A 54057-nucleotide genomic window follows, 5' to 3' on the forward strand; every position below is an offset into this window, starting at 1 on the left:
CAAATGGCAAAGAGTAAGTTTGAGCGCAACAAGCCGCACGTTAACATCGGCACGATCGGCCACGTTGACCACGGCAAGACGTCTCTGACGGCAGCGATCACGAAGTACTTCGGCGAGTTCAAGGCGTACGACCAGATCGACGCGGCTCCGGAAGAAAAGGCTCGCGGCATCACCATTTCGACGGCACACGTCGAATACGAGACCCCGAACCGCCACTATGCCCACGTTGACTGCCCCGGCCACGCCGACTACGTCAAGAACATGATCACCGGTGCTGCGCAGATGGACGGCGCGATCCTGGTTTGCTCGGCTGCCGACGGCCCGATGCCGCAGACCCGCGAGCACATCCTGCTTGCTCGCCAGGTTGGCGTTCCGGCGATCGTCGTGTTCCTCAACAAGGTCGACCAGGTTGACGACGCCGAGCTTCTCGAACTCGTCGAGCTCGAAGTTCGCGAACTTCTGTCGTCCTACGACTTCCCGGGCGACGACATTCCGGTCATCAAGGGCTCGGCTCTTGCCGCTCTCGAAGACTCCGACAAGAAGATCGGCGAAGACGCGATCCGCGAGCTGATGGCAGCTGTTGACGCCTACATCCCAACGCCTGAGCGTCCGATCGACCAGCCGTTCCTGATGCCGATCGAAGACGTGTTCTCGATCTCGGGCCGTGGTACGGTTGTGACCGGCCGCGTCGAGCGCGGTATCGTCAAGGTTGGCGAAGAAGTCGAAATCGTCGGCATCCGCCCGACCTCGAAGACGACGGTTACCGGCGTTGAAATGTTCCGTAAGCTGCTCGACCAGGGCCAGGCTGGCGACAACATCGGTGCTCTGGTTCGCGGTGTGAACCGTGACGGCGTCGAGCGTGGTCAGATCCTGTGCAAGCCGGGCTCTGTCAAGCCGCACAAGAAGTTCAAGGCTGAAGCCTACATCCTGACGAAGGAAGAAGGCGGCCGTCATACGCCGTTCTTCACCAACTACCGTCCGCAGTTCTACTTCCGCACGACGGACGTCACCGGCATCGTCACCCTGCCGGAAGGCACGGAAATGGTCATGCCTGGCGACAACGTCACTGTAGACGTCGAGCTGATCGTTCCGATCGCGATGGAAGAAAAGCTGCGCTTCGCTATCCGCGAAGGCGGCCGTACCGTCGGCGCCGGCATCGTCGCCTCGATCGTCGAGTAATCGAAAGACCGGCCGTTTCGCCTGAAGCGGCCGATTCGATGACATTATTATGATGCAAGCGGCGCTAGCCGCTTGCTTATTACAGAGAAATGTTGCAAATGGCGCGCGAGCGCGATTTGCGCCCTGCTTCGTTCATTGGAGCGGGTGACTACAACAAGCAATAAGGTGGCCGTAAGGCCTGAAGACTGGATAGGGATGCCGCATTCCGGTGCCCCTCTCGATCTTTGAAACCGGTGGTCCGCCTTAGGAAAAAAGAACAACCCGTGTCTGCCTAACAGGCACGTGGGAAACAAACACAAGGATAACGTCGAATGAACGGCCAAAATATCCGCATTCGCCTGAAGGCGTTCGATCACCGCATTCTCGACGCTTCGACGCGCGAGATCGTGTCGACGGCGAAGCGCACCGGCGCAAGCGTCCGGGGCCCCGTTCCGCTTCCGACTCGCATCGAGAAGTTTACGGTCAACCGGTCCCCACACATCGACAAGAAGAGCCGCGAGCAGTTCGAGATGCGCACGCATAAGCGCCTCCTCGACATCGTAGATCCGACCCCGCAGACGGTAGACGCGCTGATGAAGCTCGATCTCGCCGCCGGTGTCGATGTTGAGATCAAGCTCTGAGCCTTGCTCGAGCGGATTTGGAAGGATTGAACCGATGCGTTCAGGTGTGATTGCACAGAAGGTGGGTATGACCCGCGTCTACAACGACGCTGGTGAACATGTCCCGGTAACAGTACTGCGTCTGGATGGCTGCCAGGTTGTGGCCCAGCGCACTGTTGAGAAGAACGGCTATGCCGCAGTCCAGCTCGGTGCTGGCACGGCGAAGGTCAAGAATACGTCGAAGGCGATGCGCGGTAACTTTGCTGTTGCCAACGTCGAGCCGAAGGCCAAGCTTACGGAATTCCGCGTCACGGAAGACAATCTCCTCGAGGTTGGCACCGAGCTCAAGGCTGGTCACTTCGCAGCTGGTCAGCTCGTCGATGTGACGGGCACGACGATCGGTAAGGGCTTTGCCGGCGTCATGAAGCGCCACAATTTTAGTGGTGGCCGTGCTACGCATGGTAACTCGGTTTCGCACCGCTCGCACGGTTCGACCGGTCAGCGCCAGGATCCCGGTAAGGTATTCAAGAACAAGAAGATGGCTGGTCACATGGGCCAGACGCGCGTAACGACTCAGAACCTGGAAGTGGTTTCGACCGACGAAGATCGTGGTCTGATCCTGATCAAGGGTGCAGTACCCGGTTCCAAGGGTGCCTGGATCATCGTGCGCGATGCCGTCAAATCGGCAGCGAAGTAAGGGAGCCGGACCAATGGAATTCAACGTCAAGACCCTCGAGGGAAAAGACGCAGGGAAGGTTTCTCTTTCTGACGCGATTTTCGGTCTCGAGCCCCGCGAAGACATTCTCGCCCGCGTCATCCGCTGGCAGCTTGCCAAGAAGCAGCAGGGCACGCACCAGGCAAAGGGCCGCGCGGACGTCTCGCGCACCGGCGCCAAGATGTACAAGCAGAAGGGTACGGGCCGCGCTCGTCACCATTCGGCTCGCGCTCCGCAGTTTCGCGGCGGTGGTAAGGCCCACGGGCCGGTCGCTCGCAGCCACGAACACGACCTTCCGAAGAAGGTTCGCGCTCTCGGTCTGCGTCACGCCCTCTCGGCCAAGCTGAAGTCCGACGATGTCATCATCATCGACAGCCTGGTTGCTGCAGAAGCAAAGACCAAGGCACTGGCATCGGCTTTCGAGACGCTCGGCCTGACCAACGCGCTCTTCATCGGCGGCGCTGAACTTGATGGCAACTTCAAGCTCGCAGCTCAGAACATCCCGAACATCGATGTTCTGCCGATCCAGGGCATCAACGTTTACGACATCGTGCGCCGCGGCAAGCTCGTGCTTTCCAAGGCTGCCGTCGAAGCTCTAGAGGAGCGTTTCAAGTGACCGACCTTCGCCACTATGATGTGATCGTCTCGCCGGCGATCACCGAAAAGTCCACGCTGGTATCGGAAAACAACCAGGTTGTTTTCAACGTCGCCAAGAAGGCGTCGAAGCCGGAAATCAAGGCTGCAGTCGAGGCGCTGTTCGGCGTCAAGGTCACGGCCGTCAACACTCTGCTCCGCAAGGGCAAGACCAAGCGTTTCAAAGGTTTTGTCGGCAAGCAGCAGGACGTGAAGAAGGCAGTTGTGACGCTGGCTGAAGGCCAGACGATCGACGTCTCCACCGGTCTCTGAGGAATAATAAAATGGCATTGAAAACATTCAATCCTACGACCCCGAGCCAGCGTCAGCTGGTCATCGTCGACCGCTCCTCGCTCTACAAGGGCAAGCCGGTCAAGGCGCTGACGGAAGGTCTGACCAAGAGCGGCGGTCGTAACAACCTCGGCCGCATCACCGCCCGCTTCATCGGCGGCGGTCACAAGCGCACCTACCGTCTGGTCGACTTCAAGCGTCGCAAGTTCGACGTTGAAGGCACCGTCGATCGTATCGAATACGATCCGAACCGCACGGCTTTCATTGCGCTGGTGACCTATGCTGACGGCGAAAAGGCCTACATCCTCGCTCCGCAGCGCCTCGCTGCCGGCGACAAGGTCATCGCTTCCGAGAAGGCTGTCGACGTAAAGCCCGGCAACACGATGCCGCTGCAGTTCATCCCGGTCGGCTCCATCATCCACAACGTGGAAATGAAGCCGGGCAAGGGTGGTCAGATCGCTCGCTCCGCCGGTTCCTACGCACAGCTCGTCGGTCGCGACCAGGGCATGGCGATCCTTCGCCTGAACTCTGGCGAACAGCGCCTCGTGCACGGCACCTGCCTTGCTTCGATCGGTGCGGTTTCGAATCCGGATCACGCCAACATCAACGACGGCAAGGCCGGTCGTACTGTTTGGCGCGGCAAGCGTCCGCATAACCGCGGTGTCGTCATGAACCCTGTCGACCACCCGCACGGCGGTGGTGAAGGCCGCACCTCTGGTGGTCGTCACCCGGTTACTCCGTGGGGCAAGCCGACCAAGGGCAAGCGCACCCGGTCGAACAAGTCGACCGACAAGATGATCATGCGCTCGCGTCATCAGCGTAAGAAGTAAGAGAGGAAGTCTCCAATGGCTCGTTCAGTATGGAAAGGTCCGTTCGTTGACGGCTATCTTCTCAAGAAGGCTGAGAAGGTTCGTGAAGGCGGACGTGCAGAAGTAATCAAGATCTGGAGCCGTCGCTCCACGATCCTGCCGCAGTTCGTCGGTCTCACCTTCGGCGTCTACAACGGCAGCAAGCATGTTCCGGTCAGCGTCAATGAAGACATGGTCGGTCACAAATTCGGTGAATTCTCTCCGACCCGGACCTACTACGGTCACGGTGCGGACAAGAAGGCAAAGAGGAAGTAACAATGGGCAAGGCAAAAGCCGAACGCCGGCTGAAGGACAACGAGGCGCAAGCAGTCGCCCGCACGCTCCGCGTCAGCCCACAGAAGCTCAACCTCGTTGCTGCGGTTATCCGCGGCAAGAAGGTCGATCGTGCACTCGCTGAGCTGGAATTCTCCCGCAAGCGTATCGCAGGCGCCGTCAAGAAGACGCTCGAGTCTGCGATCGCCAACGCCGAGAACAACCACGACCTCGACGTCGACTCCCTGGTCGTCGCCGAAGCCTATGTCGGCAAGTCGATCGTCATGAAGCGTTTCCACGCTCGTGGCCGCGGCCGCGCTTCTCGCATCGAGAGGCCGTTTGCGCACCTGACGATCGTTGTCCGCGAAGTGCAGGCACAAGAGGAGGCCGCATAATGGGTCAGAAAATTAATCCAATCGGTTTCCGTCTTGGCATCAACCGTACCTGGGATAGCCGCTGGTTTGCGGACAATGCCGAGTACGGTCAGCTGCTGCACGAAGACCTGAAGATGCGCAAGTTCGTGATGAGCGAACTGAAGCAGGCTGGTATCGCCAAGGTGGTCATCGAGCGTCCGCACAAGAAGTGCCGTGTCACGATCCACTCGGCTCGTCCGGGCCTGATCATCGGCAAGAAGGGCGCAGACATCGACAAGCTCCGCAAGAAGCTGTCGGACATGACGAATTCCGAAACGCACCTCAACATCGTTGAAGTTCGCAAGCCGGAAGTCGACGCTACGCTCGTCGCACAGTCGATCGCTCAGCAGCTCGAGCGTCGTGTTGCTTTCCGTCGCGCCATGAAGCGTGCCGTTCAGTCTGCAATGCGTCTTGGCGCCGAAGGCATCAAGATCACCTGCGCAGGCCGTCTCGGCGGTGCTGAAATCGCTCGTACGGAATGGTACCGCGAAGGTCGCGTTCCGCTGCACACGCTGCGCGCTGACATCGACTACGGCACAGCTGAAGCGGAAACCGCTTTTGGCATCTGCGGCATCAAGGTTTGGATCTTCAAGGGCGAAATCCTTGAGCACGATCCGATGGCCTCCGAGCGCCGCGCACTCGAGGGTGACGCTCAGGGTCCGGCAAGCCGTGATCGCGATCGTCGCCGCGACAACGCCTAATAGCGTTGGTGGATAAGTTCGGAGAATAAGAAAATGTTGCAGCCAAAGCGTACCAAGTACCGCAAGCAATTCAAGGGCCGCATCAAGGGCGTCGCCAAGGGTGGTTCTGACCTGGCCTTCGGCGAATTCGGCCTTAAGGCTCAAGAGCCGAACCGCGTGAATGCACGCGAGATCGAAGCGGCCCGCCGCGCGATCACGCGTTACATGAAGCGCGCCGGCCGTGTATGGATCCGCGTGTTCCCGGATGTTCCGGTAACCGCAAAGCCGACCGAAGTCCGTATGGGTAAGGGCAAGGGCTCTGTCGAATACTGGGCATGCAAGGTCAAGCCAGGCCGTATGATGTTCGAAATCGACGGCGTCAGCGAAGAAATCGCTCGTGAAGCGCTTCGCCTCGGCTCTGCCAAGCTCTCGGTCAAGACGCGCTTCGTTCAGCGTATTGCAGAGTAAGGAGCAAGGCACATGAAAGCCGAAGAAGTACGCGGCCTCACGGCCGATCAGCTCAAGGACAAGCTCGCCGACCTGAAGAAGGAGCAGTTCAACCTGCGCTTCCAGAAGGCAACCGGTCAGCTGGAAAAGTCCTCGCGCATCAACGAAGTCCGTAAGGACATCGCCCGCGTGAAAACCATTGCCCGCCAGAAGGCGGCAGAAGCAAAGGCGTAAAGGAAAACATCATGCCGAAGCGCATTCTGCAGGGCGTTGTCGTTGGCGACAAGAACGAGAAGACTGTCGTAGTTCGCGTTGAGCGTCGTTTCGCTCACCCGCTGCTCCAGAAGACCGTTCGTCGTTCCAAGAAGTACAAGGCCCACGACGAAAACAACCAGTACAAGATCGGCGATACCGTATCCATCGAGGAATGCGCGCCGATTTCCAAGGACAAGCGCTGGACGGTCGTTTCCGCCCAGGCCAAGTAAGATTTTTGCGCGAGGCCTTGCGTCTCGCGGAAATATCTGTATGAAGCAGCGTCAGAACGCTCGTTCGTCGAGCGTTCTTTTGCTTTGAGCGCACGGAAGGTCCCGACGGGAAACCACCCTGGCACGATCGATCCCGCGCTATTCAAGCTATTGCCGTGTTTTCGCCTGTCCTTGTGGCAAGCGGCCGGCTGACAATTTTCATAAGCCGGGGTAGGGGGCGAAAGCCCAACCATTCCGGTAAACCAAAAAGGCGACCTGATATGATTCAGATGCAAACAAACCTCGACGTGGCGGATAATTCCGGCGCACGTCGTGTCATGTGCATCAAGGTGCTGGGCGGCTCGAAGCGCAAGTATGCCGGGATCGGCGACATTATTGTCGTTTCGATCAAGGAAGCGATCCCGCGCGGCCGCGTGAAGAAGGGTGACGTGATGAAGGCGGTGGTTGTTCGTACCGCCAAGGAAATCCGTCGCGTTGATGGCAGCATCATCCGCTTCGACACGAATGCAGCAGTCCTCATCGACAACAAGAAAGAGCCGATCGGCACCCGTATCTTCGGACCGGTTCCGCGCGAACTTCGCGCCAAGAACCACATGAAGATCATCTCGCTGGCTCCCGAAGTACTGTAAGGAGCGCGAAGGATGCAAAAGATTCGTAAGGGCGACAAGGTCGTCATGCTCGCAGGCAAGGACAAGGGCCGTACCGGCGAAGTCCTTCAGGTTCTGCCCAAGGAAGATCGCGCCGTTGTTCGTGGCGTCAACGTCGTAAAGCGCCACCAGCGCCAGACGCAGAGCCAGGAAGCCGGCATCATCAGCAAGGAAGCTTCGGTTCACCTGTCCAACGTCGCAATCGTCGACAAGGACGGCAAGCCGACCCGCGTTGGCTTCAAGGTTGTTGACGGCAAGAAGGTCCGTGTGGCCAAGCGTTCCGGTGAGGTGATCTGATGGCTGACGCAAAGTACGAGCCACGGCTCAAGAAGGAATATGTCGAGCGCATTCGTGCGGCGATGCAGGAGAAGTTCTCCTACGCCAACGAGATGATGATTCCGAAGCTCGACAAGATCGTAATCAACATGGGTGTTGGTGAAGCAACGGCTGATTCGAAGAAGCCGACTGTTGCTGCAGCCGACCTGGCCGCTATTGCCGGCCAGAAGCCGGTCATCACCCGTGCACGCAACTCCATCGCTGGCTTCAAGGTCCGCGAGCAGATGCCGATCGGCGCAAAGGTCACCCTGCGCGGCGCTCGCATGTACGAGTTCCTGGACCGTCTCGTGAACATCGCGCTTCCGCGCGTTCGCGACTTCCGCGGCCTGAACCCGAAAAGCTTTGACGGCCGTGGCAACTTCGCCATGGGCATCAAGGAGCACATTGTGTTCCCTGAGATCAACTACGACAAGGTTGATCAGATGTGGGGCATGGACATCATCGTTTGCACGACGGCAACGAAGGACGACGAAGCGCGGGCTCTCCTGACAGAGTTCAACTTCCCGTTCCGTCAGTAACCGTAACGACGAGCGTAGAAAAGGAACCGCACATGGCGAAGACAAGCGCAGTTGAAAAGAACAAGCGCCGCCGTACTACGGTCGCTAACCAGGCTGCCAAGCGCGCAGCTCTGAAGGCGATCATCATGAACCAGGCTCTTCCGATCGAAGAGCGGTTCAAGGCCTCGATCAAGCTGGCATCCCTGCCGCGCGATGGATCCAAGACCCGCATTCGCAACCGTTGCGAAGTATCGGGCCGTCCGCGCGCATACTACCGCAAACTGCGCATGTCGCGTATCGCGCTGCGTGAACTCGGCAATCTCGGCAAGGTGCCGGGCATCGTCAAGTCGAGCTGGTAAGGAGCAGGTTAGATGACAATGACTGATCCGTTGGGCGATATGCTCACTCGCATCCGTAACGGCGCTTCTCGCCGCAAGTCGTCGGTCTCGACGCCTGCTTCGAAGCTCCGTGCACGTGTTCTCGATGTTCTGCAGTCTGAAGGCTACATCCGTGGCTACTCCGTTGTCGATTTCGGCAATGGCAAGTCTGAGCTCAACATCGAACTCAAGTACTATGAAGGCGCATCGGTGATCCGTGAGATCGGCCGTGTGTCCAAGCCGGGCCGCCGGGTTTATGTCTCGGTCAAGTCCATTCCGCAGGTCGCGAACGGCCTCGGCATCACTATCCTTTCGACCCCGAAGGGCGTGATGGCCGATCACCAGGCTCGCGAACAGAACGTTGGTGGCGAGGTTCTTTGCTCGGTCTTCTAAGGCTGAGCAGGGATCTCCATAGCGAACAGACAGGATATAAAAATGTCTCGTATCGGTAAAAAGCCCGTTCAGGTGCCTGCTGGGATCACGGCTACGGTCGATGGCCAGAAGGTTACCGCTAAGGGCCCGAAGGGCGAGCTGTTCTTCGTCGCAAACGACGAAGTCGGCGTGAAGCTCGAAAATAATGCGGTCGTCGTGACGCCGCTCAGCCAGACGAAGAATGCTCGTGCAAAGTGGGGCATGTCCCGCACGATGATCGAGAACATCTTCAAGGGCGTTAAGGACGGCTTTGAGCGCAAGCTCGAAATCAACGGCGTCGGTTACCGCGCGTCGCTTCAGGGCAAGAACCTGCAGCTGGCACTCGGCTTCAGCCATGACGTTGTGTATGAGCCGCCGCAGGGCATCACGATCACTGTGCCGAAGCCGACGGAAATCGTCGTCACCGGCATCAACAAGCAGCAGGTCGGCCAGGTTGCCGCTGAAATCCGCGAATACCGCGGTCCTGAGCCTTACAAGGGCAAGGGCGTCAAGTATGCCGAAGAGCGGATCGTCCGCAAAGAAGGCAAGAAGAAGTAAGGATCACGCGAAATGGCTAGCAGGAAAGAAGCACTTGCACGTCGTGCCAACCGCGTGCGTCGTCACCTCAAGTCGGTGGCCAACGGCCGTCCGCGCCTGTCGGTTCATCGCTCGTCGAAGAACATCTATGCTCAAGTCATTGACGATGTCGCTGGTAAGACGCTTGCGTCTGCCTCGACCCTCGACAAGGACCTGCGCGGTTCTCTGAAGACCGGTGCTGACACGGCAGCAGCTGCCCTCGTAGGCAAGCTCGTTGCTGAGCGCGCCTCGAAGGCAGGCGTCAAGGACGTCGTATTCGACCGTGGCGCCTTCATCTACCACGGCCGCATCAAGGCCCTGGCAGAAGCAGCCCGCGAAGGCGGTCTGTCCTTCTAATAAAGTTTCCGGCCGGCAGCCTTAGGGTACCGGCCGGATATCACCGGACCGCAGGCGTCCCGAAAAGGGGAGGCCGATGCGGTCCTCGTTTTGTTTGCCGATTGCACCCGGAAAAGAAAAAGGAAGAGGACAATGGCACAGGAAAGAAGGCCGCAGCGGGAAGACCGCCAGGCCCGTGAAGAGCGCGATAGCGAATTCGTCGACAAGCTGGTCGCGATTAACCGCGTTGCCAAGGTTGTTAAGGGTGGCCGCCGTTTCGGTTTCGCCGCTCTCGTCGTCGTTGGTGACCAGAAGGGCCGCGTTGGCTTCGGTCACGGCAAGGCACGCGAAGTGCCGGAAGCAATCCGCAAGGCGACTGAAGCTGCCAAGCGCGAACTGATCTTCGTACCGCTGCGTGACGGCCGTACGCTGCATCACGACGTTCATGGCCGCCATGGCGCCGGCAAGGTTCTGCTTCGTTCGGCCAAGGTCGGTACCGGTATCATCGCCGGTGGTCCGATGCGCGCTGTTTTCGAAACGCTCGGCGTTCACGACGTTGTCGCCAAGTCGACCGGTTCCTCGAACCCATACAACATGGTTCGCGCTACCTTCGACGCTCTGAAGCACCAGGTTCACCCGAAGGACATCGCAGCTCAGCGCGGCATCAAGTATGCAACGCTCCAGGCTCGCCGTGCCGCTTCTGGCAATGCCTCTGAAGAATAAGAGGAGTCTGACAGATGGCTAAGGCTACCAAGAAGACTGAAGCGAAGACGGTTATTGTCGAACAGATCGGCAGCCCGATTCGTCGTCCGGACGTCCAGCAGCGCACGCTGATCGGCCTCGGACTCAACAAGATGCACCGTCGCCGCACGCTGGAAGATACTCCTTCCGTTCGTGGCATGATCCGTGCTGTCCAGCATCTCGTTCGCGTCGTCGACGAGAAGTAAGCCGGGAGATTCGCTATGAAACTCAATGAAATTAAAGACAACGAAGGTTCGACCCACAGCCGCAAGCGCCTCGGCCGCGGTATTGGTTCGGGCTCGGGCAAGACCGGTGGTCGCGGTGTGAAGGGTCAGAAGTCCCGTTCCGGCGTCGCTATCAATGGTTTCGAAGGCGGTCAGATGCCAATCTACCGTCGCCTGCCGAAGCGCGGCTTCAACAACATTTTCAAGGCCGACTTCGTCGTCGTGTCGCTTGAGCGTGTTCAGGCTGCGATCGACGCTGGCAAGCTCGACGCCAAGTCCACGGTTGATGCAGCAGCTCTCAAGGCTGCCGGCGTTATCCGTCGCGTCAAGGACGGCGTTCGCGTTCTCGCCGACGGCGAGCTGAAGGCAAAGGTCAAGTTCGAAGTTGCTGGCGCTTCCAAGCCGGCTGTCGAAAAGATCGAAAAAGCTGGCGGTTCCGTCACGCTTCTTTCTGCCGCAGCTGCAGAATAATTAATCTTATGATAAGTCGCCCGGGGTGCTTCACACCGGGCGATTTTGCTCCCATATGTGAGCCTCACAAAAACCGGCTGAACGCACGTGCGTCATGGACGGTAGGAACGAACACAAGGGTGAGGCATAGGTTGCGTTCGCAATCCGTCCGAAACCCGCTTTTGAATAATTCAGAATGCTGATACCGGGTCCTGCACCTCGCTTGGCTAGAGCCCGGAATTGGTAGCGCGGAGAATCGCATGGCGTCTGCAGCGGAACAGTTGGCTTCTAACCTCAATTTCTCGACCTTCGCCAAAGCCGAGGATCTCAAGAAGCGCCTGTGGTTCACACTGGCAGCTCTCCTCGTGTACCGGCTCGGTACCCACATTCCGCTCCCCGGCCTCAATCCAGAAGCTTATGCCCAGGCCTTCCGTGGCCAGGCAGGCGGCATTCTCGGCCTCTTCAACATGTTCTCGGGCGGCGCCGTGCAGCGCATGGCAATCTTTGCGCTCGGCATCATGCCTTACATTTCCGCTTCGATCATCGTGCAGCTGATGACTTCGGTCGTTCCGGCGCTCGAAAACCTGAAGAAGGAAGGCGAACAGGGCCGCAAGATCATCAACCAGTATACGCGCTACGGCACGGTACTCCTCGGTGCGCTTCAGGCTTACGGCATTTCCGTCGGTCTTGAGAGCGGCAACGGCCTTGTTGTCGATCCTGGCATCTTCTTCCGCATTTCGACGGTCGTGACCCTGCTCGGCGGCACGATGTTCCTCATGTGGCTCGGCGAGCAGATCACCTCGCGCGGCATCGGCAACGGCATCTCGCTGATCATCTTCGCCGGTATCGCCGCAGGCCTTCCGCAGGCTCTTGCCGGCACCCTCGAACTTGGCCGCACCGGCGCCCTGTCGACGACGCTGATTCTCGCCGTCATCGTCATTGCGATCGCCGTTATCGCGATCATCGTTTTCGTCGAGCGTGCGCAGCGCCGCCTGCTGATCCAGTATCCGAAGCGCCAGGTCGGCAACCGCATGTTCCAGGGCGACACGTCGCACCTGCCGCTGAAGCTCAACACCTCGGGCGTTATCCCGGCGATCTTCGCGTCTTCGCTGCTGCTGCTGCCGGCGACCGTTGCAGGCTTTGCCAACACGACCGCACTGCCGGCCTGGGCGACCTCGATCGTCGCCGCGCTCGGCCACGGCCAGCCGCTCTATATGCTGCTCTACGGCCTGCTGATCGCTTTCTTCGCCTTCTTCTATACCGCTATCGTCTTCAATCCGAAGGACACCGCCGACAATCTGAAGAAGCATGGCGGCTTCATCCCGGGTATTCGCCCGGGCGAGCGGACTGCTGAGTATATCGACTACGTGCTGACCCGCATTACGGTGATTGGCGCGATCTACCTCGTCTTCGTGTGCATTCTGCCTGAAATTCTTGTGTCTCAGACGGGCATTCCTTTGTCCTTGGGTGGCACTTCGCTCTTGATCGTGGTTAGCGTAACTCTCGATACGGTGGCGCAGATTCAGGGTCATCTGATCGCACAGCAGTATGAAGGCCTGATCAAGAAATCGAAGTTGCGCGGAGGAAAGAGGGGGCGATGAGACTCATACTGTTAGGGCCGCCGGGCGCGGGTAAGGGGACCCAGGCTCAGCGGATCGTGGAGAAGTACGGAATTCCGCAACTTTCCACGGGTGACATGCTGCGTGCTGCCGTTGCGGCTGGCACGGAGGTGGGCAAGCGTGCAAAGGCCGTCATGGATGCTGGCAAGCTTGTTTCCGATGAGATTGTCAATGCCATCGTCTCCGAGCGTCTGGATGCACCGGACTGCACCAAGGGTTTCATTCTCGACGGTTACCCGCGCACGCTGATTCAGGCCGACGCAACGGAAGCCATTCTGAAAAGCAAGGGTCTTGAGCTCTCGACCGTGATCGAGATCCAGGTTGACGACAACGTCCTCGCTGACCGTGTCTCGGGACGCTATACCTGCGCCAACTGCGGTGCAGGCTATCACGACACCAACGTCAAGCCGAAGATTGAAGGCGTTTGCGACCGCTGCGGTTCGACTCACTTCAAGCGGCGCCCGGATGACAACCGCGAAACGGTCGTCACGCGCCTGCAGGCTTACTACAAGGAAACATCTCCATTGATCGGCTACTTCTATGCCAAGGGCAAGCTGAAGTCGGTTGATGGCATGGCGGATATCGATCACGTCACCAGCGAGATCGATAAGATACTTTCGAAGCTTTAGTCTTTGAAAATAAACTTGGCGGAAGCGGTTGCTTTTCAGCACTGATTCCGCTAAACACCGCGCCAACTCGCGACATTTATGCGATCGGCGCGGATTTCCAGAGAAGTCCGGGTTCGGTCGTTTTGACATGTACGAACCCAAATCTGAACGAGCGGCCGGTTCGGCTGCATAACGAAAAGCCTCTTGCCGGATGGCAACGGGAACGCAAGGAGAATAGGCGTGGCACGTATCGCTGGCGTCAACATCCCGACTGCGAAGCGCGTCGTTATCGCGCTGACCTACATTCACGGGATCGGTCCAAAATTCGCGCAGGAAATCATGGAGAAGGTTGGCCTGTCGGCTGACAAGCGCGTCCATCAGCTGACGGACTCCGAGGTTCTGCAGATCCGTGAAACCATCGACCGTGACTATCAGGTCGAAGGCGATCTGCGTCGCGAAACCTCGATGAACATCAAGCGTCTGATGGACCTCGGCTGCTACCGTGGCCTGCGTCATCGTCGTGGCCTTCCGGTCCGCGGCCAGCGCACGCACACCAATGCCCGCACCCGCAAGGGTCCGGCAAAGGCCATCGCTGGTAAGAAGAAGTAATTTCCGGGAAACCGGAGGTGAGGGGGCTGGCGGTCTGCGCCGGCCTCTTTTGAGTTTGGGGCAGGGCCGTAAGGTCTCGTTCCGGTGTAGCCGCTGGTATTACGGCGGTGCAGAGATCCAAGAAAGGGATTTAAATGGCCAAGGAAGCCGTACGCGTTCGTCGTCGCGAACGTAAAAACATTTCGTCGGGTGTTGCCCACGTCAACTCGACCTTCAACAACACGATGATCACCATCACCGACGCTCAGGGCAACGCCATTGCCTGGTCGTCTGCTGGCGCCAAGGGCTTCAAGGGCTCGCGCAAGTCGACCCCGTTCGCTGCTCAGATCGCTGCTGAAGACTGCGCCAAGAAGGCTCAGGAACATGGCATGAAGTCGCTGGAAGTCGAAGTTTGCGGCCCGGGTTCGGGTCGTGAATCCGCTCTGCGCGCGCTCCAGGCTGCTGGTTTCATGATCACGTCCATCCGTGACGTGACGCCGATCCCGCACAATGGTTGCCGCCCGCGCAAGAAGCGCCGCGTCTGATCATCGCCATTCACAACACCGGTGAGCGGGTTTTCGCTCCCGGTGCTTCTCAAGCTCGGTTGCCACGATTGGATGGTGGTAACGAACGGAAGGCAAAAATATGATTCAGAAAAACTGGCAGGAATTGATCAAGCCGAACAAGGTCGAGTTCTCTTCGAGCTCGCGCACCAAGGCGACGCTCGTAGCAGAGCCGCTGGAGCGCGGTTTCGGCCTCACCCTCGGCAACGCGCTTCGCCGCGTTCTGCTGTCCTCGCTGCGCGGTGCCGCAGTGACGGCTGTGCAGATCGATGGCGTGCTGCATGAGTTCTCGTCGATCCCGGGCGTCCGCGAAGACGTCACGGACATCGTCCTCAACATCAAGGAAATCGCCATCAAGATGGATGGCGATGACGCAAAGCGCATGGTCGTGCGTAAGCAGGGCCCGGGCGTTGTAACGGCTGGCGACATCCAGACGGTCGGCGATATCGAAATCCTCAACCCCGAGCATGTCATCTGCACGCTCGACGAGGGCGCCGAAATCCGCATGGAATTCACCGTCAACAACGGCAAGGGCTACGTTCCGGCCGACCGCAATCGTGCGGAAGATGCTCCGATCGGTCTCATCCCGGTCGACAGCCTTTATTCGCCGGTCAAGAAGGTGTCCTACAAGGTTGAAAACACCCGCGAAGGACAGGTTCTCGACTACGACAAGCTGAACATGACGATCGAAACCGATGGTTCGATCTCCGGCGAAGATGCCGTCGCTTTCGCGGCTCGCATCCTCCAGGATCAGCTTGGCGTGTTCGTCAACTTCGACGAGCCGCAGAAGGAAGCCGAAGAAGAAGCCGTCACCGAACTCGCTTTCAACCCGGCGCTCCTCAAGAAGGTGGACGAACTCGAACTGTCCGTTCGCTCGGCAAACTGCCTGAAGAACGACAACATCGTCTACATCGGCGACCTCATTCAGAAGACCGAAGCAGAAATGCTCCGCACGCCGAATTTTGGTCGCAAGTCGCTGAACGAAATCAAGGAAGTTCTCGCTTCCATGGGCCTGCACCTCGGCATGGAAGTGCCGGCATGGCCGCCTGAGAACATCGAAGATCTCGCCAAGCGCTACGAAGACCAATACTAACCATCAAACGGCGGGCGAGATGCCTGCATGTGAAGGAGAATAGCAATGCGCCACGGTAAATCCGGCCGCAAGCTGAACAGAACCGCTAGCCACCGCAAGGCAATGTTTGCCAACATGGCGGCTTCGCTCATCACCCATGAGCAGATCGTGACGACCCTGCCGAAGGCAAAGGAAATCCGTCCGATCGTTGAAAAGCTCGTCACCCTCGGCAAGCGGGGCGACCTGCATGCTCGTCGTCAGGCGATCTCGCAGATCCGCGACGCCGCTGTTGTTTCGAAGCTCTTCGACACGATCGCTTCGCGCTACGCAACCCGCAACGGCGGTTACCTGCGTATCATGAAGGCTGGCTTCCGCCAGGGCGACAACGCCGCTCTCGCCGTCATCGAGTTCGTTGACCGCGACACCTACGCCAAGGGCGCAGCCGACAAGGCTCGCGTTGAAGCCGAAGCTGCTGCAGCTGAAGCCGCTTAATCCTTTCCGGTTTGCCGGAAGCAAAACAGCCGGGCTGCAAAGCCCGGCTGTTTTCGTTTGTAGCCCTTGCTGGGCACGGGAGACGGCGGTCGTGGACGGGGTCGTCGTGTTTCCACCAAGACAAGGCGTATTCAGGAGCGGATCGCTGCCCTTGGATGCAGCCGCAGGCCAATGCTGTATCGTGCTGCCGCTTGGCATGTTGAGCAGTCTTGAGATCGGAGCTAGCTTGGTGTTCCCGCCAACGTCTCAAGGAGTGGGCGCTTGATAGACCATATAACCGTTGCTGTGAGTGACTTGGCAAAGAGCAAGCTCTTCTATGAGAAGGCGCTTGCACCGCTAGGATACAAACTTTCCTTCGGAAAGGAGAGCGTGTTCTGGGCCTTCGATATCGGCAATGGGTGCCTTTTCGAGATCCAGCAGGTCGACAGCCAGCCGCCTTTGACGAGTGTGCACGTCGCCTTTCGCACTCGAGGCAAGGCCGAAGTTGATGCGTTTTATCACGCCGCGCTTGATGCTGGCGCAAAGGACAATGGCGCCCCCGGCCCACGCCCACAATATGCATCAGGCTATTACGCCTCCTTCGTTCTCGATCCCGATGGCTACAACATCGAAGCCATGATCAATCAGCCAGCGACAGAATCGTGATTGGTCGCTAGCCGATAGTCGAAGGAGCGTGCGCAAATCATGAGGCGGTCGCTGCAGCCCGTGTGCGCTGGCGGCCCTGGCCGCGTTTCCTGCTCCGCGCGATCGGCCGCCATGAGCGGTAGAGGATCAGCAGGATGATCACCGTGACATAGACGTATTGCTCGAGGTCGATGACCTTCGTCGATAGCGCAAAGTGTACGGCGCCGGCAGCGGCGATGATGTAGACGAGGCGATGCAGCCGGACCCAGTTCGGTCCGAGGCGGCGGATCGAAAGATTGTTCGACGTCACGGCAAGCGGAACGAGCATGACGAACCCGGCCATGCCGAACATGATGAAGGGCCGCTTCAGCACGTCGTTGAGCACAGCTGAGAGATCAAGTGCCTGGTCCAGCACCATGTAAACAGTCAAATGCATCGCCACGTAATAGAAACAGAGGAGCCCAAGCGCGCGGCGATAGCGCAGATAGTTCCAGCCGAACAGATCGCGGGCAGGGCTGACGGCGAGCGTCAGGATAAGGAAGCGGATCGCCCAAAGGCCGAGGAACAGTTCGAAGGTCTTTACCGGATCGGCGCCGAGCTGATCGGTCGCGCCGAGATAGAAGGTCCATGCGGCGGGCAACAGGCCGATGGCATAGAGCGCCCAGACAGAGGCCGATTGCCACCGCTTCGCAAGGCTGAGCGAAAATCCCGGCATCAGAAGTTCTTCCGAAGATCCATGCCGCTATAGAGGCTGGCGACCTCGTCGGCATAGCCGTTGAACGGCAGGGTGGGGTGGCGGCTGGCGCCAAAAAAGCCGCTTTCGCCGATGCGCCGTTCCGTCGCCTGGCTCCAGCGTGGGTGATCGACCTCCGGATTGACGTTGGCAAAGAAGCCATACTCCTGGGGATTGGTCACCTGCCAGGTGTTCTTCGGCTCCTTATCCGTCAGGGTGATCCGGACGATCGACTTGATGCCCTTGAAGCCATACTTCCATGGCACGACCAGCCGGATCGGCGCGCCGTTCTGGTTCGGCAAGGTCTGACCATAAAGACCGACGGCGAGCAGGGCGAGTGGGTGACGCGCTTCGTCGAGCCGCAGGCCTTCGACATAGGGCCAGTCGAGCGATTGGAAGATGCCTTTCTGTCCCGGCATCTCTTCTGGCCGCACGACCGTTTCGAAGGCGACGTACTTTGCGCTTCCGAGCGGCTCGACTTTGTTGAGCAGGGAAGCAAGCGGAAAGCCATCCCACGGAATGACCATCGACCACGCCTCGACACAACGCATGCGGTAGGTGCGGCTCTCGATCGGGAATTCCTTGATCAGCGCTTCGACATCGAACGTGCCGGGCTTGTTGACCATGCCGTCAACCTTAATCGTCCAAGGCAGCGGTTTAAAGTCGCCGGAGAGCGCAGCGGGATCGCCCTTATCCAGGCCGAATTCGTAGAAATTGTTGTAGGTCGTGACGTCCTTCAGGGGTGTCGTCTTCTCATCGACCGTATATTTGCTTTCGACGACCGACAGTGCCGCTGCACTGGCCTTGCCGGCTCCGTACAGCGCCATGGCGCCCAGCGTCGCAGCGCCGAGGAATTCGCGGCGGCGCAGATAGAGTTGTTGCGGCGTAATCTCCGAGGATGCGATCTTGGGGGGGCGATAGGCTGGCATCGGAAACCTCCTGAGCAAGTAAGCTCGGTATAAACCTTCAACGCATTAAACACATCTTTAGATCATTGTTTATGCCCACAGGCACGGCTGCGAAAAGCCAACTTTTTGTGTTCGCTGCTTGATGCAATAGTCTGTAACGAAACGACTGCCGTGACCGTATAAGCTCGATGTGCCCAGGAGCCGAAGCGTACCGGTTTCGGCCTTCCCGGTAGTGACAGCCCACACCGTTTGGATTAGGACAATTCCAAAAAACGGCGACAACCCGGCCGCTTGAAGCCTGCGACCCGCAATCGCCGACGATTTCCGACACGTAAGGAATACGCCAATGCCAGCCTACCGTTCCAGAACCACGACCCACGGCCGCAACATGGCGGGTGCGCGCGGCCTTTGGCGCGCCACGGGCATGAAGGATTCGGATTTCGGCAAGCCGATTATTGCGGTGGTGAACTCCTTCACCCAGTTCGTGCCTGGCCACGTCCATCTCAAGGACCTTGGTCAACTCGTGGCCCGCGAAATCGAAGCTGCTGGTGGCGTCGCCAAGGAATTCAACACGATCGCCGTCGACGACGGCATCGCGATGGGCCATGACGGCATGCTCTATTCGCTGCCGTCGCGCGAACTGATTGCCGACAGCGTCGAATACATGGTCAACGCCCACTGCGCCGACGCGATGGTCTGCATCTCCAACTGTGACAAGATCACGCCCGGCATGCTGATGGCCTCACTCCGCCTCAACATCCCGACCGTCTTCGTCTCCGGTGGCCCAATGGAAGCCGGCAAGGTCGTCCTGCATGGCAAGACCCACGCGCTCGACCTCGTCGACGCCATGGTTGCCGCCGCCGACGACAAGATCAGTGATGAGGACGTCAAGGTCATCGAACGGTCTGCCTGTCCGACCTGCGGCTCGTGCTCGGGCATGTTTACCGCCAACTCCATGAACTGCCTGACCGAAGCGCTCGGCCTGTCGCTGCCCGGCAACGGCTCGACGCTCGCAACGCATGCCGATCGCAAGCGCCTGTTCGTCGAAGCTGGTCACCTGATCGTCGATCTCGCGCGCCGTTACTACGAGCAGGACGACGTCAAGGCTCTGCCGCGCACGATCGCGTCCAAGAAGGCGTTCGAGAACGCGATGGCCCTCGATATCGCCATGGGTGGTTCGACGAATACCGTCCTGCACATCCTCGCGGCTGCTCACGAAGGCGAGATCGATTTCACGATGGCCGACATCGACGCCTTGTCGCGCCGCGTTCCCTGCCTCTCCAAGGTCGCACCGGCAAAGAGTGATGTCCATATGGAAGATGTTCACCGCGCCGGCGGCATCATGTCGATCCTCGGCGAGCTGGACAAGGGCGGCCTGCTGAACCGCGAATGCCCGACGGTCCATGCCGAAACGCTCGGCGACGCGATCGACCGCTGGGACATTACCCGCACCAACAGCGAGACGGTCCGTAACTTCTACCGCGCCGCGCCCGGCGGCATCCCCACCCAAGTCGCCTTTAGTCAGGAAGCGCGTTGGGACGATCTCGACACGGACCGCGAAAAGGGCGTTATCCGCTCCGTGGAGCATCCGTTCTCGAAGGACGGCGGTCTTGCTGTTCTGAAGGGCAACCTGGCGCTTGACGGCTGCATTGTGAAGACGGCAGGCGTTGACGAATCCATCCTGAAGTTCTCCGGCCCGGCCAAGGTCTACGAAAGCCAGGACGCGGCCGTGAAGGCCATCCTGTCGAACCAGGTCGTTGCCGGCGATGTCGTCGTCATCCGCTACGAGGGCCCGAAGGGTGGCCCCGGCATGCAGGAAATGCTCTATCCGACGAGCTACCTGAAATCGAAGGGCCTCGGGAAGGCTTGTGCGCTGATCACCGACGGCCGCTTCTCCGGCGGCACCTCCGGGCTTTCCATCGGCCACGTCTCGCCGGAAGCGGCAAACGGTGGTACGATCGGTCTGGTTCGCGAAGGTGACATGATCGACATCGACATCCCGAACCGCATCATCAGCCTGCGCGTCGACGACAAGGAGCTGGCGAACCGTCGTGCCGAGCAGGAGGAGAGGGGCTGGCATCCGGCCGAGCAGCGCAAGCGCAACGTCACGACGGCGCTGAAGGCTTATGCCGCCTTCGCAACCAGCGCCGATCGGGGAGCCGTTCGCGATCTCGGCAGCCGCTGAGCTTCTTGTCAAGAGAATGTGAAATAGACCGGTCGCTAAAGCGGCCGGTTTATTTTTTTGTAGGTTTCATCGAGCTGTTTCAGGCGCTCGTCATAGGCAGCCTTGATGCATGCCGCGTCTGCGGCGCATTCCTGGCGTTTCTTGAGCCAGGCCGTTTGCTCGTCCTGCAAGGTGCCGCGCGAGCCCATCGCCATAAGCCCAGACAGCAGGTTGAACGTCGTTACCATCTTCACATCGGCATCGTTCAGCGCGCGGTTTTCGCAGATCACTGTTTCATCCGGCTTCAGTTCCTTTGCGTCGCAATCAAAGCTCGCGGCATGGGAAGCGCCTGCCATGAGCGCTGAAAGGGTGAATGCTGCGACGGGGAAAAGCGTGGGGTGAAAAGCTCTCATGCATCAGTTCCTGTTTCATTGGGTCCAGCGACAAACATGATGCAGTTGGCCGACGCGGCAAGGACGGGTCCTGCTTTGGCTTAAAGGAATCGGTGGGCGAACGGCGCTTCAACAGCTTGGGCACCAGGAATGGGGCAGAGGTGCAACATGCTTCGAGCGCGATGTCTCCTTCGGGTGACTTCGGCTTGCCTTTGGCATTAGATATCAGTCGCATAGAGTTCGTTTTTGAATCAGTTTGGGAAGCTTGATCAGTAGTCCGTGAGCTGCCTTGTTCTTCCATGCTTCCGCCCTCTTTCCTTTCTAGCGTCCGGCGCTACAACGTGTTCAAGAGCGAATTTCAGAAGGAATCCCCATGCATGACCTGTTGAAGCGCACGGCCCTGCCTCTCGTGGCTCTGGTGCTTGCGCTGCCGGTTTCCGCCAATGCTCAAACCGCCAAGACCGTACCGCAGAGCCAGTTGGAGATGCAGCTCTCCTTCGCGCCGCTCGTCAAGCAGACGGCAGGCGCCGTTGTGAACGTCTATGCCGAAAAGACCGTCCGCAGGCAGTCTCCTTTCGGGGGCGACCCCTTCTTTGAAGAGTTCTTCGGTCAGCAGATGCCGAACCGAAGCGAGAAGCAGTCGTCGCTGGGATCGGGCGTCATCGTCGAGGCGAACGGAACGATCGTAACGAACAACCACGTCGTGGAAGGCGCGGATGACATCAAGGTCGCGCTTTCGGACGGGCGGGAGTTTCCGTGCAAGGTTGTCCTGCGAGATGACCGTGTCGACCTTGCCGTCCTCAAGGTCGACACCAAAGAGACCTTCCCGACCCTCGCGCTAGGCAATTCCGATGCCGTCGAGGTCGGTGATCTCGTCCTGGCGATCGGCAATCCCTTCGGTGTCGGCCAGACGGTCACCAGCGGTATCGTTTCGGCGCTGGCACGTAATCAGGTGGTCAAGAACGAGTTTGGCTTCTTCATTCAGACGGATGCGTCGATCAACCCCGGCAACTCCGGCGGCGCGCTGATGAACATGAATGGCGAGCTGATCGGGATCAACACGGCGATCTTCTCGCGCGGCGGCGGTTCGAACGGCATCGGCTTTGCGATCCCGGCCAATCTCGTGAAGGTGTTCCTTGCGTCTGCGGATGCCGGCGTGAAGTCCTTCGAGCGGCCCTATGTTGGCGCCACGTTCGATGCGGTGACGTCCGAGGTTGCCGAAGCGCTCGGCCTCAACAAGGCGCGCGGTGCGCTTGTCGTCAAGGTTACCGAGGGTGGCCCGGCGGCCAAGGCCGGATTGAAAGCCGGGCAGATCGTCTCCGCCGTCGATGGCATTCCGGTCGAGCATCCGGATGCGCTGCTCTATCGCCTGACCACGGTAGGGCTTGGCAAGTCGGTTAAATTGACCGTGGTCGAGAACGGCCGCGAGCAGCAGATCGCACTAGCGCTCGACAGAGCGCCCGAGACGGCGCCACGCGACCAGCGTACGATCGGCGGCCGCACGCCCTTCACGGGCGCTGTTGTCGAAAATCTCTCACCGCGTGTTGCCGACGAGCTGCGCATGCCTTCGGAATCGACCGGCGTCGTTGTTTCCGAGGTGAAGGAAGACTCCCTTGCCGCTCGCCTCGGCTTTGAGCCAAAAGACATCATAATCTCGATCAATGGCACGGAAGTGAAGAATACCAAGGAACTCGCAGCGATCGCCGACGAGGATCCCAGCTTCTGGCGCGTCGAGATCGAGCGCGATGGCCAGCGAATCCGACAGTTTTTCCGATGAGTGACGATCTCTTTGCACCGCGCATTCCCGAGGAGGTCGCCAACCGGCGGCCTCTTGCCGATCGCCTGCGGCCCCGCACGCTTTCGGAAGTCACTGGCCAGGAGCATCTGACCGGCGAAGACGGCGTGTTGCGGCGCATGATCGAGAGCGGTTCGCTCGGCTCGATGATTTTCTGGGGGCCGCCCGGCACCGGCAAGACGACTGTCGCCCGATTGTTGTCGGGCGAGGCGGGTCTCGCCTTCGAACAGATCTCCGCGATCTTTTCAGGCGTGGCCGATCTCAAGAAGGCATTCGAGGCGGCACGGCTGCGTCGAATGGATGGCCGGCAGACGCTGCTCTTCGTCGATGAGATTCATCGTTTCAACAGGGCGCAGCAGGATAGTTTCCTTCCGGTGATGGAGGACGGCACCGTCATCCTCGTGGGCGCCACCACCGAGAATCCCTCATTCGAGCTCAATGCGGCTTTGCTGTCCCGCGCACGGGTGCTGACCTTCAAGTCGCATGACGATGAAAGCCTCGAAGAATTGATGAAGCGTGCCGAGGCTGCCGAAGGCAAGGCGCTGCCGCTGACGGAAGACGCCCGCGTCAGTCTGCTTAGAATGGCGGACGGTGACGGACGCGCCGTTCTGACGCTTGCCGAGGAAGTATGGCGTGCCGCGCGCGAGAAGGAGACTTTTGATACGGAGGGCCTCACGCGCATCGTGCAGCGCCGCGCCCCGGTCTACGACAAGGCCCAGGATGGGCACTACAACCTCATCTCCGCGCTTCACAAGTCCGTCCGTGGCTCCGACCCCGATGCAGCGCTCTACTATCTCGCGCGCATGTTCGACGCCGGCGAAGACCCCCTTTATCTAGGCAGGCGCCTCGTTCGCATGGCTGTCGAGGACATCGGCCTTGCCGACCCGCAGGCGCTGGTGATCTGCAACGCGGCGAAGGACGCCTACGACTACCTGGGCTCACCCGAAGGCGAACTGGCATTGGCGCAGGCCTGCGTCTATCTCGCGACCGCACCGAAGTCGAACGCCGTCTATACGGCTTTCAAGGCCGCGACCATGGCCGCCAAGCAGAATGGTTCGCTTCTGCCGCCGAAGCACATCCTGAATGCGCCGACGAAGCTGATGAAGGGCGAGGGTTACGGCGAGGGCTATCGTTACGATCACGACGAGCCGGACGCCTTTTCGGGCCAGGATTACTTCCCGGAGAAAATGGGCCGACAGACCTTTTATGATCCACCAGAACGCGGCTTCGAGCGGGATATCCGCAAACGCCTTGAATGGTGGGCAAAGCTCAGGAAGGAGCGCAATCAGCGCTGATCAGGAGGCTCGCATCTGCCCTGCGGGAGCGACGAGCTTCACCGCTGATTCCGCAAGGCCATGATGGCCTTCCATGTCCACGACCAGATGCCAATGTCCGCTGTCGGGAATGGACAGACGGATGGGAGACTTCCGCGCGACGCCGCCGACATATTTGAAGTCGAGGACTTCGGTGAAGCGCTGATAGTTCGGCGCAGTCATCAGGCGCACATTCGCCACCGCGTTCAACGTCACCTCGATAATCGTCCCGGCGCGCTGTTCCTTCAGATCGTAGTGGGTAAAGCGAAAGTTTGGTTTCGGCATGGTCTCGTGGCATCTTCTCTACGCCAGCACCATAGGCCCTTCCAGTTAAGGAAGCGTTTGCCATTGGCGACGGGCCAGCTGGCCCGCCACCAATCACGATGTATCAGTGGATTTCCTTTTCGCCGCGCTCTAGCGCGCCGAACTGCAGGACGATGCCATCCGCGGCGCGGCAAATCTGCTCGGGCTTGTGATCGCATTCATCGGCTGCGAAATGGCGTGCTGCGTGTTCGCTGATGAAGACGCCTCCAACGAGCCCTTTGCGGTCCTGCACGACCCAGCGGCCATTTCGGTCTTGGCCGATGGTGAAGCGTGCAGAACCCTGGCGTTGGAGGGGTTCGATTGCGGACGCAGATTGAAGAGAGGGCATCGAATTTCCTTTCGAATTGTCTTCTGCGCTGGATTGCAGCGCTGTGCCACGCTCAGGAAGGTAGTGGTACTCGCATTCGCCTTCCATTGGCCGGTGATCAGGAAAATATAAAAATATCATATATATAAAGCGGCATCTTGAATCTCGGAAACGCGCGAGAGCGCCTGCGAAATAAGCTGTTCTCCATCGGCATCCAGGGCCAGAAGCGGCATTCGGACTTCCGGATCGATCGGCAACAATGTCCGCAACGCGTTCTTGATTGCAGCGGGGTCGGCCTCGGGGCCTAGCGCTCCTGTCAGTGGGGCCAGCCTGTCATCGAGCAAGCGCGCAGCTGGGAGATTGCCGCCGAGCGCCGCCTGCTGCAGCGAGGCATACAGACGCGGGTACACGTTCGCGCCAGCCGAGATGATGCTGTTGCCGCCGCTGCCGAGGAAGGAGAGGGCCGTTGCGTCGCGATCGGAAAGAAGCAGGAAGCGTTGACGCCAGAAGGGCACCGGGCACGTAGCGACGGCGTTGCCCTCCGCAAGGGCCAAGCCGACGATTGACGGGATATCGGCGAGCGCGGCGAGTGTCGGCAAGGTCATATCGATTGCCGTGCGCATCGGGTTGTTTTCGACGATCAAGGGAAGGCTCGTTGCGGTCGCGAGCTGAGCGAAGTGACCGACAATGCCCTTCTGTCCAGGCTTGGAATAGTACGGAAGCGTCACTAGGGCAGCACTGGCGCCAAGCTCCTCGGCGTCTAGCGTAAAGGTGATCGTCGTTGCCGTAGCGTTCGTGCCGGTTGCGGCAATGACGGGAACAAGATCGCCGGCAACGCGGACACAGGTCCGGATGACTGCGGCGCGCTCGCTTCTGGTGAGGGTCGGTCCTTCTCCGGTCAGTGTACAGACGGCAAGCCCGTCGACACCGCCGCGGATCTGTCGCTCCGCCAGTCGTTCCAGTGCGGGAAGGTCGAGTGCTCCGTCGCGAAACGGCGTGATGAGCGCGGTCGTGGTGGCGCCGAGGCGCAACGGTCTGTCAGCTGGCATGCTGCGCTCAAAGGCCGCCCAGAATGACGTAGAGTTCAACAGCGGCAAGCACGACCCCGAACAGGATGAGCGCCTGGGCCGTGCGTCGCTCGCGCATCTGCCGTTTCGGTGCCGGGCGGCGCGGGCGGGGGATCGGGGCATTGGGTAGCATGAAATCTCGCATGGCTTTCAACCTTCGCATTTCATGGGAAGGCTAACGCCATTCACGGTAGGAATTCCATTCGAGTACAAGCAGCGTGATATAGAAATCGCATAAAGACGCGGATCCGACGAAGGCGGCGGCGCCGGAGAAATACCATGAATTTCAGGCGATTAGCGGCGAGCTTGGATTCATCTTCTCAGGGTCTTGATTCAAAGTCGAAAGGTCGAAGACAACCTTAGGATTGATCTCTGCTGGGAAAGGCCGACATTATGCCGGCACCTTCAGGGAGGACTGCCAGAACAATGGATGGCCCAGTAATCGATACCGCGCTCGTGCGTCGGCTGATTGCCACGCAGTTTCCGGAGTGGGCTGATCTGGCGATCCGGCCCGTCGAGTTCGGCGGATGGGACAACAGGACATTCCACCTTGGCACGGCGATGACGGTTCGGTTGCCGAGCGCTGCTCACTATGCCGAACAGGTCGCCAAGGAGCAGCAGTGGCTGCCGGTTCTTGCGCCGCAGCTGCCTCTGCCGATACCCGTGCCTCTGGCGATGGGGAGGGCGGACGAGAGCTATCCCTGGCCGTGGTCGGTTTATGAGTGGCGTGACGGTGAGACGGCGCTGACGGAACGCATCGACGACCTCAGTGAGTTCGCCACCACCCTGGCCGGTTTCCTCGATGCGTTGCAGGCGGTGGACGCCAGAGGGGGACCTCCGCCCGGCTCGCACAACTTTTTTCGCGGCGGATCGCTGTATGTCTACGACGCGCAAACGCGCGAGGCGCTTGTGCGTTTGGATGGTCGGATCGACACGCAACTGGCGACGGACGTCTGGGAAGCCGCGCTTTCGACTTCGTGGCAAGGCGCGCCTGTGTGGTTTCATGGCGACGTCGCCTATGGCAACCTTCTAGTCAGGAACGGTCGCCTCGATGCCGTGATCGATTTCGGGACGTCGGGCGTCGGCGACCCCGCCTGTGATCTCGCAATCACCTGGCACATGTTCGAGGGACAGAGCCGCCAGGTGTTTCGAAAGGCACGTCCGCTCGACGTGGGGACGTGGGCACGCGGCCGCGGATGGACGCTATGGAAGGCCCTGATCGTCGCCGCCGGCATGGCCGGCGCAAATCCCGTAGACGTCAGGAGATCTTGGCAGGTCATCGAAGACGTGCTGGCCGATTACCTGGCGTGGGCATGACGCTCTCGGAATTGCGCTGTCGAAAATAATGGCGGCTGGATGTCGGGAGAGAAGGTCCCGCTGCGTCCTATGGGGGAAGGTTAGTAGAACCGCAATCGCGGGACGCAGAAAGCCGGAAATTTGGACAACGAACGGCTTCGGGCCGAGGGAGAGATAGCATGAGCAAAACGTTCGCAATTCTGCTGGCGCGACTGATCTTCGGCGCCATTTTCGCGATGGCCATGAGTTTCAAGTTCATGGATATACAAGCCACCGCGAGCTATATCGCCGCGGCGGGCTTTCCTTTCCCGCTCTTCCTGGCGTGGATAGCGGCGTTCTTCGAACTTGCCCTGACGCTGGCATTCCTGACGGGAGCCTTCTTCTCGGAAGCCTCGGTTCTGGCCGGCATCTACGTGATATTCCTGGCCTTCGCCTTCCATGGCCCAAGCCATTGGAGCGCGAATCAGGCGGAGTTCGGTTTCTTCGTGGATCACTTCACCTTCCTCGCAGGCCTGCTCTACGCGGCGGTGCATGGACCGGGGGACGCGTTGGTCCTGAAGACGCGCTCGCCGCTGATGGCTCGATAGGTCAGCTATCCGGAGGGCGGAGGGTTTGCCAATTCATCGAGCAGGCGCTCGAACGCCGTCGGCTTCATCGTAGCCGGCGGGTTGTAGGGGTCTGAGAACGCGTAGATGAAGAAAAGAATGATGCCGGTGAACGCGCCGAGCACCGAAAGCAGCAGCAGGTTTCGCGCATCCGGCGGGTAGGGATAGTAGCCGAGCGCCATGAACACGAGCCCCGAAATCGCCGCGAACCAGAAGATGATGCTGATGGAATCGGTGCCGCTGTTTTCACGCTTGTCCCGCGCCTCCGCGATACGGTGCACATCACCAAGCATATGTTCGCGAATGCTTTGCTGGCGCACATTGGTCGGCGTCAGGTCGAGCACCCGCTGATAGACGCTGTCCCACTTGTTCCACGCCGTGGGCGATAGCTGCCCAGTGTCTCCAAGCATGCGCCACTCCTCGTCGACGACGATCTGCACATACTCGAAGAGCGCTTGCTGGATGGGCGCCTTCTCGTTGACGCCGTAGCGATCAGCGTCGAAATACACGTCTGCGATTGCGTTCGCTTCCGTGACGCTTTCGAACTTCAGTTGCTGGTACTCGATCATCTCCTGGGCGAAGACGAGCGCCAGGATCAGCGCATGCAGCGACGATATTCGCATGACGATGGCGCCGGCTAGCTCTCTGTCCTTGCCAGTCGGATCGCCGCCCATGATCAGACGCATCACAAAATAGAAGACCAGCGTTACGAGAACCGTACCGCCGATAAAGGCAACACCGAACAGGACGACTGCACTCATGCGCGCTCCCCCAAGGTCGGGCACGACTTTATGCGGCAGTGGACCATTGATCAACGACGGTTGCGCGGCTTCGCGCTCCGCCATTCGGCGGTGTGTTGGACCCTACCGGAGGACCCCATCGAGCAGCGGCATTCCCATGATGGCGGAGGCTGCGATCAGCAGATAACAGATCATTCGGAACGTGCTCTCCTTGGCGAGCCCGAACAGTTTCGAGCCGGCATAGAGACCGATGGTGTAACTCGGCAGGATAACGATCGTCAGGGCAAACACGGCCTCAACGAACAGCCCGCCAAAATAGTAGCTGACGACGCTGAAGCAGGTGGAGATCGCGAAATAGAGAATGACGTTTGCCCGCACCCGGGCAAAATCGGTCTTGCCGCCGAGCCAATAGGCAACGACCGGCGGTCCACCGAGCTGGGCAGCGCCGCTGAAGAGGCCGGCAACGAGACCTGTCGTGGAGGTCAGCGAGACCAGTGGCTCGCCATGGTATCGCCACCCGGAAACCAGCAACGCAAGCAGGCAAATGGCGATCGCGGTGATCGCCCAGCGCAACGTCAGCGGATCCACCAGCGCCAGCGCTGCCGTCCCGGCAGGCACGCCAAGCACCGCGCCCGCTGCCATGGTGAAGACTTCACGCCGGTTTGCGCTGCGCCAAGCCGGGGGAATCATACCAAGCGTCGCCAGGCCATCGATGACGAGCAGGACGGGCGATACCAGCTTCGGACCTATGATTGCGCCGCCAAGCGGAACGAAGATCAGCGCCGCGCCGAATCCGGAGAAGCCGCGTGCCAGTCCCGCAATCAAGGCTATGGCGACGAGCGATGAAATGCCGCGGTCTGGTAGGGCGGCAACAAACCACGCGCTCGTGTTCGCCAGCAGCGTCTCAAGCGACATGATCGGTTCCGGGATTAGGAGGCGAGCATCAGGTCCATGTTCTGAACCGCGGCGCCCGAGGCACCCTTGCCAAGGTTGTCGAGCAGCGCAACGAGGTTGACCTGAGACGCACCCGGCGTGCCGAACACGAAGAGCTTCATCGTGTCCTTGCCGGCAAGCTCGACGGCATCGATACGGGGGAGCTTGCGGCTCTCGTCCAGCGGCACCACCGTCACGATGTCCTGGCCCGCATAGTGAGCGACAAGAGCAGCGTGGATGCTTTCGAGCGTCGTGCCCTCGGCAAGATCGTCGAGATGCAGCGGTACCTGAACGATCATGCCCTGCGGGAACTTGCCGACAGACGGCGAGAAGATCGGTGCGCGATCCAGCAGGCCGTGGATCTTCATCTCGGGCACGTGCTTGTGTGCCAGCGTCAACCCGTAGAGGAAGTGCGGCGCGGTGATCGCATCCTCCCGGCTCTGATCCTCGATCTGCGCGATCATCTGCTTGCCGCCGCCGGTGTAGCCGGAGACCGCATTGACCGTGACCGGATAGCCGTCGGGCAGAATGCCGGCAGCGCGCATCGGCCGGATGAGGCCGATCGCGCCGGTGGGGTAGCAGCCCGGATTGGCGACGAAACGCGCCGCCTTGATCGTCTCTGCCTGCTCCTTGTCCATCTCCGCGAAGCCATAGGCCCAGGAAGGATTGACACGGAACGCCGTGGAGGTGTCGATGACACGCACGTTGTTGTTGCCCGAGACCATCTGCACCGCTTCCTTCGAAGCGTCGTCGGGCAGGCAGAGGATCGCGATATCGGCGCTGTTCAGCATGTCCTCGCGCATCGCGGCGTTGCGACGCTCCGCTTCCGGGATCGACAGAAGCTCGACATCGCGGCGGCCGGCCATGCGCGTGCGGATCTGCAAGCCCGTCGTGCCATGTTCGCCATCGATGAAGATCTTCGGTGCCATTGTCTCGCTCACACTTTCAACAGGTTAGAAAGAAGTCCGGAATCATTTTGTAAGAGGGATGAGTCAGCCGTGTGACGCGCTTGCGCGGCGCTCGGCATGTAGGCCAAGCATATACATCGCGACCGTCGCCCCCGCAATGGCGGTGATGTCCGCATGATCGTAGGGCGGCGAGACCTCGACGACGTCGGCGCCGCGGATATCCAGCTGGTGCAGACGCTGCAGCACCGAGAGAATCTTGGCGCTCGAGGGACCACCTGCCACAGGCGTACCGGTGCCGGGCGCATAGGCGGGATCGAGGCAATCGATATCGAAGGTCAGGTAGGCCGGCGCGCCGCGGGTATGCGAGATGATCGTCGAGGCGATATCGCTCGGAGTCATCTCCTCAAGCTGATGGCCGTAGAGAATATGAATGCCGAAATCCTCGGGTGCGTGGGTGCGGATGCCGATCTGGATCGACCGATCGGGATCGATGATGCCGTCCCGCGCGGCCCGCGCCACGAACGAGCCATGATCGATCCGCCTGTTGTCGTCGAACCAGGTGTCCTGATGCGCATCGAACTGGACGAGTGCTAGCGGTCCGTGCTTGGCGGCATGCGCCTTGAGGATCGGCCAGGTGACAAAATGATCGCCGCCAAGGGTCAGCATGAATGCACCGCTGTCGACAATCGCCTTCGACTGCCGTTCGATTGCTGCGGGCGTCTCGTGGTGGTTGCCGTAGTCGAGCAAGCAGTCGCCATAGTCGATCACGGCCATCTCGGCAAAGAGATCGCGGTTGAATGGATATTGCGGGTCGTTGTCGAAGATCGCCGACGCACGCCGTATCGCTTGCGGTCCGAACCGCGTGCCCGGCCGATTGGATGTCGCGGCATCGAAAGGGATGCCCCAGACGACCGCATCCGCGTCGGCCAGTTCCTTGGTGAAGCGGCGACGCATGAACGACAGCGCCCCGGCGAAGGTGGGGTCGCTGGCGGCCGATGTGAGGCTCGTTGCCGTGAATGCGTGGTCGATCGACTTGTTGGCCAAGAGATGCTCCTCGAGGGTGTTGGTCGCTATGCCTACCAGAAACGAATCTCAAACCGAAAGGCCAAAACGGTTCTGGTCGCTCGGCCAAACTGGTTTTACCCCGGCAGCTTGTCGGCCAACACCTCGGGTGTCTTCAGTTGCGGCGCTTCGGCAAGCAGTTCAGCTGCTCGTGCCATCAGCGTCGCGGCCAGCTTGCCGTTCAAATGCGCCTGCCGGCCTGCCTCATCGTCAAAGGTATCGAAGATGGCGAATGTGCTCTGGTCGTAGCGAATGGCAAACCACGTCACGGTACCGGGCTCCTGTTCGACAAGCGCCTGCGCGCTCTTCAAGAACGTCGCCACTTCTTCTTCCTTGCCGGATTTTGCTTTCAGTTCGACATAGATTGCTTGCTTGGTCATTCCTGCCTCCCTTGGGATGCGCGTGAAGCGCCTGGAATGCAGTAGAACTGGCAAGGGAACGGGCCGCTTCAAGCAGCCACCAAACAAAAAGGCCGGGCGAAGCGCCCGGCCTTTCGTAGTCGATATTCCGCAGCGATTAACGCTTGGAGAACTGGAACGAACGGCGGGCCTTGGCCTTACCGTACTTCTTACGTTCAACAACGCGGCTGTCGCGGGTCAGGAAGCCGCCCTTCTTCAGGACCGAGCGCAGGCCCGGCTCGAAGTAGGTGAGGGCCTTGGAAAGACCGTGACGAACGGCGCCGGCCTGGCCGGAAAGACCGCCGCCTGCAACCGTTGCAACGATGTCGAACTGGCCGTCACGGGCAGCAGCGACGATCGGCTGACGCAGAATCATCTGCAGAACCGGGCGTGCGAAGTATTCCGCGAATTCCTTGCCGTTGACGATGATCTTGCCGGAACCCGGCTTGACCCAAACGCGGGCAACAGCGTTCTTGCGCTTGCCGGTCGCGTAGGAACGGCCAAGCGAGTCGACCTTACGGACGTGAGCCGGAGCAGCAGCTGCTTCGGACGTGCCGAGATCCTTCAGGGAGGAGAGGTCAGCCATTCTTAGGCGCTCCTTACGTTCTTCTTGTTCAGCTTGGCGACGTCGAGAACGACAGGCTGCTGTGCTTCATGAGGATGATTGGAACCAGCGTAAACGCGGAGGTTCTTCATCTGACGACGGCCGAGCGGGCCGCGCGGAACCATGCGCTCAACAGCCTTCTCGAGAACGCGCTCCGGGAAGCGGCCTTCGATGAGCTGGCGAGCGGTACGCTCCTTGATGCCGCCGGCATAACCGGTGTGCCAGTAGTAAACCTTGTCGGAGTACTTCTTGCCGGTGAAAACGACCTTGTCGGCGTTGATGACGATAACGTTGTCGCCGTCGTCAACGTGAGGCGTGAAAGTTGCCTTGTGCTTGCCGCGCAGACGCATAGCGATGATGGAAGCGAGACGACCAACGACGAGCCCTTCGGCGTCGATGATGACCCACTTCTTCTCCACCTCTGCAGGCTTCTGGGAGAAGGTTGCCATAGTTGTTACTCTCTTTTGGATCCCTCGGCCCGAAGGCGAGAGGGCGTTTCTTGTTGCTTGGTTTGGCTGTCCGAAGACGCACCAAAAAGAAAGCAGCACGGAAAGGCTGCATTTCTGGTGGTGTTTATAGAGGCAAAGCAGCCTGGGGTCAATATTTACGAATTGGCGTGCAGCAAAAATGTATCAGTAAAATCAATATGTTATATATGTGGTATTGTGTTACCTCATATTTCGCGCGGCGGAATGGAGTAAGTCGCCGTCGCATGAGCGATCAACTCGTCCGCACTTTCCTGGAAAATCGAGGCCTCGATGACGGCGAGCCGCTTGCCAAGCTTGAGAATCCGACAGGTGCAAGTCGTCGGTCTAGGCTTCGGCAGGCGCAGGAAATTGATGTTGAGATTGGCGGTAACCGCCAGCGCCACCGGCCCGATATGCGCCAATACTGCTGCATAGGCCGTCACATCCGCCAAGGTGAAAAGGGCTGGTCCGGAGACGGTGCCGCCGGGGCGCAAGTGCCTCTCGCTCGGGTCCAGCCGCATCGAGACGCTGCCGGGTGTGATCTCGGTGATCGCAAATACGCGCCCACCCGTGTGGATCTGCGGAAAGTCCGTATCCAGAAAACGGTGGAGCTCGTCGATCGTCATGACCGGCTGCATGAGTTTGCCTCGAAATTGCTTGTCGCCTGTGGCAGAACAATTAGCACGAAATAGCAATGCAGGGAGTTAGACCATGGCCGAAGTCGTATCCTTTCGGAAGGACCCGAGCAAAGCGGGCGAGGGCGCGCTCGTCATCCCGCAATTGAGCGATGGCATCCTGCGGCTGACGCTCAGCAATCCGCCTGCAAATGCGCTCTCGATCGCCGTCATGGAGACCCTGATCGGTGAGCTCCAGAGCGCCGCCGAGGACGCTGCCGTTCGCGTGGTCATCATCGCATCGACCGGCAATGTCTTCTCTGCCGGCCACGACCTCAAGGAATTGACCGCGCATCGGGCCGATGAGGACGGCGGCGAGGCATTCTTCGAAGAAACCTTTGCGCTGGCCGCTGATCTCATGCTCGAAATCACCCGCTTGCCAAAGCCTGTCATCGCCGAGATCGACGGCCTCGCAACGGCTGCCGGTTGCCAGCTTGTCGCCTCCTGCGATCTTGCGATCTGCACCGATACGGCAACCTTCTGTACGCCCGGCGTCAATATCGGCCTGTTCTGCTCGACCCCCATGGTGGCCGTGTCCCGCGCGGCGCATCGCAAGCAGGCGATGGAGATGTTGCTCACCGGTGAGACGATCGACGCCTCGACCGCGAAGGATTTCGGCCTGGTGAACCGCATCGTGCCGAAGCAATATCTGACGCAGGTCGTCACCAAATACGCGTCCGTCATTGCAAGCAAATCGCCGTTGACGCTGAAGATCGGCAAGGAGGCATTCTACCGCCAGCTCGAAATGCCCGTCGAGGAAGCCTACGGCTATGCTGCTCAGGTCATGGTCGACAATATGCTGACCGCCGATGCCGAGGAGGGGATTGGGGCCTTCCTGTCCAAGCGCATGCCGCAGTGGACCGGCGAATAGCTAGCCGAGTTTCAGGATCAGCCCGCCTGCGGCGATGATTGCGCCGGCGAGATAGCGCCAGGGACTGGCCTTTTCCTTCAAAACGATGACTGAGATCAGCAGGGCGAAGAGGATCGACGTCTCGCGCAGCGCCGCAACAGTTGCCACCGGGGCCTTGGTCATCGCCCAAAGGGCGAGGCCGTAGGACGCGATCGATCCGCCGCCACCGATCAGGCCGCGCCACCAGTTGTAGCGGACATGCATGGCGACTGCGACGGCGCCGCGCTTGGAGATCGCCCAGGTGAATAGCAATACCGGCGGCAGCAGCGACATCCATAGCGTATAGGAGATGGCATTGCCCGAGACGCGGGCGCCGACACCGTCGACATAGGTGTAGGTCGCAATCACGCAGGCATTGGCGAGGGCCAGCCTGATCGCGTGGCCGCTGCCTTTTCGCGCCTCGAAGGCCAGCGTCAGGATACCGGCGCAGATCGTCATCGTGCCGAGGAGCGAGCCGGTCGACAGTGTCTCGTTCAGGATGAAACCGCTGGTGGCCGCAATCAGCAGCGGAGCGCACCCGCGCATCAGCGGATAGACAAGGCCGATGTCGCCTGCGCGATATGCGCCTGCGACGAGCTGAAAATACGCGAACTGGAGAACAGCGGAAGCGCCGATGAATGGCCATGCGGCCGAGTTCGGCAATGGCAGGAACATCAGGAAGGGAAGAGCGCACACGGCACCGCCTGCCGAAATGAGGCTGGCATCGAGCGATTTGTCCGTGCCCGCCTTGATCATGGCGTTCCATGTCGCGTGCAACAGGGCACCAAATAGAACGAGCAAAATGACGTGGATTGGCAAAAAGACCACCGGGCGGTGTGAAAACAGCGATTGTGGAATTGTTGTTACGCCGCTCTTGGTAAAAATCAATCCCGTTCGATGACAGGACGGACCACACTGGCTCCCGGTCGCCCGTCAAGCAACCTGAGGATGCTGGCCCTCAAATCGATAAAAGAGGAACGTACACCAGAGGTATTTGCTCGATGGTCGCCTGTTCAACCATGAGGCGTTGCTAACATATGCAAGAACATATGTGAACATATACAGGATATACATAGAACGGTGACGGAGGCTACGGATTTGCCACCGCAGATTCTCACAAAACTGTGACAAAAGCCATCACGGAATCCATCGCTTAGCCGAAATTTTGTGACGCGCGCGCTTGAGCCCGCGAGGCTAAAGCGTCGCGATTTGGGACAGCAGAAACAAGCTTTTACAGCGAATAATCGGGAATGATAAACATCCCGTCTAAGTTGTCTATATTCTGGCAGTTCAGCACGCGACACCTCGGATTGTCCTTCGTAGGAATGGTCGTCCATTCAGCATATTGATTGGGGTCGCAATAGTTGCTGTTGCGAATGTAGCGGTCGAACAATGTCATGCCGCTCACTCGTTTCGACGGATACCGAAGGATCACGGCGCCCTCGTTATGGATCGCCGCGCGCGCTGCCTGGCAGCTCATGCCGAGCGCATTGTATCTCGAAATGGCCAGTGCCGGGGAGGCGGCCATGACGAAGGCGATCGCGACAACCAATTTTTTCATGGGAAAATCCTCCTGCTGCGTCCTAATTCCTATATACGCTGAAACGATCAGCCTGGTTTCAACCAACCCCGAAGTAAACGCGATTGTTATTGGAGGCGAAGTCCTTGAATCACGATAGGTATGAGGATGACTACATCCTCGGTATTCTGCGTTCCGTGAAGACGATTGCCCTGACGGGCGCGTCACCGAACCCCGCGCGACCGAGCAATGGCGTGATGGGCTATCTGCTGTCTCGGGGGTACAACGTTATCCCCGTGAATCCCGGTCAGGCAGGTAAGCAGATCCATGGCCAGACGGTCTACGCTCGGCTTGCCGATGTCCCGGTATTGGTCGATATGGTCGAGGTCTTCCGGGCTTCGGAATTTCTGTCGGGTGTTGTCGACGAGGCATTGGCAATGAGCCCGCGGCCGAAGGTGATATGGTCTCAGCTTGGTGTACGTGACGATGCGGCAGCGGCAAGAGCCGAGGCTGCCGGCATCAAGGTCGCCATGGATCGCTGCCCGGCAATTGAGTATCCCCGCCTCATCGGCTGAGTGGTTGGATTTTCCAAATAACGTGCCTGGGTTGAAAAAGAACGCGATTAACTTTTCGCGGTTGTTCGCTATGCTCGCCGCCATTCGATCAAGCTGAATGGGAGGATTTCATGGCCAAGAGCGGTCCGGGTTTCAATACGTTGGCAGTTCATGCGGGGGCACAGCCCGACCCCACGACCGGCGCACGCGCGACACCGATCTACCAGACGACGGCTTTTGTCTTTAACGATTCGGATCACGCGGCGGCCCTCTTCGGTCTGCAGCAGTTCGGCAACATCTACACCCGGATCATGAACCCGACCCAGGCCGTGCTCGAAGAGCGCGTCGCGGCACTCGAAGGTGGCACCGCGGCGCTTGCCGTTGCGTCCGGCCATGCGGCCCAAGTGATTGTCTTTCACACGCTGATGCGCCCCGGCGAGAATTTCGTGGCCGCGAAGCGCCTGTACGGAGGCTCTATCAACCAGTTCGGTCATGCCTTCGATAATTACGGCTGGCAGGTTCGCTGGGCAGATTCCGCGGATCCCGCGAGCTTCGAAAGCCAGATCGATGGCAAGACGCGGGCAATCTTCATCGAGAGCCTCGCAAACCCCGGCGGTACCTTCGTCGACATCGCTGCGATCGCGGCAGTGGCGCACAAGCATGGCCTGCCTCTGATTGTCGACAACACCATGGCGAGCCCCTATCTCATCCGGCCGATCGAACACGGTGCCGATATCGTCGTGCATTCACTGACGAAGTTCCTGGGCGGTCACGGCAACTCCATGGGCGGCATGATCGTCGATGGCGGGACCTTCGATTGGTCGAAGTCCGGCAACTATCCGATGCTGTCTAGCCCGCGGCCGGAATATAACGGCGTGGTCCTGCATTCGACATTCGGCAATTTCGCATTTGCCATCGCCTGCCGCGTGCTTGGCCTGCGCGATCTCGGTCCGGCCATTTCTCCCTTCAATGCATTCCTGATCCTGACCGGCATCGAGACGTTGCCGCTGCGCATGCAGCGCCACAGCGATAACGCGATAGCCGTCGCAGGGTGGTTGAAGGCGCACAGCAAGGTCGCCTGGGTGAATTATGCCGGCCTCGAGGACGACCCGAACCACACGCTGCAGCAGCGCTATTCGCCGAAGGGCGCCGGCTCCGTCTTCACCTTTGGTGTCAAGGGCGGCTACGAGGCCGGCAAGACGCTGGTCGAGGGGTTGGAACTGTTCTCGCATCTCGCCAACATTGGCGACACACGCTCGCTCGTGATCCATCCGGCATCGACCACGCACCGGCAATTGACGGACGAGCAAAGGATCGCCGCCGGCGCCGGGCCCGACGTCGTTCGCCTTTCGGTTGGCATCGAGGACGTGAAGGATATCATCGCCGATCTCGAGCAATCGCTGGCGAAGATTTGAGGCAATGGCAAACTACCTGACTTTTGACATCAACGGCGTCGAACCGGAGTTCGGCGCCCCGGATGCCGACCGCATACTGGCCGGCGACCCGCAGTTCAAAACCTGGAACTTGGAGGAGGCCGATGGCGGCCTCTATTCCGGCATATGGGAGGCGACGCCCGGCAAGTGGCGGATCGCCTATGACGAGTGGGAATATTTCAACGTGCTTTCGGGCCACTCTGTTGTCACGGAGGACGGTGGTGACGCTGTGCATCTTCGCGCAGGCGATCGGATGATCCTCAGGCCCGGCTTTAGGGGAACCTGGGAAGTGGTTGAAACGACTCGCAAGGATTATGTCGTCCGCCTTTGACTGCGTGGCGGAAGGCGAAGGTCTGGTCACCGATCGGCACGGCGGTCACAGGGGCTAGCTTCTGTCGGAAGAGGCGAAATCGCTGCGGACGATGCCGTGGCGCTGGAGCTTGTCGTAGAATGTCTTCCTGGGAATGCCGAGGTCCGCGATCGTGCGGCGGACGTCGCCGTCATTGGCGTTCAGAGCTTCGCGAATGATGTGGGCCTCGTAGCGTTCGAGCCGGTCCGGAAGCGACAAGGCTCCATCCGTCTCCGGTTCTGCTGCCGGAGCACGATCCGAGACCTGCCCGACGCCGAGCACGAACCGTTCGGCAAAATGTGACAGTTCGCGCACGTTGCCCGGCCAGTCGTATTCCCGCAGGTGGCGATGGATCGACGAGGGGATCGTGGGCACGTCTCGCTTGAAGCGGCTCGCGGCGCGCTCGGCGAAGTAGCCGAAAAGCAGCGGAACGTCATCCCTTCGCTCCTTGAGTGGCGGGATCGAGATCGTCACGACATTGAGCCGATAATAAAGATCCTCACGAAAGTCGCCACGCTGGCGGGGATCACTGAGATCGATCTTGGAGGCGGCGACAACACGCAGGTCGACCGGTCGGACCTCGTTGGTGCCAAGCGGCGTAACCTCGCGCATCTCGAGCACACGCAGCATCTGCACCTGGGTTGCCGGCGGCATGCTCTCGATCTCGTCGAGAAAAAGCGTTCCGCCGCTCGCATGCTCGATGCGACCGATGCGCTTTTTCTGCGCGCCGGTGAAGGCGCCGGGCTCATGACCGAACAGCTCGCTTTCAACCACGCTTTCCGGCAGCGCACCGCAGTTGAGTGCGACGAAATTGCCGGATGCGCGTCGACTCCAGCGGTGGAGCAGGCTTGCCACGACCTCCTTGCCGCTGCCGGTTTCTCCCATCAGGAGAACGTCGACATCGGTGTCGGCAATCTGTCGCAGGGTGTGGCGCAGCCGCTCCATCGCCGGCGTCTGGCCGATCAGCGGAAGGTCGTCGCGTGCCTCTTCGGTCGCCTTGCGCAGAGACCTGTTTTCCATCACGAGACGACGCTTTTCGGCGGCGCGCCGCACGCTCTGGATGAGCCGGTCTGTCGCGAACGGCTTGGTGATGAAATCATAGACTCCGTCCTGCATGGCTTTCACCGCCATCGGAATATCGCCATGTCCTGTGACCAGGATGACCGGCAGATCCTCGTCCCGTTGTCGCACGCGACCGAAGAGCTGCAGGCCATCGATCCCAGGCATCCGGATATCGGAAACTACGACGCCTGCGAATTCCGGGCTCAATGCCGCCAGTGCTTCCCCCGCGTCGGAAAAAGCCGAAACGGAAAAGCCGGCGAGCTCAAGCGTCTGCTTCGTTGCCCGCAGCAGGTCCTTGTCGTCATCGATGAGAAAAATCGGCGTTACATCGGTCATGCCATGGCCTTCCGCAGGTGCACCGTAAAGCAGGTTCCGTTCGCATCGCTCGTCACGTCGATGCGGCCGCCATAGTCGGCCACGATGTCCTTGGAAATGACGAGGCCGAGACCCAAACCTCTTTCCTTGGACGTATTGAACGGCGTGAAGAGCGACTTCAGGATGTCAGGCGAAATCCCCGGGCCGTTGTCGGCGACCTTGATTGCAACTTCGTCGCCTGTCTCTGTCACCGAGACGTCGACCTTCGCGTCGGCTCGCCCGTCAAGGGCCTCCAAAGCATTCTGGAACAGGTTGATCAGGATCTGTTCAAGCCGGATCCGGTTGCCGAGTACGCATAGCCTCGCTGGAGGCGGCCGAATATCGAGTGCTTCCAGTTGTCCGGCAAAGCGGCTTTTCAGCAGAACAACCGCTCCATCAATAACACTCAGCAATTCCACGGGCTCCGGCGCCACGCGGCCCTTGCGCGCAAATGCCTTCAACTCGTCGGTAATCGCTCCGATCCGTTCGGTGAGGCCGGCAATCGCCTCCAGGTTTTCGTCCACCTGATTCGTCTGCCGGCGTTCCAGAAAGACGCGGGCGTTGTCTGCATAGGCGCGTATGGTCGCGACCGGCTGGTTGATCTCGTGGGCCACGCCCGCCGCCACCTGGCCGAGGATCGCGAGCCGGTTCGCCTGCACCAGTTCCTGCTGCACGACCTGCAGCCTTGCTTCGGTTTCCCTGTGATCGGAGATTTCGGCCTGCAGACGGTCGCGCGCCCTGCTGAGATCGTCGGTTCGCTCGACGACCCTTCGCTCCAGCTCCTCGCGCATGGCTTGTTCTTCCGCGATCTTGGTCGCGGCCGCCTGGCGCCTCCATAGGAGAAACGCTGCGATGGCGAGAATGGGCAGAAGGACGGCAAGCGACAGTAGGCGCATTTCTCGAACGGACGCGGCGACCGGGGCATCGGTCGGTACCAGATACTCGAGATGCCATGGGGTGGTGGGAACTGGCGTTGCTAGGCGCAAATATTCGCCTTCGCCACTGCCGGGAAGAACGGCGGAAACAAGCGAGGCCTCGGCATCGATTGGCCGGGGCCGCATGATAGGCAATTTCGCCAACGGCGCATCGCCGAACTGTTGGCTGTTGCGGATGGCGGCAAGCTCAGCCTCAGGCACCGGACCGTTGATCATAAAACGCCAGGAGGGGATACTGGTGATCAGAACAACGCCGCGATTGTCGGTGACATAAACAGGACGATGCGTATCGCGCCAATCGCTCTCAAGCTGGTCGAACTCGAGCTTGACGACCACGACGCCAAGGGGCGCCGCCGCACTGCCGACGCGGCGCGAAATGTAGAGGCCAGGGCGCTTGCTGACACTGCCTAGGGCAAAATGCTCGGCGGTTCCTTCATCCATCGCCTTTCGGAAGTAATCGCGGAAGGCGTAGTCGTTGCCGACGAAGCTGATGGGCTCCCGCCAGTTGCTCGAGGAGACAGCGATACCGTTGGGACCAATGACGTAGAGCACCGCGGCCTGCGTTCCCGTGACAAGTCGCTCCAGCTTCCGGTTCAAGATGTCGATTGCATCGCTGCTTTTGGACGAGAGGCCATCGAGAACCTGCTGGTCCTCGGCAAGAAGCAGGGGCAGGGCGCGTGGCCTCTCCAGAACGGCGTTGAGCAGCGCCACCTTCAGGCTCGCATCGGTCCGGCTCTGGCTCACAATCGTATCGATGGCGGCGCGACGCCCATAGACGGTCGCGCCGAACAGCGTGGCAAGGATCAGCGCTGCCGAAACCGAAGCAAAGAGGATCCACGTTCGCCGTACCCGCCGGCTGGCACGGTGGAAGGAACCGAAATCCGATCTCGACGAGGATTGAAGCATTGTTCACTCTGTGCGTAATTCCGCACTCACGTCAAATCAATTTGTGCGAAAATGCGCTCATCTCTTTTGCTTTACGGCGCGGACGAACAATAGACTGTTGCGAAATCAATATCTTAATAGCGGCGTCGCAACTTGGCACGCATGTTGCAAAACCTCCGCAACAGCCGCGTGGCTGTTGAATTGGTAACGCAATCGCCCCGGGAGGCCACCGTTGGTTTTGGGGCACATGGAGGACATCATGGGTGCAGCACTTCCAGTCGCGCAGCCGCGCGGCAAGGTTCCCTTCTATCGGCTTCTCTACGTGCAGGTTCTTGCCGCCATCTGTGCTGGCATCCTGCTCGGTCATTTCTATCCCGATATCGGCACGGCTCTGAAGCCGCTCGGCGACGCTTTCATCAAGCTCGTCAAAATGATCATCGCCCCCGTCATCTTCTTGACCGTTGCAACCGGCATCGCCGGCATGTCGGACCTGCAGAAGGTTGGACGCGTTGCCGGCAAGGCGATGCTGTACTTCCTCGTCTTTTCGACGCTGGCATTGGCTGTCGGCCTGCTGGTGGCCAACGTGATACAGCCGGGCGCCGGCATGCATATCGATCCGGCGACGCTGGATACCAAGGCCGTCGCAAGCTACGCGGAAAAGGCTCATGACTCGACCGTCACGGGCTTCCTGATGAACATTATCCCGAACACGATCGTTGGTGCTTTTGCCGACGGCGACATTCTTCAGGTGCTGTTCTTCTCCGTCCTGTTCGGTATCGCGCTTGCCATGGTCGGCGATCGCGGTCGGCCGGTCGCTGACTTCCTGCAGTCACTGACGGTGCCGGTCTTCAAGCTGGTGGCGGTCCTGATGAAGGCAGCTCCGATCGGCGCTTTCGGCGCCATGGCGTTCACCATCGGCAAATACGGCATCGGCTCCATTGCAAACCTGGCAATGCTGATCGGTACCTTCTATCTGACATCGCTGCTCTTCGTTCTGGTCGTTCTCGGTGCGGTTGCCCGCTACAACGGGTTTTCGATCCTTGCGCTGATCCGTTACATCAAGGAGGAGCTGCTGCTGGTGCTCGGTACGTCTTCTTCGGAAGCCGCGCTTCCGGGCCTCATGGCCAAGATGGAACAGGCAGGCTGCAAGCGCTCTGTCGTCGGTCTCGTCATTCCGACCGGCTATTCCTTCAACCTCGACGGCACGAACATCTATATGACGCTCGCAGCCCTCTTCATCGCTCAGGCGACGGATACCCCGCTGACGCTGGCAGACCAGATCCTGCTTCTGCTGGTCGCGATGCTGAGCTCCAAGGGCGCTGCCGGCATCACCGGTGCCGGCTTCATTACGCTTGCCGCAACGCTCTCGGTAGTGCCCTCGGTTCCAGTGGCAGGTATGGCGCTAATCCTCGGTATCGACCGCTTCATGTCGGAATGCCGCGCGCTGACCAACTTTGTCGGCAACGCGGTCGCGACGGTCGTCGTCGCCCGCTGGGAAAATGAACTTGATCAGACGAGGTTTGCTGCGGCCATGGCCGGCAGGTTGCCTCCGGAACCGGTCGACGGTGTGCCGGCTCTGCAGGCCGCGGAATAACGCCAAACCGTAAGGTGTTGGAAGCATGACAGAGAGGTCCGCGTTCTCCGGAACGCGGACCCTTTCCATTGGTGCCTACCAGGCGAGATCCAGCCGATCCAATCCGTGGAAGTGATAGACGTCCTTCACAACAGGTGTACGGGCAAGCCTGAGCCCAGGTAGTCTCTCGAAGAGAATTGGCAGGACGACGTTCAGTTCGAGCCGAGCCAACGGCGCCCCGATGCAGAAGTGGATACCCGCGCCAAAGGACACGTTGGCGGCCTCATTGCGGTCAGGCTTGAACGTCAGCGGATCACTGAATCTTGTCGGGTCGAGATTGGCTGCCGCCAGAATGAGGCTCACCTTGTCGCCGCGCTTGAACGAAATGCCGTCGATCTCGACGGGCTCCAGCGCCCAGCGCTGGAAGATGTGGACCGGTGCGCAAATACGCAGGGACTCTTCGACGGTTCGCTCGGTGGTGGCTTCGTCCTTAAAAAGGTCGGCCGGATCGCGTCCGCTGTCCAGAATGATGCGCACCGAGTTGCCGATCTGGTGCACCGTCGCCTCGTGACCGGCATTGAGCAATACGATCGTCGTCGAAACGAGCTCGTCCTCTGTGAGATACTGGCCCTTGTGTTCGGTGTGGATCATGTGCGTCAGAAGGTCGTCCCGCGGGTTGGCGCGACGCTCGGCAATGACCGTCTTTACATAGTCCGAGAACGCCTTCGCGGCCCGTTCGGCGCCATCCTCGTCCTCGCGGGTTCGGCCGAAGAGATACATGCGGATGTAGGCATGCGACCACTCCAGGAGTTGCGGTCCCATTTCCTCCGGAATGCCGATCATGCGGGCAATCATCGTCACCGGAATGATGTCGGCAAACGCCGAAAGCAGCTCGACTTCGTTGTTTTTCCCGAAGCCGTCGATGAGCTTGTTGGCAAGCTCGGCGATTTCCGACTTCATCTTCTCAACGTGACGAGACACGAAGGCGCGGTTGACGAGCGTTCGCAGACGCGTGTGCTCAGGCGGCTCCAGTTCAAGCAGCGAGTATCGTTCCGCGAGATCGAAATTCGCCACGTGCTGTTCCGGTTCGGGAAGGCCGAGTTCTTCACGGCTTGCGATGTGCAGGATCTGGCGGCCGAAGCGGCGATCGCGCAGCAGGCCGTTCACATGGTCATAGCCTGTGAAGAACCACTGCTTCTGCTGCTCCCAATAGAATGTGGGGCAATGCGCGTGCAGAGCCGCGTAGACGCTGTTCGGATCGCTGTAAAAGGCAGGATTGCTTGCGTCCAGCGAGACGTGGCGTGTGGCGGGATCGATGGAAAGAAATGGTGGGATCATCATGCTTCGAGGCTTAGCGGATTTGCCAAGCCTCGAAAAGATAGGGTCAGCCTCTCGACAGCGATCCAACGCGGCGGAGCGCGTGGATTTGGTCGTCGAGTGTTGGAACCAGTTCGCCACTTGTTTGATCCGGCTGCGGAGGCAGTGGTGCCGCGGCTTCGGCTTCACCGAAGATGACGGTGCAGTTGCGGCCGGCTGCCTTTGCGGCATAGAGCGCCCGATCGGCTGCCGATACGAGCTTGTCCATGTTTGCCTCGATGGCTGAGGCAAGGGCAACGCCGGTGCTGAATGTTGCCGGGACGATCGCGTCGCCGGTGCTCACGGGCACACGGCAAAACTCCGCCCGGATCGTCTCTGCCAGCGCTTCAGCTTCTGTCTGGTCGGCGACGGTCGTGAAGGCTGCAAACTCCTCGCCCCCCATGCGGCCGAAAGCTCCATCCGGCACGAATTGATTGGCCAATCGGGCAAACACTGTCAGCACGACGTCGCCGGCCTGATGGCCGAACCGGTCGTTGACGCGCTTGAAGTGGTCGAGGTCGAAAAGCAACACGGCGACCTGACGGTTACTGTTGAATGCACGTTCCCGGATGGCATCGAAGCGTCCGAAGAGGCCGCGTCGGTTCAAGACGCCAGTCAGAGAATCGGTGAGGCTGAGCATGCGAAGATGCTTCTCCGAGCGCTCCATGATGACGAGGCAGGTGAGAGCGCACGCCAGGATGAGCAGGAAGCCCGTTGCCATCGCGGCGCTGCCCGCGAAGTTGACAGCTTCCGCATCAGTGGGGCCGAGGATTGCCATTGCCAGCGCAGTACCGAAGCACAGGACGCCCTGGACCACGAAGATGGCGCCGAGTTTGCCTCTCGAGCCCTCGTTGCGCTTGCCTGCCATGCAGACTGCCATCGCGAGTGCCGTCGCGCCGGTGGCTGAGGCTAGATTGTAGAGAATGACGCGATTGGTGTAGTCGTCGTTGACCCACGGCAGGAAGACGCCGCCCAGCCAGACGAGCGGTGGCAGCAATGCCCACCATTCGAGCTTGCGACGATCAAGCGCGAGGTACCCGGCAACCCACGCGCTCTGCCCAGATAGTGCGATCGTGTTGGCGATCTCGATGGAAAGGATGGCGGGTATCTGCCCGCGCAGGGCCGCCATTGCGAAACCCACGCCGCTAAGGAGAAAGCCCGTTCCCCAATAGAAATAGGCCTTGTTTCGCACATTGTGGCGCCAGGCCATGAACGCTACCAGCGCGAGCGTCATGGCTTCGGAGCACCAAATGGCTAATCCAGTCGTAACATTGAACACGGCAGTACCCCTTGTATTGCGCGTATCCTTTCGGAAAAAACTGGCATCTTCATTAATTGTGCTTGCGCGCCACTGCATTTTTGTGCGGAGTTGTCTTTAGGCTTTCCTTTCTGTGAATGAAGGGCAGTTGCGGGCGGATTCAGAATTCGTTTATCCTGATGCCGACAAAAGCTGTGCGACAGCGCGATCGTAGCCCGTTCCTCGAATCTATTTCGTCGGAATCAGCGTACATCGGGCGAAAAGTTGTTCGCCTTGCTCCGGTCCCTCTTCACGTTATCCATCGGCGCGTCTTGAAGAGGAGGGCAGGGAAGCTCTATGTAGGGATAGGCATTTTCTTTGATTCCCGGCCATAGCCGGCAGACGTTGACAAAGGACGCACATGAGAAACCCAGTCGATACCGCTATGGCCCTCGTGCCGATGGTCGTGGAACAGACCAATCGCGGTGAACGCTCCTACGACATCTATTCGCGCCTGCTCAAGGAACGCATCATCTTCCTGACCGGGCCTGTCGAGGATCACATGGCGACGCTCGTCTGCGCCCAGCTCCTCTTCCTCGAGGCCGAAAACCCGAAGAAGGAAATTGCGCTCTACATCAATTCTCCAGGCGGCGTTGTGACTGCCGGCATGGCGATCTACGACACGATGCAGTTCATCAAGCCAGCCGTCTCGACGCTCTGCATCGGCCAGGCTGCGTCCATGGGCTCGCTGCTGCTTGCTGCCGGCCACAAGGACATGCGCTTTGCCACCCCGAATTCCCGCATCATGGTGCATCAGCCATCAGGCGGCTTCCAGGGTCAGGCATCTGACATCGAGCGTCACGCCCGCGATATTCTCAAGATGAAGCGCCGCCTGAACGAAGTTTACGTCAAGCATACAGGCCGCACCTACGAGGAAGTTGAAAAGACCCTTGACCGCGACCACTTCATGGATGCGGACGAGGCTCAGACCTGGGGTGTCATCGACAAGGTCCTGACATCTCGCGTCGAGATGGAAGGTGATGCCGCCTAGTGAGAAGTAGGAATGGTGTTGTATCCGCCACAGTTCTATCTCATTTGTGATCGAACAAGGGAAGAAACCCGGTGGCGGGTGCGGCAATCTCAAGTATTAATGCTATGTTGAATTTTTATGACATAGCATCGGCAGTCGAAGGGGAGTTCGTTGCCGCCGGCGCCAGGACAGCTTAGTTTGGACCGGTTCGTACCCCTTAAACGGCCTTGGCCGGCTGGGGCTCCAAGCGTGGAGCAGGCCAATGAGTGGACCGTTATTTCACCTTGAAATGCGGCGTGCTGGAAGGAAAGTGATATGAGCAAGGTCAGCGGCAGCAACGGCGGCGACTCCAAAAACACCCTCTATTGTTCGTTCTGCGGAAAGAGCCAGCACGAAGTCCGGAAGCTTATAGCCGGACCGACCGTTTTCATCTGCGATGAATGCGTCGAATTGTGCATGGACATCATCCGCGAGGAAAACAAATCCTCGATGGTCAAGTCCCGTGACGGCGTTCCCACGCCTCAGGACATCATCAAGGTCCTCGATGAATATGTCATCGGCCAGCGCCAGGCGAAGAAGATCCTGTCAGTTGCCGTTCACAACCACTACAAGCGCCTCGCACACGCCTCCAAGAACGGCGAAGTCGAGTTGGCGAAGTCGAACATCATGCTGGTCGGACCGACCGGTTGCGGCAAGACCTATCTTGCCCAGACGCTCGCCCGCATCATCGACGTTCCGTTCACGATGGCCGATGCGACGACGCTGACGGAAGCCGGTTATGTCGGTGAAGACGTCGAAAACATCATCCTGAAGCTGCTGCAGGCTGCCGACTACAATGTCGAGCGCGCCCAGCGCGGCATCGTCTACATCGACGAAGTCGACAAGATCTCCCGCAAGTCCGACAACCCGTCGATCACCCGCGACGTATCGGGCGAGGGCGTGCAGCAGGCGCTTCTGAAGATCATGGAAGGCACGGTTGCCTCGGTGCCCCCGCAGGGCGGCCGCAAGCATCCGCAGCAGGAATTCCTGCAGGTCGACACCACGAACATCCTGTTCATCTGCGGTGGCGCATTCGCCGGTCTCGACAAGATCATCTCGGCTCGCGGCGAGAAGACCTCGATCGGCTTCGGTGCAACGGTTAAGGCCCCGGACGACCGTCGTGTCGGCGAAGTCCTGCGCGAACTGGAGCCGGAAGATCTGGTCAAGTTCGGCCTCATCCCGGAATTCATCGGCCGTCTGCCTGTCCTGGCGACGCTCGAGGATCTCGATGAGGATGCACTGATCCAGATCCTGTCGGAGCCGAAGAACGCACTGATCAAGCAGTACCAGCGCCTGTTCGAGATGGAAGACGTGGAACTCACCTTCCACGAGGACGCTCTCCGCGAGATCGCCCGCAAGGCGATCATTCGCAAGACCGGTGCCCGCGGCCTTCGTTCGATTATGGAAAAGATCCTCCTCGACACGATGTTCGAACTGCCGGCGCTGGAAGGCGTACGCGAAGTCGTCATCTCCGAGGAAGTGGCACGCGGCTCCGCCCGTCCGCTTTACATCTACGCCGATCGTCAAGATGAGAAGGCCAACGCTTCCGCGTGACCTTAGAGATATCTTTACGATACGAACTGTGAATTTGAGGGGCTTGCCGTTGGCGGGCCCCTTTCTATTTCAAAATCAGTGCACGACCCTGATAAATCTTGCTAAAGAGGTCTGAAACCACTTCTGTTGCCGTTGCGGATTCCCCCGCCCTTGGCAATTATGGAATGATTCCGTTGGTGTGTTTCGGTCTTGTGTTTTAGCCGCTTCGGAAGTGGTAGCCGCTGACTTGGCACGGCGCTCCAGAATGAAGGTATTCCGTTGTAGCATAGCTGTCATGTCCAGGGGGACACCGGCCATGGCGCAGCTTGAAAAGCATAATCAGAACCTCCACTTGTTGTCTCAAGTGGAGTGCGGCCCGGTTCTAGTGGCCGCGCCAGAAGAGCCCGGAAACGGGACGATGGAAAGGAAATAAAATGACGAAGAAAACGTCAGTTGCGAGCACAGCATATCCGGTTTTGCCCCTGCGCGACATCGTCGTCTTCCCGCATATGATCGTGCCCTTGTTTGTCGGCCGAGAGAAATCGATCCGTGCGCTCGAAGAGGTCATGGGATCGGACAAGCAGATCATGCTCGTCACGCAGATCAATGCGAGCGATGACGATCCGGAACCGTCTGCCATTCACAATGTCGGTACTGTCGCCAACGTATTGCAGCTGCTGAAGCTGCCTGATGGCACCGTCAAGGTTCTGGTCGAAGGTCGCGCCCGCGCCGAGATCGACGCTTACACGGATCGTGAGGACTTTTACGAAGCCCTTGGTCACGTTCTCGAAGAACCGCATGACGATCCGGTCGAGCTTGAAGCGCTCAGCCGCTCGGTCGTTTCCGAGTTCGAGAGCTACGTAAAGCTCAACAAGAAGATCTCGCCCGAGGTCGTTGGCGCTGCCAGCCAGATCGACGACTATTCGAAGCTCGCCGATACGGTTGCCTCGCACCTGTCGATCAAGATCACCGAGAAGCAGGAGATGCTGGAAACCACCAGTGTCAAGGCACGCCTCGAAAAGGCGCTCGGCTTCATGGAAGGCGAGATCTCGGTCCTTCAGGTCGAAAAGCGCATCCGCTCGCGCGTCAAGCGCCAGATGGAGAAGACCCAGCGCGAGTACTACCTGAACGAACAGATGAAGGCGATCCAGAAGGAGCTTGGCGACGGCGAGGAAGGCCGCGACGAGATGGCCGAACTGGAAGAGCGCATCGCCAAGACCAAGCTTTCGAAGGAAGCCAAGGAAAAGGCTGACGCCGAGCTGAAGAAGCTGCGGCAGATGAGCCCGATGTCGGCTGAGGCGACTGTTGTCCGCAACTATCTCGACTGGCTGCTCGGAATTCCGTGGGGCAAGAAGTCGAAGATCAAGTCGGATCTCAACAACGCCGAGAAGATCCTCGAAGCCGATCACTTCGGTCTCGATAAGGTCAAGGAGCGTATCGTCGAGTATCTGGCTGTCCAGGCCCGCGCGACCAAGATCAAGGGTCCGATCCTGTGCCTCGTTGGTCCTCCGGGCGTGGGCAAGACCTCGCTCGCCCAGTCGATCGCCAAGGCGACCGGCCGTGAGTATGTCCGCATGGCTCTCGGTGGCGTTCGTGACGAAGCTGAAATTCGCGGTCACCGCCGCACCTACATCGGTTCGATGCCCGGCAAGGTCATCCAGTCGATGAAGAAGGCGAAGAAGTCCAACCCGCTCTTCCTGCTCGATGAAATCGACAAGATGGGCCAGGATTTCCGTGGCGATCCGTCGTCGGCTCTGCTCGAGGTGCTGGATCCGGCTCAGAACTCGACCTTCATGGATCACTACCTGGAAGTCGAATACGACCTGTCGGACGTGATGTTCATCACGACGGCGAATACGCTGAACATTCCGGCACCTTTGATGGACCGCATGGAAGTCATCCGTATCGCCGGTTACACCGAAGACGAAAAGCGCGAAATCGCCAAGCGGCACCTGCTGCCGAAGGCCATCAAGGAACATGCGCTGCAGCCGAATGAATTCTCGGTCAGCGACGATGCCCTGATGGCGATCAGCCAGCAGTACACCCGCGAAGCTGGTGTTCGTAACTTCGAACGCGAATTGATGAAGCTCGCCCGCAAGGCGGTCACCGAGATCATCAAGGGCAAGACGAAGTCCGTTCATGTGACGGCCGAAAACATCGACGACTACCTGGGCGTTCCGCGCTTCCGCCACGGCGAAGCAGAGCGCGAAGATCAGGTCGGCGTGGTAACGGGCCTGGCCTGGACGGAAGTCGGCGGCGAACTGCTGACGATCGAAGGCGTCATGATGCCGGGCAAGGGTCGCATGACCGTGACCGGCAACCTGAAGGAAGTCATGAAGGAATCGATTTCCGCAGCGGCATCCTATGTCCGCTCGCGCGCCGTCGATTTCGGCATCGAGCCTCCGCGCTTCGACAAGAGCGACATCCACGTGCACGTACCGGAAGGTGCGACGCCGAAGGATGGTCCGTCGGCCGGTGTTGCCATGGCAACCGCGATCGTCTCGATCATGACCGGCATCCCGGTCGACAAGAACGTGGCGATGACGGGTGAAATCACCCTTCGCGGTCGTGTTCTGCCGATCGGCGGCCTCAAGGAAAAGCTGCTCGCAGCGCTTCGCGGTGGCATCAAGAAGGTGCTGATTCCGGAAGAAAACGCCAAGGATCTGGCGGAGATTCCGGATAACGTGAAGAACAACATGGAGATCATCCCGGTGTCCCGCATGGGCGAGGTGATCAAGCATGCGCTGGTCCGCAGACCGGAAGCAATCGAGTGGGATGGCACGGTGGAAACGCCCGTCATCGCGACGGTCGAAGGGCTCGACGAAACGGGTGCAACCATAGCTCACTGAGCTTTGTTTGCCACATTCGTGCCCAATTGCTTAAAAACCCTGAAAAGGCTGGCGTTTTCGCCAGCCTTTTTTTGTGAAATTGGCGCACGGGTGCTTGCATTTCCTTGATTTGCAGGCTCTTTGGGGTGCGGCGGGCCTGATGAACTCTATTCTGCGCCTGGCTTATAGATTTGAGTCGTTTCGAACCATTTAGAAAGGGGTGGAAACATGAACAAGAATGAACTCGTGTCCGCAGTTGCCGAAAAGGCAGGACTCTCGAAGACCGACGCTGCTTCCGCGGTTGATGCTGTTTTCGAAGTCGTCCAGGCTGAACTGAAGGGCAAGGGCGACGTTCGCCTCGCTGGTTTTGGTAGCTTCACCGTCTCCCATCGCGCAGCCACGAAGGGCCGCAACCCGTCCACCGGCGCAGAAGTCGATATTCCGGCTCGCAACGTGCCGAAGTTCACGCCCGGCAAGGGCCTGAAGGACGCCGTCAACGGCTGATATGAATTTACTTGGCGGCCGGGCAACGAGACCGGCGGCACAAGTTTCGAAGGGTTCGGCCACGGCCGAACCCTTTTTGCTTTTCGCGGCCTTGTCGGCACGCGCGGCATGTCATACGAAATGACCGTTCTCAGGGCGGGGTGAAAGTACCTACCGGCGGTAAAGGCCTTGGCCCCAGCCCGCGAGCGCCTTTTGGTCGTGTGCCGAGAGGGTCAGCAGATCCGGTGCAATTCCGGAGCCGACGGTTACAGTCCGGATGAAAGAGAATGAGCGGAGCGGGCGAGGGTGGATTCTGCCCTCGCTGCTGTATCGCGCTCATGCGTCCTGATTTGTGTTGGTTTCGGAAAGAAAGACATGAATCAGACTTCCCCTACGTTTTCCGCTTCGCGAGCAATGGTCGGTGCTGCCTGGATGATTGCCGCGGGCATCGCCTTCTCTATCCTCAATGTCGTCACGCAATGGCTGACGATGAAGCTCGCTTTCCTCTCGGCCTCGGCAGCCTTCTGGCAATATGCCTTTGCCCTGGTGTTCTCGCTGCCCTTTCTCTGGCGCGCCGGTCTTGGGGCAATGAGAACGCGTTATCACTGGCGTCATGTTGTACGAGTCGCCTTGGCTGCCTTTGGGGGTAACGACCTGGGTCGCGGGGCTTGCGCAAGTACCCATCTGGCAGGCGATTGCGCTGGTAATGACGTCTCCGTTCTTCATCATCATGGGCGCACGCATCTACCTTGGTGAGTATATCGGCCCTGCGCGATGGGCCGCGACCGCAACCGGTTTCCTGGGAGCGATGATCATCCTGCAGCCCTGGTCGGACAGCTTCAGTTGGGCGGCGCTCCTGCCGATCCTCTCGGCCCTTCTCTGGGGCGCCTCTTCGTTGATCACCAAGAGCCTTACCGGAGTCGAGCGACCGGAGACCATCACCGTTTGGCTGCTCGCGCTCCTCACGCCGATCAACGGCGGATTGGCGCTAGCGGCTGGCTTCGACATTCCGACCGGCTTGACGCTCCTGCTTTTCGTTGCGGCGGGCCTCCTGACCGTGATGGCGCAGTATTTTCCTGACGTTAGCCTATTCGGCAGCCGATGCCGCTTACATTCAGCCATTCGACGATCTCAAGCTGCCGCTCAACGTGTTCGCCGGCTGGCTGGTCTTCGGCTATGCGCCGACCGGCTATCTGTGGTTGGGCGCGGTGCTGATCCTTGGGGCATCGCTCTTCATCATGCGGAACGAAATGAAGAAGGAGCGGGAGACCCGCTAGCGCGTTCAAAATATGACATCGGTGTCATCCCGGTGTCATGCCCATCCCCCAGAAAAACCTTGTGTGAACTCATGGGGGATTTCATGACAACTGTATCGCGCAAGACAGTGCTCGTTGCGGCGCTCCTGGCGACGGCCGCGTTTCCGGCCGCCGCAGAGCCCGTTTTCAATCGTATCGCAACCTTTCCGGTGGCATCCAACCTGCCACAGGAGAAAGACAAGCTCTCGGCCACTTCGGCGGAAATCATCACGGCTACCGACGACGGCATGACGCTGATCTATAGCGACAGCCCACTCGGAGCGATTGGTTTTGTCGATATCTCAGACGCCAAGGCTCCGAAGGCCGGGGGCGAGCTGATGATGGACGGCGAGCCGACATCCGTGACATCAACCGCCGGAAAGGCGCTCGTTGCCGTCAATACGTCGAAGAGCAAGGCAAAGCCTTCTGGGCGTCTCGCGATCGTCGACGTTGCCACCAAGAAGATCGAGAACGCATGCGACCTTGGGGGGCAGCCGGATTCGATCGCACTCAACAAGGACAAGACGCTCGGCGCGATCGCGATCGAAAACGAGCGTGACGAAGAGGTGAACGACGGCAAGATTCCGCAGATGCCGGCAGGCGACCTTGTCGTGTTCCAGGTCAAGAACGGCGCGGTCGATTGCGGTTCGATCAAGCGCGTGATGCTGACTGGACTGGCGGGCATCGCACCCGAAGATCCGGAGCCGGAATTCGTCTCCTTCAACGACCAGAACGAGATCGCCCTGACCCTGCAGGAAAACAACGAGATCGTCATTATCGACGCGGCGACCGCAACGGTAAAGGCGCACTTCCCTGCGGGCAGCGTCGATCTCGCGGGTATCGATACCAAGCGCGACGGCGCGCTGAGGTTCACCGGCGAACTCAAGGGCGTGTTGCGCGAGCCCGACGCCGTGAAGTGGCTGGACAACGACCGTCTGGTCGTTGCGAACGAAGGCGACTATCAAGGCGGCTCGCGCGGCTTCACGATTTTCGACAAGACCGGAAAGGTACTTTACGAATCCGGTGCCTCGTTCGAACGCGCTGTCGCCAATATCGGCCACTATCCGGACAAGCGCTCTTCCGCCAAGGGTGTTGAGCCGGAAGGCTTGGAGGTCGCGACCTTCGGCGGCCAGAAATACATCTTCCTGCTTTCGGAGCGCGCTTCGGTCGTCGGCGTCTACAAGGATACCGGCGCGGAACCGCAACTCGTCCAGATCCTTCCGTCCGGCGTCTCGCCCGAGGGTGGCGTGGCCGTCCCGTCGCGCAATCTGTTTGCCACCGCCAACGAA

At 59.7% G+C, this 54057-nt stretch carries 65 protein-coding genes, 1 pseudogene and 1 riboswitch (1 of these 67 only partly in view); of the genes and pseudogenes, 45 read left to right on the forward strand and 21 right to left on the reverse strand.

Annotated elements, in window-relative coordinates:
* The first annotated feature begins 3 nt into the window (after positions 1 to 3).
* From tuf to AF71_RS13780, 29 genes are all read left to right on the forward strand, one after another.
* A complete protein-coding gene (gene tuf, locus AF71_RS13640) occupies positions 4 to 1179 on the forward strand; it encodes an elongation factor Tu (protein ID WP_018857113.1) in 1176 nt (391 codons plus the stop codon).
* A gap of 311 nt (positions 1180 to 1490) precedes the next feature.
* Entirely contained in the window at positions 1491 to 1799 is a 309-nt protein-coding gene (rpsJ, locus tag AF71_RS13645; protein ID WP_003547547.1) for a 30S ribosomal protein S10, read from the forward strand.
* A 34-nt stretch (positions 1800 to 1833) separates the two neighbouring features.
* Complete coding sequence (gene rplC, locus AF71_RS13650) at positions 1834 to 2475, forward strand: 50S ribosomal protein L3 (RefSeq protein ID WP_025659906.1); 642 nt, start codon at positions 1834 to 1836, stop codon at positions 2473 to 2475.
* 13 nt (positions 2476 to 2488) lie between these two features.
* Positions 2489 to 3109: a 50S ribosomal protein L4 gene (rplD, locus tag AF71_RS13655; protein ID WP_007531661.1), complete on the forward strand. Its 621-nt coding sequence runs from the start codon at positions 2489 to 2491 to the stop codon at positions 3107 to 3109.
* On the forward strand, positions 3106 to 3399 hold the full coding sequence (locus tag AF71_RS13660; protein WP_016553551.1) for a 50S ribosomal protein L23: 294 nt from the start codon (positions 3106 to 3108) through the stop codon (positions 3397 to 3399). The genes rplD and AF71_RS13660 overlap by 4 nt, the downstream gene beginning before the upstream one ends.
* A gap of 11 nt (positions 3400 to 3410) precedes the next feature.
* Positions 3411 to 4247 carry a 50S ribosomal protein L2 gene (rplB, locus tag AF71_RS13665; protein ID WP_018857111.1) on the forward strand — a complete coding sequence of 279 codons (837 nt, stop codon included), beginning with the start codon at positions 3411 to 3413 and terminating at the stop codon, positions 4245 to 4247.
* A 15-nt stretch (positions 4248 to 4262) separates the two neighbouring features.
* Positions 4263 to 4541, forward strand: a complete 279-nt coding sequence (gene rpsS, locus AF71_RS13670) for a 30S ribosomal protein S19 (RefSeq protein ID WP_007531666.1) — start codon at positions 4263 to 4265, stop codon at positions 4539 to 4541.
* Between the two features lie 2 nt (positions 4542 to 4543).
* Complete coding sequence (gene rplV, locus AF71_RS13675; protein WP_018857110.1) at positions 4544 to 4933, forward strand: 50S ribosomal protein L22; 390 nt, start codon at positions 4544 to 4546, stop codon at positions 4931 to 4933.
* Entirely contained in the window at positions 4933 to 5652 is a 720-nt protein-coding gene (gene rpsC / locus AF71_RS13680; RefSeq protein WP_018857109.1) for a 30S ribosomal protein S3, read from the forward strand. Before rplV ends, rpsC begins: the two co-directional genes overlap by 1 nt.
* Before the next feature lie 33 nt (positions 5653 to 5685).
* Entirely contained in the window at positions 5686 to 6099 is a 414-nt protein-coding gene (gene rplP / locus AF71_RS13685) for a 50S ribosomal protein L16 (RefSeq protein ID WP_003573792.1), read from the forward strand.
* 12 nt (positions 6100 to 6111) lie between these two features.
* Positions 6112 to 6312 carry a 50S ribosomal protein L29 gene (gene rpmC / locus AF71_RS13690; protein ID WP_007531673.1) on the forward strand — a complete coding sequence of 67 codons (201 nt, stop codon included), beginning with the start codon at positions 6112 to 6114 and terminating at the stop codon, positions 6310 to 6312.
* Positions 6313 to 6323: 11 nt separating this feature from the next.
* Complete coding sequence (rpsQ, locus tag AF71_RS13695; RefSeq protein WP_007787739.1) at positions 6324 to 6563, forward strand: 30S ribosomal protein S17; 240 nt, start codon at positions 6324 to 6326, stop codon at positions 6561 to 6563.
* A gap of 260 nt (positions 6564 to 6823) precedes the next feature.
* Positions 6824 to 7192, forward strand: a complete 369-nt coding sequence (gene rplN, locus AF71_RS13700) for a 50S ribosomal protein L14 (protein WP_018857108.1) — start codon at positions 6824 to 6826, stop codon at positions 7190 to 7192.
* 12 nt (positions 7193 to 7204) lie between these two features.
* Positions 7205 to 7507: a 50S ribosomal protein L24 gene (rplX, locus tag AF71_RS13705; protein WP_007531676.1), complete on the forward strand. Its 303-nt coding sequence runs from the start codon at positions 7205 to 7207 to the stop codon at positions 7505 to 7507.
* On the forward strand, positions 7507 to 8064 hold the full coding sequence (gene rplE, locus AF71_RS13710) for a 50S ribosomal protein L5 (RefSeq protein ID WP_016553557.1): 558 nt from the start codon (positions 7507 to 7509) through the stop codon (positions 8062 to 8064). Before rplX ends, rplE begins: the two co-directional genes overlap by 1 nt.
* A gap of 32 nt (positions 8065 to 8096) precedes the next feature.
* Positions 8097 to 8402: a 30S ribosomal protein S14 gene (gene rpsN / locus AF71_RS13715; RefSeq protein WP_003573787.1), complete on the forward strand. Its 306-nt coding sequence runs from the start codon at positions 8097 to 8099 to the stop codon at positions 8400 to 8402.
* A gap of 12 nt (positions 8403 to 8414) precedes the next feature.
* A complete protein-coding gene (gene rpsH, locus AF71_RS13720) occupies positions 8415 to 8813 on the forward strand; it encodes a 30S ribosomal protein S8 (RefSeq protein WP_004674934.1) in 399 nt (132 codons plus the stop codon).
* 42 nt (positions 8814 to 8855) lie between these two features.
* Entirely contained in the window at positions 8856 to 9389 is a 534-nt protein-coding gene (gene rplF / locus AF71_RS13725; RefSeq protein WP_018857107.1) for a 50S ribosomal protein L6, read from the forward strand.
* A 12-nt stretch (positions 9390 to 9401) separates the two neighbouring features.
* Entirely contained in the window at positions 9402 to 9764 is a 363-nt protein-coding gene (gene rplR / locus AF71_RS13730) for a 50S ribosomal protein L18 (protein ID WP_018857106.1), read from the forward strand.
* Positions 9765 to 9896: 132 nt separating this feature from the next.
* Complete coding sequence (rpsE, locus tag AF71_RS13735; RefSeq protein ID WP_007531680.1) at positions 9897 to 10466, forward strand: 30S ribosomal protein S5; 570 nt, start codon at positions 9897 to 9899, stop codon at positions 10464 to 10466.
* 14 nt (positions 10467 to 10480) lie between these two features.
* Entirely contained in the window at positions 10481 to 10690 is a 210-nt protein-coding gene (rpmD, locus tag AF71_RS13740) for a 50S ribosomal protein L30 (RefSeq protein WP_018857105.1), read from the forward strand.
* A 15-nt stretch (positions 10691 to 10705) separates the two neighbouring features.
* On the forward strand, positions 10706 to 11179 hold the full coding sequence (gene rplO / locus AF71_RS13745) for a 50S ribosomal protein L15 (protein WP_016553563.1): 474 nt from the start codon (positions 10706 to 10708) through the stop codon (positions 11177 to 11179).
* 239 nt (positions 11180 to 11418) lie between these two features.
* Positions 11419 to 12759, forward strand: coding sequence for a preprotein translocase subunit SecY (gene secY, locus AF71_RS13750; RefSeq protein WP_018857104.1), 1341 nt, complete (start codon positions 11419 to 11421; stop codon positions 12757 to 12759).
* Positions 12756 to 13406, forward strand: coding sequence for an adenylate kinase (locus AF71_RS13755; protein ID WP_169681783.1), 651 nt, complete (start codon positions 12756 to 12758; stop codon positions 13404 to 13406). The genes secY and AF71_RS13755 overlap by 4 nt, the downstream gene beginning before the upstream one ends.
* Before the next feature lie 219 nt (positions 13407 to 13625).
* Positions 13626 to 13994 (forward strand): 30S ribosomal protein S13, encoded by a 369-nt coding sequence (gene rpsM, locus AF71_RS13760; RefSeq protein ID WP_016553566.1) that lies wholly within the window; start codon positions 13626 to 13628, stop codon positions 13992 to 13994.
* 134 nt (positions 13995 to 14128) lie between these two features.
* Complete coding sequence (gene rpsK / locus AF71_RS13765; protein WP_003547577.1) at positions 14129 to 14518, forward strand: 30S ribosomal protein S11; 390 nt, start codon at positions 14129 to 14131, stop codon at positions 14516 to 14518.
* 100 nt (positions 14519 to 14618) lie between these two features.
* On the forward strand, positions 14619 to 15629 hold the full coding sequence (locus tag AF71_RS13770) for a DNA-directed RNA polymerase subunit alpha (RefSeq protein WP_007531694.1): 1011 nt from the start codon (positions 14619 to 14621) through the stop codon (positions 15627 to 15629).
* Between the two features lie 45 nt (positions 15630 to 15674).
* Positions 15675 to 16100: a 50S ribosomal protein L17 gene (rplQ, locus tag AF71_RS13775; protein ID WP_018857102.1), complete on the forward strand. Its 426-nt coding sequence runs from the start codon at positions 15675 to 15677 to the stop codon at positions 16098 to 16100.
* Positions 16101 to 16361: 261 nt separating this feature from the next.
* Entirely contained in the window at positions 16362 to 16745 is a 384-nt protein-coding gene (locus AF71_RS13780) for a VOC family protein (protein ID WP_026371776.1), read from the forward strand.
* A 37-nt stretch (positions 16746 to 16782) separates the two neighbouring features.
* Here the strand turns inward: AF71_RS13780 and msrQ are convergent, their stop codons facing one another.
* Together msrQ and msrP are read right to left on the reverse strand one after the other, a co-directional pair.
* Entirely contained in the window at positions 16783 to 17439 is a 657-nt protein-coding gene (msrQ, locus tag AF71_RS13785; RefSeq protein WP_018857100.1) for a protein-methionine-sulfoxide reductase heme-binding subunit MsrQ, read from the reverse strand.
* Positions 17439 to 18386, reverse strand: coding sequence for a protein-methionine-sulfoxide reductase catalytic subunit MsrP (msrP, locus tag AF71_RS13790; protein WP_018857099.1), 948 nt, complete (start codon positions 18384 to 18386; stop codon positions 17439 to 17441). Before msrP ends, msrQ begins: the two co-directional genes overlap by 1 nt.
* A 325-nt stretch (positions 18387 to 18711) precedes the next feature.
* Here msrP and ilvD point away from each other — a divergent pair, with 325 nt between their 5' ends.
* A complete protein-coding gene (gene ilvD / locus AF71_RS13795; protein ID WP_018857098.1) occupies positions 18712 to 20550 on the forward strand; it encodes a dihydroxy-acid dehydratase in 1839 nt (612 codons plus the stop codon).
* 35 nt (positions 20551 to 20585) lie between these two features.
* Here the strand turns inward: ilvD and AF71_RS13800 are convergent, their stop codons facing one another.
* Positions 20586 to 20885 (reverse strand): lysozyme inhibitor LprI family protein, encoded by a 300-nt coding sequence (locus tag AF71_RS13800; protein WP_245267949.1) that lies wholly within the window; start codon positions 20883 to 20885, stop codon positions 20586 to 20588.
* Positions 20886 to 21294: 409 nt separating this feature from the next.
* On the opposite strand from AF71_RS13800, the gene AF71_RS13805 reads away from it, so the two are divergent.
* On the forward strand, positions 21295 to 22698 hold the full coding sequence (locus AF71_RS13805) for a DegQ family serine endoprotease (RefSeq protein ID WP_018857096.1): 1404 nt from the start codon (positions 21295 to 21297) through the stop codon (positions 22696 to 22698).
* On the forward strand, positions 22695 to 24011 hold the full coding sequence (locus AF71_RS13810; protein WP_018857095.1) for a replication-associated recombination protein A: 1317 nt from the start codon (positions 22695 to 22697) through the stop codon (positions 24009 to 24011). Before AF71_RS13805 ends, AF71_RS13810 begins: the two co-directional genes overlap by 4 nt.
* Here the strand turns inward: AF71_RS13810 and AF71_RS13815 are convergent, their stop codons facing one another.
* From AF71_RS13815 to AF71_RS13830, 4 genes are all read right to left on the reverse strand, one after another.
* Positions 24012 to 24314 carry a DUF1883 domain-containing protein gene (locus tag AF71_RS13815; protein WP_018857094.1) on the reverse strand — a complete coding sequence of 101 codons (303 nt, stop codon included), beginning with the start codon at positions 24312 to 24314 and terminating at the stop codon, positions 24012 to 24014.
* A gap of 103 nt (positions 24315 to 24417) precedes the next feature.
* A complete protein-coding gene (locus AF71_RS13820) occupies positions 24418 to 24681 on the reverse strand; it encodes a hypothetical protein (protein ID WP_051085589.1) in 264 nt (87 codons plus the stop codon).
* Between the two features lie 116 nt (positions 24682 to 24797).
* Positions 24798 to 25709, reverse strand: coding sequence for a dihydrodipicolinate synthase family protein (locus AF71_RS13825; protein WP_169681785.1), 912 nt, complete (start codon positions 25707 to 25709; stop codon positions 24798 to 24800).
* Between the two features lie 7 nt (positions 25710 to 25716).
* The gene (locus AF71_RS13830) at positions 25717 to 25860 is read right to left on the reverse strand and encodes a hypothetical protein (protein ID WP_156828753.1); all 144 of its coding nucleotides are present in this window, start codon (positions 25858 to 25860) and stop codon (positions 25717 to 25719) included.
* 293 nt (positions 25861 to 26153) lie between these two features.
* Here AF71_RS13830 and AF71_RS13835 point away from each other — a divergent pair, with 293 nt between their 5' ends.
* Together AF71_RS13835 and AF71_RS13840 are read left to right on the forward strand one after the other, a co-directional pair.
* On the forward strand, positions 26154 to 27044 hold the full coding sequence (locus AF71_RS13835; RefSeq protein ID WP_169681787.1) for an aminoglycoside phosphotransferase family protein: 891 nt from the start codon (positions 26154 to 26156) through the stop codon (positions 27042 to 27044).
* A gap of 158 nt (positions 27045 to 27202) precedes the next feature.
* Positions 27203 to 27610: a DoxX family protein gene (locus AF71_RS13840; protein WP_018857089.1), complete on the forward strand. Its 408-nt coding sequence runs from the start codon at positions 27203 to 27205 to the stop codon at positions 27608 to 27610.
* A 5-nt stretch (positions 27611 to 27615) separates the two neighbouring features.
* Here the strand turns inward: AF71_RS13840 and AF71_RS13845 are convergent, their stop codons facing one another.
* The 8 genes from AF71_RS13845 to AF71_RS13880 form a co-directional block, all read right to left on the reverse strand.
* Positions 27616 to 28389 (reverse strand): DUF4239 domain-containing protein, encoded by a 774-nt coding sequence (locus AF71_RS13845; RefSeq protein ID WP_018857088.1) that lies wholly within the window; start codon positions 28387 to 28389, stop codon positions 27616 to 27618.
* Positions 28390 to 28491: 102 nt separating this feature from the next.
* Complete coding sequence (locus AF71_RS13850; protein WP_169681789.1) at positions 28492 to 29283, reverse strand: sulfite exporter TauE/SafE family protein; 792 nt, start codon at positions 29281 to 29283, stop codon at positions 28492 to 28494.
* 14 nt (positions 29284 to 29297) lie between these two features.
* Positions 29298 to 30230: an N-acetyl-gamma-glutamyl-phosphate reductase gene (argC, locus tag AF71_RS13855; protein WP_113470083.1), complete on the reverse strand. Its 933-nt coding sequence runs from the start codon at positions 30228 to 30230 to the stop codon at positions 29298 to 29300.
* Between the two features lie 63 nt (positions 30231 to 30293).
* The gene (speB, locus tag AF71_RS13860; protein ID WP_113470084.1) at positions 30294 to 31253 is read right to left on the reverse strand and encodes an agmatinase; all 960 of its coding nucleotides are present in this window, start codon (positions 31251 to 31253) and stop codon (positions 30294 to 30296) included.
* Positions 31254 to 31348: 95 nt separating this feature from the next.
* Positions 31349 to 31651 carry an antibiotic biosynthesis monooxygenase gene (locus AF71_RS13865; protein ID WP_169681791.1) on the reverse strand — a complete coding sequence of 101 codons (303 nt, stop codon included), beginning with the start codon at positions 31649 to 31651 and terminating at the stop codon, positions 31349 to 31351.
* A gap of 136 nt (positions 31652 to 31787) precedes the next feature.
* Positions 31788 to 32255, reverse strand: a complete 468-nt coding sequence (rpsI, locus tag AF71_RS13870) for a 30S ribosomal protein S9 (RefSeq protein WP_018857083.1) — start codon at positions 32253 to 32255, stop codon at positions 31788 to 31790.
* A gap of 2 nt (positions 32256 to 32257) precedes the next feature.
* Positions 32258 to 32722 (reverse strand): 50S ribosomal protein L13, encoded by a 465-nt coding sequence (gene rplM / locus AF71_RS13875; protein ID WP_018857082.1) that lies wholly within the window; start codon positions 32720 to 32722, stop codon positions 32258 to 32260.
* 224 nt (positions 32723 to 32946) lie between these two features.
* Positions 32947 to 33378, reverse strand: a complete 432-nt coding sequence (locus AF71_RS13880) for a PaaI family thioesterase (protein ID WP_018857081.1) — start codon at positions 33376 to 33378, stop codon at positions 32947 to 32949.
* A 73-nt stretch (positions 33379 to 33451) separates the two neighbouring features.
* On the opposite strand from AF71_RS13880, the gene AF71_RS13885 reads away from it, so the two are divergent.
* Complete coding sequence (locus AF71_RS13885) at positions 33452 to 34285, forward strand: enoyl-CoA hydratase (RefSeq protein ID WP_018857080.1); 834 nt, start codon at positions 33452 to 33454, stop codon at positions 34283 to 34285.
* Here AF71_RS13885 and AF71_RS13890 read toward each other — a convergent pair whose 3' ends face one another.
* Both AF71_RS13890 and AF71_RS13895 read right to left on the reverse strand, forming a co-directional pair.
* The gene (locus AF71_RS13890) at positions 34286 to 35122 is read right to left on the reverse strand and encodes an EamA family transporter (RefSeq protein WP_169681792.1); all 837 of its coding nucleotides are present in this window, start codon (positions 35120 to 35122) and stop codon (positions 34286 to 34288) included.
* Positions 35123 to 35534: 412 nt separating this feature from the next.
* On the reverse strand, positions 35535 to 35864 hold the full coding sequence (locus AF71_RS13895; protein ID WP_169681794.1) for a hypothetical protein: 330 nt from the start codon (positions 35862 to 35864) through the stop codon (positions 35535 to 35537).
* 104 nt (positions 35865 to 35968) lie between these two features.
* Between AF71_RS13895 and AF71_RS13900 the strand changes: the two genes are divergently transcribed.
* From AF71_RS13900 to AF71_RS13910, 3 genes are all read left to right on the forward strand, one after another.
* Positions 35969 to 36397: a CoA-binding protein gene (locus AF71_RS13900; RefSeq protein WP_113470086.1), complete on the forward strand. Its 429-nt coding sequence runs from the start codon at positions 35969 to 35971 to the stop codon at positions 36395 to 36397.
* 110 nt (positions 36398 to 36507) lie between these two features.
* Positions 36508 to 37791, forward strand: a complete 1284-nt coding sequence (locus tag AF71_RS13905) for an O-acetylhomoserine aminocarboxypropyltransferase (protein ID WP_169681796.1) — start codon at positions 36508 to 36510, stop codon at positions 37789 to 37791.
* Between the two features lie 4 nt (positions 37792 to 37795).
* Positions 37796 to 38140 carry a cupin domain-containing protein gene (locus AF71_RS13910; RefSeq protein WP_113470087.1) on the forward strand — a complete coding sequence of 115 codons (345 nt, stop codon included), beginning with the start codon at positions 37796 to 37798 and terminating at the stop codon, positions 38138 to 38140.
* 54 nt (positions 38141 to 38194) lie between these two features.
* On the opposite strand, the gene AF71_RS13915 is transcribed toward AF71_RS13910, so the two are convergent.
* Together AF71_RS13915 and AF71_RS13920 are read right to left on the reverse strand one after the other, a co-directional pair.
* Positions 38195 to 39556 (reverse strand): sigma-54 dependent transcriptional regulator, encoded by a 1362-nt coding sequence (locus AF71_RS13915; RefSeq protein WP_113470088.1) that lies wholly within the window; start codon positions 39554 to 39556, stop codon positions 38195 to 38197.
* Positions 39553 to 41415 carry a sensor histidine kinase gene (locus AF71_RS13920; RefSeq protein WP_018857073.1) on the reverse strand — a complete coding sequence of 621 codons (1863 nt, stop codon included), beginning with the start codon at positions 41413 to 41415 and terminating at the stop codon, positions 39553 to 39555. Before AF71_RS13920 ends, AF71_RS13915 begins: the two co-directional genes overlap by 4 nt.
* 238 nt (positions 41416 to 41653) lie before the next feature.
* Between AF71_RS13920 and AF71_RS13925 the strand changes: the two genes are divergently transcribed.
* Entirely contained in the window at positions 41654 to 42988 is a 1335-nt protein-coding gene (locus AF71_RS13925) for a dicarboxylate/amino acid:cation symporter (protein ID WP_026371773.1), read from the forward strand.
* Positions 42989 to 43063: 75 nt separating this feature from the next.
* Here AF71_RS13925 and AF71_RS13930 read toward each other — a convergent pair whose 3' ends face one another.
* Both AF71_RS13930 and AF71_RS13935 read right to left on the reverse strand, forming a co-directional pair.
* Positions 43064 to 44308 carry a cytochrome P450 gene (locus AF71_RS13930; protein WP_113470090.1) on the reverse strand — a complete coding sequence of 415 codons (1245 nt, stop codon included), beginning with the start codon at positions 44306 to 44308 and terminating at the stop codon, positions 43064 to 43066.
* A 43-nt stretch (positions 44309 to 44351) separates the two neighbouring features.
* The gene (locus tag AF71_RS13935; RefSeq protein ID WP_113470091.1) at positions 44352 to 45557 is read right to left on the reverse strand and encodes a GGDEF domain-containing protein; all 1206 of its coding nucleotides are present in this window, start codon (positions 45555 to 45557) and stop codon (positions 44352 to 44354) included.
* A gap of 424 nt (positions 45558 to 45981) precedes the next feature.
* Here AF71_RS13935 and clpP point away from each other — a divergent pair, with 424 nt between their 5' ends.
* The 6 genes and pseudogenes from clpP to AF71_RS13965 form a co-directional block, all read left to right on the forward strand.
* Positions 45982 to 46611, forward strand: a complete 630-nt coding sequence (clpP, locus tag AF71_RS13940) for an ATP-dependent Clp endopeptidase proteolytic subunit ClpP (protein ID WP_007792131.1) — start codon at positions 45982 to 45984, stop codon at positions 46609 to 46611.
* Between the two features lie 294 nt (positions 46612 to 46905).
* Positions 46906 to 48183, forward strand: a complete 1278-nt coding sequence (clpX, locus tag AF71_RS13945; RefSeq protein WP_018857068.1) for an ATP-dependent Clp protease ATP-binding subunit ClpX — start codon at positions 46906 to 46908, stop codon at positions 48181 to 48183.
* A gap of 413 nt (positions 48184 to 48596) precedes the next feature.
* Entirely contained in the window at positions 48597 to 51011 is a 2415-nt protein-coding gene (gene lon / locus AF71_RS13950; RefSeq protein ID WP_018857066.1) for an endopeptidase La, read from the forward strand.
* A gap of 207 nt (positions 51012 to 51218) precedes the next feature.
* Positions 51219 to 51494 carry a DNA-binding protein HupB gene (gene hupB, locus AF71_RS13955; RefSeq protein ID WP_007531759.1) on the forward strand — a complete coding sequence of 92 codons (276 nt, stop codon included), beginning with the start codon at positions 51219 to 51221 and terminating at the stop codon, positions 51492 to 51494.
* A 122-nt stretch (positions 51495 to 51616) separates the two neighbouring features.
* A riboswitch (FMN riboswitch) is annotated at positions 51617 to 51766 on the forward strand.
* An 82-nt stretch (positions 51767 to 51848) separates the two neighbouring features.
* Positions 51849 to 52750 (forward strand): annotated as a pseudogene (locus AF71_RS13960) (DMT family transporter).
* 71 nt (positions 52751 to 52821) lie between these two features.
* Positions 52822 to 54057, forward strand: partial view of an esterase-like activity of phytase family protein gene (locus tag AF71_RS13965; protein ID WP_210258266.1) — the 5' portion only. It continues 975 nt past the right edge of the window; only the first 1236 of its 2211 coding nucleotides appear in the window; the start codon lies at positions 52822 to 52824; the stop codon falls past the right edge of the window.

Origin of the sequence: Rhizobium sp. 57MFTsu3.2 (assembly GCF_012932765.1) — a bacterium.
Lineage (GTDB): Bacteria > Pseudomonadota > Alphaproteobacteria > Rhizobiales > Rhizobiaceae > Rhizobium > Rhizobium altiplani.

Excerpts from the sequence above, each read along its gene's own strand:
- AF71_RS13935 (WP_113470091.1), bottom strand. The coding sequence starts at position 45,557 with ATGACGCTCGCGCTGGTAGCGTTCATGGCCTGGCGCCACAATGTGCGA.
- rplB (WP_018857111.1), top strand. The coding sequence starts at position 3,411 with ATGGCATTGAAAACATTCAATCCTACGACCCCGAGCCAGCGTCAGCTG.
- AF71_RS13905 (WP_169681796.1), top strand. The coding sequence starts at position 36,508 with ATGGCCAAGAGCGGTCCGGGTTTCAATACGTTGGCAGTTCATGCGGGG.
- rplE (WP_016553557.1), top strand. The coding sequence starts at position 7,507 with ATGGCTGACGCAAAGTACGAGCCACGGCTCAAGAAGGAATATGTCGAG.
- rplC (WP_025659906.1), top strand. The coding sequence starts at position 1,834 with ATGCGTTCAGGTGTGATTGCACAGAAGGTGGGTATGACCCGCGTCTAC.
- AF71_RS13800 (WP_245267949.1), bottom strand. The coding sequence starts at position 20,885 with ATGGCAGGCGCTTCCCATGCCGCGAGCTTTGATTGCGACGCAAAGGAA.
- rplO (WP_016553563.1), top strand. The coding sequence starts at position 10,706 with ATGAAACTCAATGAAATTAAAGACAACGAAGGTTCGACCCACAGCCGC.
- hupB (WP_007531759.1), top strand. The coding sequence starts at position 51,219 with ATGAACAAGAATGAACTCGTGTCCGCAGTTGCCGAAAAGGCAGGACTC.
- rplX (WP_007531676.1), top strand. The coding sequence starts at position 7,205 with ATGCAAAAGATTCGTAAGGGCGACAAGGTCGTCATGCTCGCAGGCAAG.
- AF71_RS13915 (WP_113470088.1), bottom strand. The coding sequence starts at position 39,556 with ATGACCGATGTAACGCCGATTTTTCTCATCGATGACGACAAGGACCTG.
- rplQ (WP_018857102.1), top strand. The coding sequence starts at position 15,675 with ATGCGCCACGGTAAATCCGGCCGCAAGCTGAACAGAACCGCTAGCCAC.
- clpP (WP_007792131.1), top strand. The coding sequence starts at position 45,982 with ATGAGAAACCCAGTCGATACCGCTATGGCCCTCGTGCCGATGGTCGTG.
- AF71_RS13925 (WP_026371773.1), top strand. The coding sequence starts at position 41,654 with ATGGGTGCAGCACTTCCAGTCGCGCAGCCGCGCGGCAAGGTTCCCTTC.
- AF71_RS13910 (WP_113470087.1), top strand. The coding sequence starts at position 37,796 with ATGGCAAACTACCTGACTTTTGACATCAACGGCGTCGAACCGGAGTTC.
- msrQ (WP_018857100.1), bottom strand. The coding sequence starts at position 17,439 with ATGCCGGGATTTTCGCTCAGCCTTGCGAAGCGGTGGCAATCGGCCTCT.
- rplM (WP_018857082.1), bottom strand. The coding sequence starts at position 32,722 with ATGGCAACCTTCTCCCAGAAGCCTGCAGAGGTGGAGAAGAAGTGGGTC.
- AF71_RS13755 (WP_169681783.1), top strand. The coding sequence starts at position 12,756 with ATGAGACTCATACTGTTAGGGCCGCCGGGCGCGGGTAAGGGGACCCAG.
- ilvD (WP_018857098.1), top strand. The coding sequence starts at position 18,712 with ATGCCAGCCTACCGTTCCAGAACCACGACCCACGGCCGCAACATGGCG.
- rplN (WP_018857108.1), top strand. The coding sequence starts at position 6,824 with ATGATTCAGATGCAAACAAACCTCGACGTGGCGGATAATTCCGGCGCA.
- argC (WP_113470083.1), bottom strand. The coding sequence starts at position 30,230 with ATGGCACCGAAGATCTTCATCGATGGCGAACATGGCACGACGGGCTTG.
- AF71_RS13830 (WP_156828753.1), bottom strand. The coding sequence starts at position 25,860 with ATGCTACCCAATGCCCCGATCCCCCGCCCGCGCCGCCCGGCACCGAAA.
- tuf (WP_018857113.1), top strand. The coding sequence starts at position 4 with ATGGCAAAGAGTAAGTTTGAGCGCAACAAGCCGCACGTTAACATCGGC.
- AF71_RS13930 (WP_113470090.1), bottom strand. The coding sequence starts at position 44,308 with ATGATGATCCCACCATTTCTTTCCATCGATCCCGCCACACGCCACGTC.
- AF71_RS13820 (WP_051085589.1), bottom strand. The coding sequence starts at position 24,681 with ATGCCCTCTCTTCAATCTGCGTCCGCAATCGAACCCCTCCAACGCCAG.
- rpmC (WP_007531673.1), top strand. The coding sequence starts at position 6,112 with ATGAAAGCCGAAGAAGTACGCGGCCTCACGGCCGATCAGCTCAAGGAC.
- rpsE (WP_007531680.1), top strand. The coding sequence starts at position 9,897 with ATGGCACAGGAAAGAAGGCCGCAGCGGGAAGACCGCCAGGCCCGTGAA.
- AF71_RS13895 (WP_169681794.1), bottom strand. The coding sequence starts at position 35,864 with ATGAAAAAATTGGTTGTCGCGATCGCCTTCGTCATGGCCGCCTCCCCG.
- secY (WP_018857104.1), top strand. The coding sequence starts at position 11,419 with ATGGCGTCTGCAGCGGAACAGTTGGCTTCTAACCTCAATTTCTCGACC.
- rplP (WP_003573792.1), top strand. The coding sequence starts at position 5,686 with ATGTTGCAGCCAAAGCGTACCAAGTACCGCAAGCAATTCAAGGGCCGC.
- AF71_RS13865 (WP_169681791.1), bottom strand. The coding sequence starts at position 31,651 with ATGACCAAGCAAGCAATCTATGTCGAACTGAAAGCAAAATCCGGCAAG.
- rplR (WP_018857106.1), top strand. The coding sequence starts at position 9,402 with ATGGCTAGCAGGAAAGAAGCACTTGCACGTCGTGCCAACCGCGTGCGT.
- AF71_RS13825 (WP_169681785.1), bottom strand. The coding sequence starts at position 25,709 with ATGCCAGCTGACAGACCGTTGCGCCTCGGCGCCACCACGACCGCGCTC.
- AF71_RS13885 (WP_018857080.1), top strand. The coding sequence starts at position 33,452 with ATGGCCGAAGTCGTATCCTTTCGGAAGGACCCGAGCAAAGCGGGCGAG.
- rpsK (WP_003547577.1), top strand. The coding sequence starts at position 14,129 with ATGGCCAAGGAAGCCGTACGCGTTCGTCGTCGCGAACGTAAAAACATT.
- msrP (WP_018857099.1), bottom strand. The coding sequence starts at position 18,386 with ATGCCAGCCTATCGCCCCCCCAAGATCGCATCCTCGGAGATTACGCCG.
- AF71_RS13840 (WP_018857089.1), top strand. The coding sequence starts at position 27,203 with ATGAGCAAAACGTTCGCAATTCTGCTGGCGCGACTGATCTTCGGCGCC.
- rpsC (WP_018857109.1), top strand. The coding sequence starts at position 4,933 with ATGGGTCAGAAAATTAATCCAATCGGTTTCCGTCTTGGCATCAACCGT.
- AF71_RS13805 (WP_018857096.1), top strand. The coding sequence starts at position 21,295 with ATGCATGACCTGTTGAAGCGCACGGCCCTGCCTCTCGTGGCTCTGGTG.
- AF71_RS13845 (WP_018857088.1), bottom strand. The coding sequence starts at position 28,389 with ATGAGTGCAGTCGTCCTGTTCGGTGTTGCCTTTATCGGCGGTACGGTT.
- lon (WP_018857066.1), top strand. The coding sequence starts at position 48,597 with ATGACGAAGAAAACGTCAGTTGCGAGCACAGCATATCCGGTTTTGCCC.
- rpsI (WP_018857083.1), bottom strand. The coding sequence starts at position 32,255 with ATGGCTGACCTCTCCTCCCTGAAGGATCTCGGCACGTCCGAAGCAGCT.
- AF71_RS13880 (WP_018857081.1), bottom strand. The coding sequence starts at position 33,378 with ATGCAGCCGGTCATGACGATCGACGAGCTCCACCGTTTTCTGGATACG.
- rplV (WP_018857110.1), top strand. The coding sequence starts at position 4,544 with ATGGGCAAGGCAAAAGCCGAACGCCGGCTGAAGGACAACGAGGCGCAA.
- rpsS (WP_007531666.1), top strand. The coding sequence starts at position 4,263 with ATGGCTCGTTCAGTATGGAAAGGTCCGTTCGTTGACGGCTATCTTCTC.
- AF71_RS13835 (WP_169681787.1), top strand. The coding sequence starts at position 26,154 with ATGGATGGCCCAGTAATCGATACCGCGCTCGTGCGTCGGCTGATTGCC.
- rplF (WP_018857107.1), top strand. The coding sequence starts at position 8,856 with ATGTCTCGTATCGGTAAAAAGCCCGTTCAGGTGCCTGCTGGGATCACG.
- rplD (WP_007531661.1), top strand. The coding sequence starts at position 2,489 with ATGGAATTCAACGTCAAGACCCTCGAGGGAAAAGACGCAGGGAAGGTT.
- AF71_RS13920 (WP_018857073.1), bottom strand. The coding sequence starts at position 41,415 with ATGCTTCAATCCTCGTCGAGATCGGATTTCGGTTCCTTCCACCGTGCC.
- clpX (WP_018857068.1), top strand. The coding sequence starts at position 46,906 with ATGAGCAAGGTCAGCGGCAGCAACGGCGGCGACTCCAAAAACACCCTC.
- AF71_RS13850 (WP_169681789.1), bottom strand. The coding sequence starts at position 29,283 with ATGTCGCTTGAGACGCTGCTGGCGAACACGAGCGCGTGGTTTGTTGCC.
- AF71_RS13815 (WP_018857094.1), bottom strand. The coding sequence starts at position 24,314 with ATGCCGAAACCAAACTTTCGCTTTACCCACTACGATCTGAAGGAACAG.
- rpmD (WP_018857105.1), top strand. The coding sequence starts at position 10,481 with ATGGCTAAGGCTACCAAGAAGACTGAAGCGAAGACGGTTATTGTCGAA.
- AF71_RS13810 (WP_018857095.1), top strand. The coding sequence starts at position 22,695 with ATGAGTGACGATCTCTTTGCACCGCGCATTCCCGAGGAGGTCGCCAAC.
- AF71_RS13770 (WP_007531694.1), top strand. The coding sequence starts at position 14,619 with ATGATTCAGAAAAACTGGCAGGAATTGATCAAGCCGAACAAGGTCGAG.
- rpsQ (WP_007787739.1), top strand. The coding sequence starts at position 6,324 with ATGCCGAAGCGCATTCTGCAGGGCGTTGTCGTTGGCGACAAGAACGAG.
- rpsH (WP_004674934.1), top strand. The coding sequence starts at position 8,415 with ATGACAATGACTGATCCGTTGGGCGATATGCTCACTCGCATCCGTAAC.
- rpsN (WP_003573787.1), top strand. The coding sequence starts at position 8,097 with ATGGCGAAGACAAGCGCAGTTGAAAAGAACAAGCGCCGCCGTACTACG.
- rpsJ (WP_003547547.1), top strand. The coding sequence starts at position 1,491 with ATGAACGGCCAAAATATCCGCATTCGCCTGAAGGCGTTCGATCACCGC.